General features: G+C 35.1%; 60 protein-coding genes and 1 tRNA gene (1 of these 61 cut by a window edge). 47 read left to right on the top strand and 14 right to left on the bottom strand.

The features are described from left to right. Positions 1–231: the end of a type I glyceraldehyde-3-phosphate dehydrogenase gene (gap, locus tag KW2_RS02625; RefSeq protein WP_011834565.1), read on the top strand. 783 nt of this gene lie to the left of the window's left edge; 231 of the gene's 1,014 nt are visible here — the last part of the coding sequence; its start codon lies off the left edge, out of view; its stop codon occupies positions 229–231. 224 nt (positions 232–455) lie between these two features. On the opposite strand, the gene def is transcribed toward gap, so the two are convergent. Next, positions 456–1,091, bottom strand: a complete 636-nt coding sequence (gene def, locus KW2_RS02630) for a peptide deformylase (protein ID WP_011675571.1) — start codon at positions 1,089–1,091, stop codon at positions 456–458. Positions 1,092–1,238: 147 nt separating this feature from the next. Between def and KW2_RS02635 the strand changes: the two genes are divergently transcribed. From KW2_RS02635 to KW2_RS02650, 4 genes are all read left to right on the top strand, one after another. Beyond that, positions 1,239–1,700 carry an RNA pyrophosphohydrolase gene (locus KW2_RS02635; RefSeq protein WP_338033618.1) on the top strand — a complete coding sequence of 154 codons (462 nt, stop codon included), beginning with the start codon at positions 1,239–1,241 and terminating at the stop codon, positions 1,698–1,700. A gap of 10 nt (positions 1,701–1,710) precedes the next feature. Then, positions 1,711–3,789, top strand: coding sequence for an excinuclease ABC subunit UvrB (uvrB, locus tag KW2_RS02640; protein ID WP_011675573.1), 2,079 nt, complete (start codon positions 1,711–1,713; stop codon positions 3,787–3,789). 194 nt (positions 3,790–3,983) lie between these two features. After that, positions 3,984–4,793: an ABC transporter substrate-binding protein gene (locus KW2_RS02645; protein ID WP_075070709.1), complete on the top strand. Its 810-nt coding sequence runs from the start codon at positions 3,984–3,986 to the stop codon at positions 4,791–4,793. 14 nt (positions 4,794–4,807) lie between these two features. Next, positions 4,808–5,929, top strand: coding sequence for a M20 family metallopeptidase (locus KW2_RS02650; RefSeq protein WP_021036807.1), 1,122 nt, complete (start codon positions 4,808–4,810; stop codon positions 5,927–5,929). 50 nt (positions 5,930–5,979) lie between these two features. Here the strand turns inward: KW2_RS02650 and fabZ are convergent, their stop codons facing one another. Next, positions 5,980–6,435: a 3-hydroxyacyl-ACP dehydratase FabZ gene (gene fabZ / locus KW2_RS02655; protein ID WP_011675575.1), complete on the bottom strand. Its 456-nt coding sequence runs from the start codon at positions 6,433–6,435 to the stop codon at positions 5,980–5,982. Positions 6,436–6,710: 275 nt separating this feature from the next. On the opposite strand from fabZ, the gene fabI reads away from it, so the two are divergent. After that, positions 6,711–7,463: an enoyl-ACP reductase FabI gene (gene fabI, locus KW2_RS02660; protein WP_011834571.1), complete on the top strand. Its 753-nt coding sequence runs from the start codon at positions 6,711–6,713 to the stop codon at positions 7,461–7,463. Between the two features lie 264 nt (positions 7,464–7,727). Here fabI and yidC read toward each other — a convergent pair whose 3' ends face one another. The 6 genes from yidC to KW2_RS02690 all read right to left on the bottom strand — a co-directional run bounded on the left by yidC (position 7,728) and on the right by KW2_RS02690 (position 11,881). Further along, positions 7,728–8,690 (bottom strand): membrane protein insertase YidC, encoded by a 963-nt coding sequence (gene yidC, locus KW2_RS02665; protein ID WP_011834572.1) that lies wholly within the window; start codon positions 8,688–8,690, stop codon positions 7,728–7,730. A 174-nt stretch (positions 8,691–8,864) separates the two neighbouring features. After that, on the bottom strand, positions 8,865–9,623 hold the full coding sequence (locus tag KW2_RS02670; protein WP_011675578.1) for an HAD-IIB family hydrolase: 759 nt from the start codon (positions 9,621–9,623) through the stop codon (positions 8,865–8,867). 94 nt (positions 9,624–9,717) lie between these two features. Beyond that, positions 9,718–10,308: an ECF transporter S component gene (locus tag KW2_RS02675; protein WP_011675579.1), complete on the bottom strand. Its 591-nt coding sequence runs from the start codon at positions 10,306–10,308 to the stop codon at positions 9,718–9,720. Between the two features lie 16 nt (positions 10,309–10,324). Then, positions 10,325–10,861 (bottom strand): phosphopantothenoylcysteine decarboxylase, encoded by a 537-nt coding sequence (gene coaC, locus KW2_RS02680; protein ID WP_014573068.1) that lies wholly within the window; start codon positions 10,859–10,861, stop codon positions 10,325–10,327. Next, positions 10,854–11,549, bottom strand: a complete 696-nt coding sequence (locus KW2_RS02685) for a phosphopantothenate--cysteine ligase (protein WP_021036808.1) — start codon at positions 11,547–11,549, stop codon at positions 10,854–10,856. The genes coaC and KW2_RS02685 overlap by 8 nt, the downstream gene beginning before the upstream one ends. 146 nt (positions 11,550–11,695) lie before the next feature. Beyond that, complete coding sequence (locus tag KW2_RS02690; protein ID WP_011675581.1) at positions 11,696–11,881, bottom strand: 2-hydroxymuconate tautomerase; 186 nt, start codon at positions 11,879–11,881, stop codon at positions 11,696–11,698. Positions 11,882–12,066: 185 nt separating this feature from the next. Between KW2_RS02690 and KW2_RS02695 the strand changes: the two genes are divergently transcribed. The 18 genes from KW2_RS02695 (at position 12,067) to serB (ending at position 28,443) form a co-directional block, all read left to right on the top strand. Further along, a complete protein-coding gene (locus tag KW2_RS02695; protein ID WP_021036809.1) occupies positions 12,067–14,394 on the top strand; it encodes a cation-translocating P-type ATPase in 2,328 nt (775 codons plus the stop codon). Between the two features lie 31 nt (positions 14,395–14,425). Beyond that, a complete protein-coding gene (locus KW2_RS02700) occupies positions 14,426–14,869 on the top strand; it encodes a GNAT family N-acetyltransferase (RefSeq protein ID WP_021036810.1) in 444 nt (147 codons plus the stop codon). A 227-nt stretch (positions 14,870–15,096) separates the two neighbouring features. Then, positions 15,097–15,693, top strand: coding sequence for a lipoprotein BA_5634 family protein (locus tag KW2_RS02705; protein WP_021036811.1), 597 nt, complete (start codon positions 15,097–15,099; stop codon positions 15,691–15,693). Between the two features lie 136 nt (positions 15,694–15,829). Next, positions 15,830–16,198: a VOC family protein gene (locus KW2_RS02710; RefSeq protein WP_021036812.1), complete on the top strand. Its 369-nt coding sequence runs from the start codon at positions 15,830–15,832 to the stop codon at positions 16,196–16,198. A 221-nt stretch (positions 16,199–16,419) separates the two neighbouring features. Continuing rightward, complete coding sequence (locus KW2_RS02715) at positions 16,420–16,704, top strand: putative quinol monooxygenase (protein ID WP_021036813.1); 285 nt, start codon at positions 16,420–16,422, stop codon at positions 16,702–16,704. A 552-nt stretch (positions 16,705–17,256) separates the two neighbouring features. Next, positions 17,257–17,826, top strand: a complete 570-nt coding sequence (locus KW2_RS02720; RefSeq protein WP_011675593.1) for a thymidine kinase — start codon at positions 17,257–17,259, stop codon at positions 17,824–17,826. Positions 17,827–17,836: 10 nt separating this feature from the next. Continuing rightward, a complete protein-coding gene (locus KW2_RS02725; protein ID WP_011675594.1) occupies positions 17,837–18,280 on the top strand; it encodes a hypothetical protein in 444 nt (147 codons plus the stop codon). A 17-nt stretch (positions 18,281–18,297) separates the two neighbouring features. Then, complete coding sequence (prfA, locus tag KW2_RS02730; protein WP_021036814.1) at positions 18,298–19,371, top strand: peptide chain release factor 1; 1,074 nt, start codon at positions 18,298–18,300, stop codon at positions 19,369–19,371. After that, positions 19,371–19,898, top strand: a complete 528-nt coding sequence (locus tag KW2_RS02735) for a hypothetical protein (RefSeq protein WP_015082127.1) — start codon at positions 19,371–19,373, stop codon at positions 19,896–19,898. Before prfA ends, KW2_RS02735 begins: the two co-directional genes overlap by 1 nt. A gap of 69 nt (positions 19,899–19,967) precedes the next feature. Then, entirely contained in the window at positions 19,968–20,723 is a 756-nt protein-coding gene (gene nfsA / locus KW2_RS02740; protein ID WP_021036815.1) for an oxygen-insensitive NADPH nitroreductase, read from the top strand. Positions 20,724–20,827: 104 nt separating this feature from the next. Then, complete coding sequence (gene prmC / locus KW2_RS02745) at positions 20,828–21,640, top strand: peptide chain release factor N(5)-glutamine methyltransferase (RefSeq protein ID WP_021036816.1); 813 nt, start codon at positions 20,828–20,830, stop codon at positions 21,638–21,640. Between the two features lie 33 nt (positions 21,641–21,673). Continuing rightward, positions 21,674–22,138: a GNAT family N-acetyltransferase gene (locus tag KW2_RS02750; protein WP_021036817.1), complete on the top strand. Its 465-nt coding sequence runs from the start codon at positions 21,674–21,676 to the stop codon at positions 22,136–22,138. Between the two features lie 23 nt (positions 22,139–22,161). Then, entirely contained in the window at positions 22,162–23,055 is an 894-nt protein-coding gene (locus tag KW2_RS02755) for an L-threonylcarbamoyladenylate synthase (protein WP_275450698.1), read from the top strand. A 232-nt stretch (positions 23,056–23,287) separates the two neighbouring features. Next, a complete protein-coding gene (gene glyA, locus KW2_RS02760) occupies positions 23,288–24,535 on the top strand; it encodes a serine hydroxymethyltransferase (protein WP_021036819.1) in 1,248 nt (415 codons plus the stop codon). A gap of 180 nt (positions 24,536–24,715) precedes the next feature. Beyond that, positions 24,716–25,318 (top strand): lysozyme family protein, encoded by a 603-nt coding sequence (locus tag KW2_RS02765; RefSeq protein WP_011834590.1) that lies wholly within the window; start codon positions 24,716–24,718, stop codon positions 25,316–25,318. A 126-nt stretch (positions 25,319–25,444) separates the two neighbouring features. Then, a complete protein-coding gene (gene serC, locus KW2_RS02770; protein WP_021036820.1) occupies positions 25,445–26,542 on the top strand; it encodes a 3-phosphoserine/phosphohydroxythreonine transaminase in 1,098 nt (365 codons plus the stop codon). Continuing rightward, the gene (locus KW2_RS02775) at positions 26,539–27,735 is read left to right on the top strand and encodes a 3-phosphoglycerate dehydrogenase family protein (RefSeq protein ID WP_021036821.1); all 1,197 of its coding nucleotides are present in this window, start codon (positions 26,539–26,541) and stop codon (positions 27,733–27,735) included. The genes serC and KW2_RS02775 overlap by 4 nt, the downstream gene beginning before the upstream one ends. 45 nt (positions 27,736–27,780) lie before the next feature. Continuing rightward, positions 27,781–28,443: a phosphoserine phosphatase SerB gene (gene serB, locus KW2_RS02780; RefSeq protein ID WP_021036822.1), complete on the top strand. Its 663-nt coding sequence runs from the start codon at positions 27,781–27,783 to the stop codon at positions 28,441–28,443. A 37-nt stretch (positions 28,444–28,480) separates the two neighbouring features. Here the strand turns inward: serB and KW2_RS02785 are convergent, their stop codons facing one another. Further along, a complete protein-coding gene (locus KW2_RS02785; RefSeq protein ID WP_011834594.1) occupies positions 28,481–28,774 on the bottom strand; it encodes an acylphosphatase in 294 nt (97 codons plus the stop codon). Between the two features lie 111 nt (positions 28,775–28,885). Between KW2_RS02785 and KW2_RS02790 the strand changes: the two genes are divergently transcribed. Both KW2_RS02790 and KW2_RS02795 read left to right on the top strand, forming a co-directional pair. Next, entirely contained in the window at positions 28,886–29,644 is a 759-nt protein-coding gene (locus KW2_RS02790; protein WP_021036823.1) for a TrmH family RNA methyltransferase, read from the top strand. A 37-nt stretch (positions 29,645–29,681) separates the two neighbouring features. Further along, on the top strand, positions 29,682–30,020 hold the full coding sequence (locus KW2_RS02795; protein WP_338033619.1) for an inorganic diphosphatase: 339 nt from the start codon (positions 29,682–29,684) through the stop codon (positions 30,018–30,020). Positions 30,021–30,212: 192 nt separating this feature from the next. On the opposite strand, the gene KW2_RS02800 is transcribed toward KW2_RS02795, so the two are convergent. Further along, positions 30,213–30,656 (bottom strand): flavodoxin, encoded by a 444-nt coding sequence (locus KW2_RS02800; RefSeq protein ID WP_021036825.1) that lies wholly within the window; start codon positions 30,654–30,656, stop codon positions 30,213–30,215. A 147-nt stretch (positions 30,657–30,803) separates the two neighbouring features. Further along, positions 30,804–32,300 carry an MDR family MFS transporter gene (locus KW2_RS02805; RefSeq protein WP_021036826.1) on the bottom strand — a complete coding sequence of 499 codons (1,497 nt, stop codon included), beginning with the start codon at positions 32,298–32,300 and terminating at the stop codon, positions 30,804–30,806. A 221-nt stretch (positions 32,301–32,521) separates the two neighbouring features. Between KW2_RS02805 and KW2_RS02810 the strand changes: the two genes are divergently transcribed. The 3 genes from KW2_RS02810 to KW2_RS02820 all read left to right on the top strand — a co-directional run bounded on the left by KW2_RS02810 (position 32,522) and on the right by KW2_RS02820 (position 35,213). Continuing rightward, positions 32,522–33,151 (top strand): TetR/AcrR family transcriptional regulator, encoded by a 630-nt coding sequence (locus tag KW2_RS02810; RefSeq protein ID WP_021036827.1) that lies wholly within the window; start codon positions 32,522–32,524, stop codon positions 33,149–33,151. A gap of 279 nt (positions 33,152–33,430) precedes the next feature. Beyond that, positions 33,431–34,285, top strand: a complete 855-nt coding sequence (locus KW2_RS02815) for a methionyl aminopeptidase (protein ID WP_015082136.1) — start codon at positions 33,431–33,433, stop codon at positions 34,283–34,285. Between the two features lie 34 nt (positions 34,286–34,319). After that, positions 34,320–35,213, top strand: coding sequence for a YihY/virulence factor BrkB family protein (locus tag KW2_RS02820; protein ID WP_032942759.1), 894 nt, complete (start codon positions 34,320–34,322; stop codon positions 35,211–35,213). A 101-nt stretch (positions 35,214–35,314) separates the two neighbouring features. Here KW2_RS02820 and KW2_RS02825 read toward each other — a convergent pair whose 3' ends face one another. Next, positions 35,315–35,761: a GtrA family protein gene (locus KW2_RS02825; RefSeq protein WP_011675753.1), complete on the bottom strand. Its 447-nt coding sequence runs from the start codon at positions 35,759–35,761 to the stop codon at positions 35,315–35,317. 154 nt (positions 35,762–35,915) lie between these two features. On the opposite strand from KW2_RS02825, the gene KW2_RS02830 reads away from it, so the two are divergent. The 13 genes from KW2_RS02830 to KW2_RS02890 all read left to right on the top strand — a co-directional run bounded on the left by KW2_RS02830 (position 35,916) and on the right by KW2_RS02890 (position 52,602). Beyond that, positions 35,916–36,638, top strand: a complete 723-nt coding sequence (locus KW2_RS02830; RefSeq protein WP_021036828.1) for a TIM44-like domain-containing protein — start codon at positions 35,916–35,918, stop codon at positions 36,636–36,638. Between the two features lie 31 nt (positions 36,639–36,669). Then, a complete protein-coding gene (locus KW2_RS02835; protein WP_021036829.1) occupies positions 36,670–36,945 on the top strand; it encodes a DUF1294 domain-containing protein in 276 nt (91 codons plus the stop codon). Positions 36,946–37,047: 102 nt separating this feature from the next. After that, positions 37,048–37,224 (top strand): DUF3272 family protein, encoded by a 177-nt coding sequence (locus KW2_RS02840; RefSeq protein ID WP_011675756.1) that lies wholly within the window; start codon positions 37,048–37,050, stop codon positions 37,222–37,224. Positions 37,225–37,356: 132 nt separating this feature from the next. After that, on the top strand, positions 37,357–38,289 hold the full coding sequence (hprK, locus tag KW2_RS02845) for an HPr(Ser) kinase/phosphatase (protein ID WP_011834603.1): 933 nt from the start codon (positions 37,357–37,359) through the stop codon (positions 38,287–38,289). Between the two features lie 61 nt (positions 38,290–38,350). Then, entirely contained in the window at positions 38,351–39,136 is a 786-nt protein-coding gene (gene lgt / locus KW2_RS02850) for a prolipoprotein diacylglyceryl transferase (RefSeq protein ID WP_014573041.1), read from the top strand. Between the two features lie 166 nt (positions 39,137–39,302). Beyond that, the gene (locus KW2_RS02855) at positions 39,303–39,722 is read left to right on the top strand and encodes a DUF948 domain-containing protein (RefSeq protein ID WP_011675759.1); all 420 of its coding nucleotides are present in this window, start codon (positions 39,303–39,305) and stop codon (positions 39,720–39,722) included. 29 nt (positions 39,723–39,751) lie between these two features. Beyond that, positions 39,752–40,312, top strand: a complete 561-nt coding sequence (locus tag KW2_RS02860; protein WP_021036830.1) for a YtxH domain-containing protein — start codon at positions 39,752–39,754, stop codon at positions 40,310–40,312. Between the two features lie 133 nt (positions 40,313–40,445). Continuing rightward, positions 40,446–41,864: an NADP-dependent phosphogluconate dehydrogenase gene (gene gndA, locus KW2_RS02865; RefSeq protein WP_021036831.1), complete on the top strand. Its 1,419-nt coding sequence runs from the start codon at positions 40,446–40,448 to the stop codon at positions 41,862–41,864. A gap of 193 nt (positions 41,865–42,057) precedes the next feature. Next, a complete protein-coding gene (locus tag KW2_RS02870; RefSeq protein ID WP_041168683.1) occupies positions 42,058–42,750 on the top strand; it encodes a DNA methyltransferase family protein in 693 nt (230 codons plus the stop codon). 3 nt (positions 42,751–42,753) lie between these two features. Beyond that, positions 42,754–47,121 (top strand): Eco57I restriction-modification methylase domain-containing protein, encoded by a 4,368-nt coding sequence (locus KW2_RS02875; protein ID WP_021036833.1) that lies wholly within the window; start codon positions 42,754–42,756, stop codon positions 47,119–47,121. Next, positions 47,121–48,071 (top strand): hypothetical protein, encoded by a 951-nt coding sequence (locus KW2_RS02880; RefSeq protein ID WP_021036834.1) that lies wholly within the window; start codon positions 47,121–47,123, stop codon positions 48,069–48,071. Before KW2_RS02875 ends, KW2_RS02880 begins: the two co-directional genes overlap by 1 nt. 279 nt (positions 48,072–48,350) lie before the next feature. Continuing rightward, on the top strand, positions 48,351–50,372 hold the full coding sequence (locus KW2_RS02885) for a KUP/HAK/KT family potassium transporter (protein ID WP_021036835.1): 2,022 nt from the start codon (positions 48,351–48,353) through the stop codon (positions 50,370–50,372). 214 nt (positions 50,373–50,586) lie between these two features. Further along, positions 50,587–52,602 carry a KUP/HAK/KT family potassium transporter gene (locus tag KW2_RS02890; protein WP_011834607.1) on the top strand — a complete coding sequence of 672 codons (2,016 nt, stop codon included), beginning with the start codon at positions 50,587–50,589 and terminating at the stop codon, positions 52,600–52,602. A 52-nt stretch (positions 52,603–52,654) separates the two neighbouring features. Here KW2_RS02890 and KW2_RS11840 read toward each other — a convergent pair whose 3' ends face one another. Continuing rightward, positions 52,655–52,825, bottom strand: a complete 171-nt coding sequence (locus KW2_RS11840) for a DUF3042 family protein (RefSeq protein ID WP_011675764.1) — start codon at positions 52,823–52,825, stop codon at positions 52,655–52,657. A gap of 194 nt (positions 52,826–53,019) precedes the next feature. Between KW2_RS11840 and KW2_RS02895 the strand changes: the two genes are divergently transcribed. From KW2_RS02895 to KW2_RS02915, 5 genes are all read left to right on the top strand, one after another. After that, the gene (locus KW2_RS02895) at positions 53,020–53,685 is read left to right on the top strand and encodes a YitT family protein (RefSeq protein ID WP_011675765.1); all 666 of its coding nucleotides are present in this window, start codon (positions 53,020–53,022) and stop codon (positions 53,683–53,685) included. A 131-nt stretch (positions 53,686–53,816) separates the two neighbouring features. Further along, a complete protein-coding gene (miaA, locus tag KW2_RS02900) occupies positions 53,817–54,701 on the top strand; it encodes a tRNA (adenosine(37)-N6)-dimethylallyltransferase MiaA (protein ID WP_021036836.1) in 885 nt (294 codons plus the stop codon). 145 nt (positions 54,702–54,846) lie between these two features. Continuing rightward, on the top strand, positions 54,847–55,515 hold the full coding sequence (locus KW2_RS02905) for a hypothetical protein (protein ID WP_021036837.1): 669 nt from the start codon (positions 54,847–54,849) through the stop codon (positions 55,513–55,515). A 164-nt stretch (positions 55,516–55,679) separates the two neighbouring features. Continuing rightward, positions 55,680–56,582 carry an SPFH domain-containing protein gene (locus KW2_RS02910; protein ID WP_011675768.1) on the top strand — a complete coding sequence of 301 codons (903 nt, stop codon included), beginning with the start codon at positions 55,680–55,682 and terminating at the stop codon, positions 56,580–56,582. Between the two features lie 96 nt (positions 56,583–56,678). After that, positions 56,679–56,750 (top strand) — tRNA-Arg (locus tag KW2_RS02915). Between the two features lie 80 nt (positions 56,751–56,830). On the opposite strand, the gene KW2_RS02920 is transcribed toward KW2_RS02915, so the two are convergent. Beyond that, positions 56,831–57,529 carry a hypothetical protein gene (locus KW2_RS02920; protein ID WP_021036838.1) on the bottom strand — a complete coding sequence of 233 codons (699 nt, stop codon included), beginning with the start codon at positions 57,527–57,529 and terminating at the stop codon, positions 56,831–56,833. Positions 57,530–57,671 lie beyond the last annotated feature (142 nt).

Consider the following 57,671-nt stretch of genomic DNA (forward strand, 5'->3'; position numbering starts at 1 on the left):
GCAATGAAAGCTGCTGCTGATGAAAGCTTTGGCTATAATGTTGATGAAATTGTGTCATCTGACATTATCGGCATGGCTTACGGTTCACTCTTTGATGCGACATTGACTGAAGTGACAGACTTAAAAGACGGTGGACAATTAGTTAAAACTGCTGCTTGGTATGACAATGAAATGAGTTTCACTGCTCAATTAATTCGTACCCTTGAATATTTTGCCAAAATTGCTAAATAAAAATTTATGATTATTATTTCCTGAAGAATTTGTCAGTAGAAATTGCTGACAAAAGCTTTGGGATATCTGTAAACTGCTAAGGCAAGTAAGGATAATCTAAGATTATTTAATGTGAACGCAGTAAACGTTAAAGCTGTGGATAAAAAAATTACTGACAGAAGCTTGTCAGTAATTTTTACTTTATTTTGTATTTTTGATGACAAATTCATCAGTGAATTTGCTGATTATTTAACAATAATCATGCCATCTTTAATTTCCCAAGGGTCATTCATATTGATGTGGTCATAGAACATGACACCATTAGTGTGGTCAATTTCGTGTTGAACACAAATGGCTGGAAAATCTTTTAAGCGAATTTTTTTCTTTTCGCCTTCTTTGTTGTAGTATTCCACAGTTACACGAGCATGACGAACGACGTAACCTGGAACTTCACGGTCAACAGAAAGACAACCTTCGCCACCTTCAACGGCCGCATCTTGTACAGAATGGCTAACCACTTTTGCATTATACATGATTTCACGCATTTTGTAAGCTTCTTTAGGTGGAATTTCATTTCCTTCTTCATCGACTTCAGGTTCATTAGGAATCAAAACGGCAATGACTTTTTTGAGCAAACCAAGTTGGTTAGCAGCAAGGCCAACTCCGCCACGAAGTCCCATTTTTTCAGCCATGACGGGGTCTTGAGAATTGTGCAAGAATTGCAACATTTTTTCCCCTAAGATGATGTCTTCATCTGATAATGGCAAGGTCACATCATTTGCGACTTCACGTAAGGTTGGGTATCCTTCACGAATAATATCGTCCATGCTAATCATGTGACTTGCTTTAATTAAATTTGCTTGAATTTCATCGCGATTCATTATTAATAAAACTTCCTTATCTTTTTTTGAATATAGATTAATTATAGCATATTTTTAGCTGTGAAAATGGTAAAATTGTATTAGAAGATTAATAATAAGACAAATTTTACATCTATAGAATTCAGTAAACCTAATACTAAAAAGAGGATAAAAATGAAAGAATACAGACAAAACGTCGCAGCCATTATTCTCAATAAAGAAAACAAAATTTGGCTAGGTAAACGAGCAGACGGAATGAATTGGGGCTTTCCTCAAGGCGGAATTGAAGCAGGAGAAAATCCTGAAAGTGCCATTATCCGAGAACTTTCAGAAGAAATTGGCACGAAAAACTTTGAAATTATTGGACAATATCCAGGAACATTAAAATATGATTTTCCTAAAGACATGAAATTTCCAACATGGACTTATGCTGGTCAAGAACAGCACTATTTTCTTGTTAGATTAGATGAGCAAGCAAAAATTGACCTTGAAAGCCATCCTGAAGAAATTGAGTTTTCAAGCTATCAATTTTTATCTTTAACTGAGATTTTAAAAATAGATTTTGGCTTTAAAAATGAGGTTTATCATCAAGCATTAGCTTATTTTTCAAACATCATAGAAAAGAATTAAAGGAAAAAGAATGGCAATAGAAAGAATAACAGATAATAAATTTGAACTGGTGTCAAAATATGACCCAGCTGGTGACCAAGGTCAAGCGATTAGTGAACTCGTAGAAAATATTGAAAATGGAGAAAAAGCGCAAATTTTGCGTGGGGCAACTGGGACAGGAAAAACCTATACGATGAGTCAGGTCATTGCTCAAACGGGAAAACCGACTCTGGTCATGGCTCATAATAAAACACTGGCTGGTCAATTATACAGCGAATTTAAAGAATTTTTCCCAAATAATGCGGTTGAATATTTTGTATCCTATTATGATTATTATCAACCAGAAGCTTATGTACCAAGTTCTGACACATATATTGAAAAAGACAGTTCGGTCAATGATGAAATTGACAAATTGCGTCATAGCGCAACTTCAAGTTTATTGGAACGTAATGACGTCATTGTTGTGGCCTCTGTTTCTTGTATTTATGGTTTAGGTTCACCCAAAGAGTATCAAGATTCAGTCGTTTCATTGCGACCAGGACAAGAAATTTCTCGAGACCAACTTTTAAACGATTTGGTAGGGATTCAATTTGAGCGTAATGATATTGACTTTCAACGGGGCTGTTTCCGGGTTCGTGGGGATGTTGTGGAAGTTTTTCCAGCCTCTCGTGATGAGCATGCCTTCCGTGTTGAATTTTTCGGTGATGAAATTGACCGCATTCGTGAAATTGAAGTATTGACTGGACAAGTTTTAGGTGAAGTGGACCATTTGGCAATTTTCCCAGCCACTCACTTTATGACAAATGATGACCGTATGGAGGAGTCCATTGCCAAGATAGAAGCGGAATTAGAAGCACAATTAAAAGTTTTCCGTTCAGAAGGAAAGCTTCTTGAAGCTCAACGTTTAGAACAAAGAACTAACTATGATATTGAAATGCTTCGTGAAATGGGTTATTGTAATGGGGTCGAAAACTATTCACGTCATATGGACGGACGTGAGGAAGGCGAACCGCCTTATACCTTGCTTGATTTCTTCCCTGATGATTTCATGATTATGATTGATGAATCACACATGACAATGGGACAAGTTAAAGGAATGTATAATGGTGACAGAGCTCGTAAAGAAATGCTCTGTAACTATGGATTCCGTCTGCCTTCAGCCCTTGATAACCGTCCTTTAAAACGTGAAGAATTTGAAAGCCATGTTCACCAAATTGTTTATGTATCAGCGACTCCTGGCGATTATGAAATGGAACAGACCGACACTATTGTGGAACAAATTATTCGTCCGACAGGCTTGTTAGACCCTGTCGTAGAAGTTCGACCAATGATGGGACAAATTGACGATTTAGTGGGTGAAATTCATAAACGAGCTGAGAAAAATGAGCGAGTTTTTGTCACGACTTTGACGAAAAAAATGTCTGAAGATTTGACTGCCTACTTCAAAGAAATGGGGATTAAAGTCAAATATATGCACTCAGATATCAAAACCTTAGAACGAACCGAAATTATTCGCGATTTACGTTTAGGAGTGTTTGATGTTCTGGTGGGAATTAATTTGCTTCGTGAAGGGATTGACGTTCCCGAAGTTTCTTTAGTAGCGATTTTGGACGCGGACAAAGAAGGATTTTTGCGAAATGAACGTGGTTTGATTCAAACAATTGGCCGTGCGGCGCGTAATAGTGAAGGTCATGTTATTCTTTATTCTGACATGGCTAAAGCCCTTGACGAAAATGATCCGGCAGATAAAGAAATCTTAGATAGTGGTTATTATACAGAATACGAGGGGCAAAAATATAAAATTACACGTTCGATGAAACATGCAATGGATGAAACGGCAAGACGTCGTGACATTCAAATGGCGTATAATGAAGAACATGGAATTACACCTCAAACCATCAAAAAAGAAATTCGTGATTTGATTGCTATTACTAAGAAAACAGATTCTGGTGAGCTGGAAGAAGTTGATGCAAGTGCGATGAATAAGAAAGAACGCAAAGCTTTAGTCAAAAAACTTGAAAAAGAAATGCAACAAGCAGCAGCTGCGCTTGATTTTGAAGGAGCAGCTCAATTACGTGATATGGTTTTAGAATTAAGAGCAATGGATTAAAAAAACTAATAAAAATTCACTTTAAAAGTGAATTTTTATTTTATATAAAGTATAATAGTACAGTTTTTTTCCTGTTTAATCGTCTTTTTTAAATAATTATAAAATAAATATGCAATAATTCTTGACAAAACAAAAATAAATTGTATAATTATACTTATTCTATTTATAAAAGAGGTTTAAGGATGAACAAGAACGTGAAGAAAATGACATTGGGATTAGTTGGTTTGGCCGCGGTAGCAACATTAGCAGCTTGTGGAAATGGAAAATCGGCTACTAATCAAGTGGATAAAGTAAAAAAAGCTGGTGTATTAAAAGTCGCTTTATCCCCAGATTATCCACCCTTTGAATTCCAAATTATTAAAGATGGTAAGAATACTGTCGTGGGTTCTGATGTGGATTTAGCCAATGCAATTGGTAAAAAGTTAGGTGTTAAAGTTAAGATTGAAAGTATGGACTTTAATAATGTTTTAGCTAGTTTAAATACAGGAAAAGCAGATATTGCTATTTCAGGTATTTCAAAAGAACCTAGTCGTGAAAAATCTGTTAATTTTTCTGATGTCTATTATACAGCAAGCAATTATTTAGTAGTAAAAAAATCTGATTTAAGTAAATATAGTTCAGTAGATGACTTTAAAGGAAAAAAAGTAGCTGCTCAAAAAGGTTCCATTCAAGAAGGAATTGTAACCAGTCAATTTAAAGGAACAACAGAGATTGCTTTGCCTCAAATCGGTGATGAAATCAATGAAGTTAAAGGTGGACAGGTTCAAGGAGCAGTCATTGAAAATTTGATTGCCAAAAGTTATGTTGCGGCCAATTCAGATTTGGCGATTGCGAATGTTGAAGTTAAAACACCAAAAGATAGTTATGGTTCAGCAGTTGCACTCCCTAAAGGATCAGATGAATTAACAAAGGTTGTCAATTCTGTGATTAAAGAAGAATTAAAGAATGGACAAATTAATAAAGATATTCAAAAGAACTATACTCTTTCTGAAAATAACAAATAGTTTGGTGGAAATTTATGGAAAAAGCGGTAGAATTATTAAAAAGTTTGGTTGATATTCCATCAAGTTCAGGAAATGAATCAGAAATCTTAATCTATCTTGAAAAGTGGTTGATTAAAGAAGGCTTTGATTTTGTTGTTCGTGAGGAAACGTTTGTTGCTGGACAGATTAAGGCAAATGTTAATAATGGACAAAAAAAAGAAGCCATTATCCTAGCTGGTCATGTTGATACTGTAGTTGCCGGGAATTTGTGCGATTGGAAATTTCCCCCTACTGATGCTCAAGTGAAAGAGGGGAAACTCTTTGGACTTGGTGCTAGTGACATGAAGGGCGGCGATGTTGGGAATTTACTTGCTGCTGCAAGTTTTATCGGTCAAGATTTAAGTCAAGATATCTGGGTCGTTGGGACGGCCAACGAAGAGCTCGACGGGAAGGGTTCGGAAGATTTTGCTCGATATTTCAGTCAAAATTGCTCTTATGAGTCTGCTCTTTGTATTATTGCAGAACCTACTGATTTAGAGAAGATTTATATTGGACAACGTGGGAATCATTTTATGAAGCTGCATTTTTCTGGAAAGGCTGGTCATGCTTCGGTACAAGAGCATTTTCAAGAAAGTGCTTTAGGTGATGTTACTTATTTTTTGGCAAATATTGAACAGATTTTTGAAGAGTTGAAGACTTATAAAAATAGTCAGCTACATGTGCCGACTTTTGTTGTGACATCTATTTATGCCGGTGACGAGAAGTCTCCCAATAAAACAGCTGATTTTGCAGATCTGGTTGTTGACTGCCGATTGACACCTGAACTGGAGTTAGTTTTTGAACAAGTAATGACTGATTTAGCGGACAAATATCATTTTACTTACGAGGATATTGTTACACCTGTTTTATCAACTTTGACGGATAATCAAGCCCCCTTTATCCAATTGCTGACTGACTTATCAGGAGCGCAAACGACAGGGGCATCAGGCTCTAATGACCAAGGATTTTTTGAAAATGTTGGAATCAGAACAGTTGTTTTTGGGCCTGGTCAGCATGACCAATGTCATATTGCTAATGAGTATATTCTATTGGAAAAGCTAGAGAAGCATATTGAAATTTTACAATCATTCATCAAAAAAATACAAGAAATTTACTGACAGAGCCGTTTTAACTAAAAAATTACTGACAAGTTCTGTCAGTAATTTTTTTAGTTAGTTTGTTCAGCGGCTTCATCAACGATAAAGGTGAACTGACAAGTGGTTACTTTTTTACCATCAACATAAGCTGCGGCATCAGCAGTTCCTACTTTTCCACGGAACTTTGTAATTTCAAATTCAAGTTTCATGACATCACCAGGAGTCACTTTTTGGCGGAATTTCGCCTTATCAATTGCTCCAATGTAAGCCATTTTCCCTTGGAATTCTTCTTTTTTAAGAATCAAAATTGAACCTGCTTGAGCGAGTGATTCAAGAATCAAAACGCCAGGGAAGGTTGGATTTCCTGGGAAATGTCCATTGAAAACTTCTTCATTGATTGTTACATTTTTAGTGGCAACAATTTTATTTTCAGAAATTTCATCAACGTAGTCAATGAACATAATAGGATAGCGGTTCGGAATAACTTCCATCACTTCTGTAGCAGTCATAGCGTATTTTTTAGTCATTTTTTATTCCTTTTCTTCTTAAAAATTAATGAAAAGCCCGAGTAATCAGGCGAAAAGAGGCGTCACTCTAACTTGACAGTTCAAGATTTTTAAGTTAAAATTTTATGTATCAAGTATTTTGATATACAAAACCTTTTACAATTAATATTATCAATTTCTTGTGAGAGTGTCAACTTTTTTATATGAGTTGCAAAGGTAAAGAGATTAAATTTTTCTTTTTTTATTTATTAGTCGCTGAAACCTTATTATTTTAAAGAAAAGGACTTATTTTATTTATGTTTTTAGAAGGTAAAAAAATTGTTATCATGGGCGTTGCTAACAATAAATCTATTGCTTGGGGCTGTGCCAAAGCAATGAAAGATCAAGGCGCAACATTGATTTATACTTACCAAAACGAACGAATGGAAAAACAATTGGCCAAATTGGCTGAACCAGAAGATTTGCTCATCGAATGTGATGTTACTTCTGATGAATCTATTCGTCGTGCTTTTGGGACAATCGAAGCGCGTGTTGGTAAAATTGACGGGCTTGTTCATGCAGTTGCTTACTCTAAAAAAGAAGAGCTTGGTGGAAATGTCACAGATATCTCTCGTGATGGTTATGCACTTGCTCAAGATATTTCAGCTTATAGCTTACTTGCAGTTGCTAAAGCAGCGAAACCTTTGCTTAAAAAAGGTTCTGGTATCGTAACCTTGACTTACATGGGTTCAGTTCGCGCCATTCCTAACTACAATGTTATGGGAATTGCTAAAGCTGCCCTTGAATCTACTGTTCGCTATCTTGCTGCTGAAATGGCACATGTGGGTGTTCATGTTAACGGAATCTCTGCAGGAGCAATTAAAACACTTGCTGTTTCAGGAGTTTCAGGTTACAAAGATTTGATTAAAGAATCTGACAGCCGTACAGCTGACGGTGTTGGTGTGACAATCGAAGAAGTTGGTCAAACAGCTGCCTTCCTTGTTAGCCCACTTGCTTCAGGTGTAATTGGTGATATTGTTTATGTTGATAAAGGGGTTCATTTAACATAAGACAAATATAAAAAATACTGACAGAATTTCTGTCAGTGTTTTTTTATATCTTTTACTAGCCAAGAATTAAGAGCCATTGTTCAAGTTATTTTCATCATTTTGACAAACAAAAAAATTTCAGAAGTTTTCATGAGTTCAGTCTGGTACAAAAGCACTTTATTGACAAGTCAGTCAGTTCATACGAACAAAAAAATATTGAATAGAGAAATAAAAAATCACTGACAGAAATTCTATCAGTAATTTTTTTATATCTGTCAGTAAAACTTACTTACGATTTTGTTTACCAGCATTTCGTCCACCAGATTTACGTTCTTTTTCATTGCGTTCACTTGTGATAGCTTTGAAATTTTCTTGAACAGAAGTAGGGGTAACATCTTTGATGCCTTCGTCATTAATTTTTGGAGGATTTTTAGTAAATTCTTCATCAATACGACGGCGCATTCTTGGTTTCATGATAAAGGTAATGATGACTTGTTGAATCACAATTACAAAACCACCAACTGCCCAGTAAAGTGCAACACCTGCAGGGGACATGAATGAGAAGACAACAATCATTGCTGGACTCATAATCAACATGGCCATTCCTGATTTCTTTTGTTCAGGAGTCATTGACAAGGTTGAAATCCATGTTTGAATGAAGTAGAGTACACCAGAAATAATTACCAAGACAATACTAGGATGTCCTAAAGGAATACCGTAAAATGTTGAACTTGAGATTCCTGTTGTGTAAGCTGCTGCATTGTAGAGAGCAATGAAGAAAGGCCACTGAATAAGCATTGGTAAGCAACCGATAGATGAAAGCATATTAATGCCATTATCCTTTTGGGCAGCCATCAAGGCTTGTTGCGCTGCCATTTTTTCTTCAGGCGTTTGGGCTTTTTTCAATCGTTCTTGTAAAGGAGCAAACACGGGAGCGAGGTAAGCCATTTTTTCTTGCATATAAGTTGATTTGTAAGCTTGATTCAAACCTAATGGCAAAATGAGGAAACGGATAATCAAAGTGACGAAAATGATTCCCCAACCATAACCAAGATGTAAATTATTGGCGAATAGGTCAACAAAAGCAGACATGGGACGAACCAAAAGATTGTAAGTAATCCCATGAGTAGCCGCTTCCGTTGGAACACGGACTCCATCAACAACGTGTGTTTGCACACAACCAGAAAGGAGTAACAATCCGGCTGTCATTAAACCAGTCAATGTTAATTTCTTTTTCAAATTTTTCAATATAAGTTCACCTTCTATAAATTAAACATACTTACCTATTTTACCTAAATTCTTTGTTAATTTCAATAGGACTAAAGAATGAAAACCTATTCTGTCTTTTTTAAATTTCTGAAAGTACTTTCTGATAGAAAAGAAAAAAGCTGTCATTAATGACAACTTTTTATCAATCGAAAATTAAGCTTCTTCCATTGCAATAATTGCTTTGAGGATAGCAGCAGTTTCTTTCCAATCACGAACAGTGATTGTTTCAATTCCCATTTGGACAACTGGATAATCATTTCCACCAGGTTGAGTCATGTCACCAAAGTAGAGGATTTCTTCTTTAGTTACGTTGAGTTCTTCCATCAAATGATTCATTCCAAATTCTTTATTTTGACCAGGAACAAAACCGTTAATTGTTGTTGTTCCGGCAACTTCAAATTCAAACTCTGGAGCATATTGGCTAGCCAATTTAGCGATTTCATTACGTTTTGTCATGTCTGGGTCCCAAGCTTGTTTAGCTTCAACCCCAGCTTTTTGACCAATTGCTGAGTAAGCAATCATTGATTCACGATTTTCATTAATTTCATCACCAGGAAGAAGAACAGATTCGTCCCAATGGCCAAGTTCTTTAGCTGCTTTTTCAAGTGCTCCCATAATGGCATTGGCTTGTTCGTCAGTTAAAGCATAATTGAAGACTTGTTTCCATTCACCAGCTTTGTGAGCATAATATTGAGTTCCTTGAGCAACAAACAAATGGAAATTATCCAAATTTGCAGATTCAGGCAAGTTATTAATAATTTGAATCAAAAATTGATCATATTTTTGCCCTGAAATTGGAGCGATAATATATTTTTGAGACAAAGTCGCCAACAATTCAGCCATTTCAGGGAAAATCGGCATTTTTGGTTCATTGAGTGTGTTATCAATGTCGAAACTTAATATTTTTTTCATAAGTTTTCTCCTATTTATTTTCTTATCAACGCTTACATTATAACATTTTTTTAATAAAAAAAACAATCTAATCAAAATAGATTGCTTTTTGAAATCATGAATTATTGCGAGCCTTAGTGAGAGCAGGGACAATAGCAGTGGTTAAAATCACAGCAATAATCACTTCTGTCAGTGAATTTGTCGCAACAATGGCACCTAAGAGGTAACTCAAAGACCATTTTAGAGTTGAGCCAAAGAATAAGAAAATCGATGTCAAAACAAGAATGGTATTAGTAGCAGTTCCGGCAAAAGCAGCCAAGCCAGCACCCAAACGATTATTTGCTATTTTATAAACAAAATAAGGGAGGATACCTACTAAAATTCGAGGAATAAAAGCGATGAATAAGCCCCAGGGCGAGCCATGATGTGTTCCAATCACAGGCTGAAATGGGCTAAATAAGAAACTTGTTGGAGTGGTCACAATCGTTGCCGTAACAAAAGAGATTAAACCCCAGACCAAACCAAGAAAGGCGCCTTTACGCCAACCTAAAATGATTGAGCCAATGATTACGGGAAGATGTAGAAGCGTTGGTTTTACCGGAAAGGGCCAGACGTTAATCACAAACTGAGTAAAAAGCTGGACAACAACCATAATCGCAATAAAAATGGCTAAAATTGCCACATCAGACGCTTTTGATTTTTTCATAAATACCTCATTTATTTTATAAAGAATTTTTTAAATCCGAGATAATGTCAGGTAAGTCGGCGAGAGCTCCCTCACCAAAATCTCCACAAGCGAGTAAAGATTTTTTCGGTTGAATCATATTATAATCTATTTTTTTAAGAATCTCAATGTTTTTTTGAGTTAGAGGATGTTGATACATTTTAGTATTCATGGCTGGCGCAAAATATTTTGGAACAGAGGGTTCAAGTGCAAGGGCAACAGAAGTCACAATGTCATCAGCACGCCCTTGAGCCAAACGACTAATTGTATCAGCCGTTGCTGGCGCAACAAGAAAAAGTTCAGTGTTTTTAGCTAAATCAATATGATTAACCAATTCAGGACGTTCCTCGTCCATAATATCTAAATGAACTTTATTTTTTGACAGAACTTGCAAAGTTAAGGGGGTGATAAACTGGGTAGCACTTCTTGTCATTAAGACAGTCACATTATGTCCCTCTTTTGTCAGTAATGAAGTCAAATCAGCCGCTTTATAAGCTGCAATTGAACCTGTTACCGCAAGTGTAATTTTAGTCATTTTTTAATTCCTCCGATATTTTTAAAAGACTGTCAGCAATTTCTGATTTTGTATCTAAAGCAGTTACTTCATTTTTACTGACCAAAAGTGCTTTGTGCTTTTGACCTTCAATATTTTTCAAGTCATTAGCAAGAATAAAATCAGCCCCTGTTGTCAGTAATTTTTCTCTAGCAACATGAAGAAGTTCAGAATTTTTCACGCCCACCAACAATTTAAAGCCGAAAAGTAAAACTTTAGGATTCCATTTTTTGATATAAGAAATAATCTTTGGCGTTTTTTCTAAGAGCATGATTTGATGATCAGATTTAGAAGAAATTTTCCCGACCTGCTCAGGACGGTAATCAAGAAGTTCATCTACAGAGAGGCTTCCAGAAAAATTTTCAAGTCCAGTCATGTATACTGGTCGATAGTCACTGACAGCCATACTGTGGATAACCACATCCATTTTAGGAACCAATTTTTCCATTTGCTGATAAAGGTCTTTGGTTCCTTCAATTGGAATATGAGTAAGATGAGCATCATTTTCTGGGAGAACTGCCTGTAATCCAGCCAATAAAAAGACTTCATGACCGGCCTGTAAAAATTTTTCGGCGGCTAATTTACCAAGACTTCCTGTCGCAAAATTACTGATGCCTCGAACCTCATCAATTGGTTCTGTTGTTCCACCAGAAGTAATCAAAACTTTCATTTTTCACCAGTTTCTTTTAGAGTTGCTTTCATTTTATCCTATTAAAAATGTTTTTTCAAGAGAAGTTTATTTACTAAAAAAATTACTGACAGCTGATATAAAAAAGCCATCATTTACTGACAGCTTTTATTGACTTAAAAGAAAGCTTATTTCTTTTTTTTCATTTCTCCACCTTGATAAAGCATTCCTTCTGGAAGGTCATTAAAAATGACATGAATTCCAGAAGTAGGTGCTCCAGCATGTTTTGAGATTGTTTCAGTAATCTCTTTGGCAATCGCAGCTTTTTGCTCTACTGTACGGCCTTCAAATAATTCAACATGGACATATGGCATAATAAATTCTCTTTTCTATAGATTATGACCATATTTTACCATAATTAAATAGAAAAAAACCTAAACAATCAAAAATAATATTTTTACCGTTTGCAGGACTTCTCAGAACTATGTTAAGATAGAACAAAGTATTTTTACAGTACTTAATCATTAAAAAAATCATTCACGAAATAGAGAGTAAAAATATGTCTTTAAAAGGATTAACAAGTCTTGAGGTCGAAGAACGAATTCGCCAAGGAAAAATAAATAAAAATTTAGCTGAAACAGACCGTCCGGTCTGGGAAATTGTAAAACGCAATACCTTTACATTTTTTAATTTGATTTTTGCAGTAATAGCTGTCTTAATCAGTTTAGTTCAGGCATGGAATCAACTGATTTTCTTGCCAATTATTGTCATCAATACAGTGGTCGGAATTTATCAAGAGATTAGGGCAAAGAGATATCTTGACGAAATGACACTTCTACACGCGCCGCAGTCCACAGTGATAAGAAATGGTAAACAAGAAAAGATTGCCTCAGATGATTTGGTTGAAGAAGATATTATTATTCTTAAAACAGGAAATCAAATTGTTGCTGATGCTCGTATTGTTGAGGGAAGTATCTTTGTCAATGAATCCCTTTTAACAGGTGAAGCTGACGAAATTGAAAAAAATGTTGACGATAAGCTTTTGTCAGGAAGTTTTGTTGTGTCAGGAGAAGCAAAAGTAATTTTAGAAAAAGTTGGGAAAGATTCCTACATTTCCAAATTAACAGAGCAAGCAAAGCTGGTCAGCCATGGCGAAGATTCCGAAATGCTTCGAGCACTCAATAAATTATTAAAATGGGTCAGTTTTATTATTCTGCCAATTGCGGTCATCTTATTTACTCAAAATTATTTTGTCAATCACAATACCTTACAAACTAGTGTCGTGGCAATGGTAGCAGCCGTCATCGGAATGATTCCAGAAGGACTTTATCTTTTAACTACCATCGCTTTAACCCTCAGTAGTGTAAAGTTAGCCCGTAATCAAGTGCTATTGCACAATATGAAAAGCATTGAATCCTTGGCGCGTGTTGATGTTTTATGTGTCGATAAAACGGGAACAATCACAGAACCCAGAATGTCAGTTGAGCAAGTATTTGTCAGTCCTAGTAGTGAGATGAATGAACAAAAATTTATGGGCGTTTTATCTAACTATATTTCCGCAAATACCGATGATAATGACACAATGAAAGCCATTCGAGAATTTATGCTTGCAAAAGGTGATCTTCAAAATCAAATGACAGGTGTCAAAAAGATTATTCCATTTTCATCAAAGGTAAAATATAGTGCGGTTTGTTTTGAAAATGAAAGTTATCTTTTAGGGGCGCCAGAGATTGTTTTAGGAAAAAATTATGAAAAAATTAGTTCTGAAATTAATCATCTCTTAAAAGAAGGATTTCGTGTTCTAGTCTTAGCAAGAACAGAAGAAAAAAACTATGAACAACTTAATTTAGGAACTCAAGCTTTAGGTTATGTTGTTCTAGCAAATCCTATAAGAGAAAATGCTAGAGAAACCTTCAATTATTTTGCCCAACAAGGTGTGAATATCAAAGTGATTTCAGGTGATAACCCACAAACCGTGTCCGCTGTTGCTAAAAGAGCAGGAATTATGGGAGCAGAACACTTTATTGATGCTAATCTTTTGAAGACCGAGGAAGATTTAGACCAAGCGATAGAAAGCTATACTGTTTTTGGACGAGTGACTCCTGACCAAAAGCGCCGTCTTGTACAAGCTCTCAAACGTAAGGGGCATACAGTCGCGATGACGGGAGATGGCGTTAACGACATTTTAGCAATGAAGAGTGCTGATTGTAGTATCGCTATGGCTTCAGGAAGCGATGCTGCGACCCAAGTTGCACAAGTGGTTTTACTCGATTCAGATTTTGGTCACATGACCCAAGTTGTCACTGAAGGGCGTCGCGTGGTCAATAATGTTCAGCGCTCAGCCATCCTTTTCCTTGTAAAAAATCTTTTTTCAATCATTTTAGCGATTATCTCAGCAATCTTTGTCTTCACTTATCCCTTACAAGCCTCACAACTTTCACTCATTAGTTTATTCACCATTGGGATTCCAGGATTCTTACTCTCTTTAGAAGAAAATGATAAACGGATTGAAAAAGACTTTATTAAAAATGTAATCCTAAAAGCACTGCCAGCCAGTTTAACAGAAATTACGGCCGTCTTAGGGGTTGTTATTGCTGGAGCCGCATTTAAATTGACCGCATCAGAAATATCGACATCGGCTGTCATTCTATTAGCCGTTGTAGGTTTCATGATTTTAACAAAAATTAGTGCTCCACTGAATCGATTTAAAATGGGGATAATTATTTTTAATATTGTTGGGATAATTCTCTCAGGTTTTATTTTTAATTCTCTCTTCTCTATCAGTAAAATTTCGTTAGATAGTTTCGTTCTTGTTGCCCTTCTCTCTCTCTTTTCTGAATCATTATTTAGAAACTTTGATTCACTTCTAAAAAAATATTTTAAGTAAAAATAAAAGCTCAAAAAAATAGAAAGAAAAAATGGAAGAAATCAGTCAATCAAGAAGAACGGCCGCCTTAATTGAAGAATTAGTAGTACTTTGGGAAAAATCCGTTGAAGTCAGTCATTTGTTTTTATCAACTGAAGAAATAAGTGAAATAAAAAAATATGTTCCACAAGCTCTAAAAGAGATTAAACATCTTATCATTGAATCAGACAAAAAAGGAAAACCAATCGCCTTTATGGGAATTTATGAGCAAAAACTTGAGATGCTATTTGTGAATCCAGACGATATGAATAAAGGATTAGGCAGAAAATTACTTGAAGAAGCGATTAGCCATTATTTAGTAAGAGAACTTACAGTAAATGAACAAAATCCCCAGGCAAGAGCTTTTTATGAGCATATGGGATTTAAAATTTACAAAAGAGAAGCTATTGATGAACAAGGGCAGCCCTATCCAATTCTTTACATGAATTTGGTTTGAAAAAAAATACTCACTTAAGTTATTAGTGAGTATTTTTTTATTGGTTCAATGATTCTTCCATTGCTGCGCTTTGAGTCCAAGAAAGGTAGAAAAGTGAGAGCAAACAACCAGAAAATATTATATCTGCTTTATATTACAAAAATGTAAGTAGTAATCAAAAGAACTGATGTTAGAATTAAAAAGTAGAGAAAATCTATAAAAAAAATATCACTAAAGGAAAGATATAAATGAAAAAAATATTAATAGCGCTAGTAATTTTGGTACCAATTGCCATCACCGGATTTTTCGGATATAACTATTTTCAAAAAAATATAGCTCACGTACACGGGATTATCATGTACAGTGATAATAAAGAAGAAATGGACTCTAAGTTAGAAACTAATAAAAAGAATATAGAGAAAAGCCTAACTGTAGAGGGAAAATACAGTTCAAAATCAGATACATTAGTCTTGAACACACAAGCAGCCAATAAATTAATGAATCAAGGGGCATTTAATCATGTTACGAAAAAAGGGGAAAAGGCTAGTTTTAAGAAAGTGAAAAAACTATCAGCAGAACCTGCCTTGTGGACTTCTAAATCGGATACTTCTGTGACCGATGATAGTGGTAAAACAATTGATTCTAAGAGTAAAGATTACATCGTTTTAGGAGAATATAGCGCGACTTCTAAAATACTAATCCTTGATAATGAAGATTATCAAAATTTTGATGCTAAAACAGAGTATGTAAGTGTAATAAAAGAAAAACGCGACGCTGACAAAGCACTTTTGAGCTATAAGACAAATGGATCTATCCCTTCACACATTTTTCATTATGGAGAATAAAAAGTAGTTAGATTCTTACTTAGAAAGAATGCATTCCAAAAACTACAAAAAACTGCTAGGCAGATAAGAAGTATAATTATAATTTAAATAAGTTCCATGATATAATACCAATATAAAAGTGAAAAGGGAGATGAACATGGAGTTTAATATGTGTGTAAATCTTTACGTCAGAGACGTAGAAAAAGAAGTAAATTTTTTTACTTCAATTGGTTTTTTAGAAATTGAACGACATAAAATGGAAGACTCAGATACAGTAGTCATTGCTCCATTAGCTGGTGGTAATGCTCTACTACAAATTTGGGATATAGAATTTATAAAAAAAGTATCACCCGAAGTTGCGGAGGATAAACCCTCAATCCTTTTCACAGTAAATAATATTGAAGAAATGCATGAAAAATTAAAGAAAATAACTGATACAACAGGCGATTTGATGGATGCAAATGGAAAGAAAGCTTTTAATTTTCAAAGTCCATCTGGGAACTATTACGCCTTTATGACCATCTAGCTGTATCTGATTTTAAAAATACGTATTAGTGAAAACAAAACTGCCATTATGGCAGTTTTTTATTTAAAGATTAAGAAGAAAAGGTCTCCAATTAGCGATTAATCTAAAATAGTTGCAAAAAGAGTTAAAATATTTTATTATATGACTTGTCAATCATTGACTAGTCAAGTGTTTGCTTTTGAAGTAAATAGATACTTATAGATAAAAAGGAAGAATAAATTATGATTATTGTTAATGCCAAGTTTTATATAAAAGCTGATAAAAAAATTCAATTTTTAGAAGAAATTCAGAATTTGATTTCAGCCTCAAAACAAGAAATAGGATGCCTCGAATACTCTTTGTATGAGTCTGTAAATACTCAGTTAGAATTTGTGATGATAGAAAATTGGGAATCACAAGAAGCTATTGAGAAACATAATACCAATCCACTTTTAAAAGAGTTTGCTAAGAACTTGACTAGCTACAGTTTAAAAAAACCAATTTTGCAAATTGCGGAAATAAAATAGGATAGTTGATATCTAATCAATATAAATAGTTTAGAAAATGAAAACTAGAGTAGGAGAAATCTTGCTCTAGTTTTATATTTTATGGACAAGAAAGCAAAAAAAGTGAAATGAAAAATCCTCCAGAATAGCAAGCCAGATATTCTTTGTGAATGGGAGAATTTTTGATAAATCTAATAAACTGAAAGAGGAGTAAAAATATAAATGAAATATGATATAATTTATATTGTATTTTTATTTATCCTTTATCTTTAAGGAAGAAAAGATGATGAAAATTGAATTGAGTAAGAAGAAAGCTTGTAGTTTTTAGATTCATAACTAGTTTATTCAGAAAGAATATAAGATGAAAAATAGATGTCTTTTTTTGAAGTAAGGATAAAATCTCTTAAGATTCGGTAGAATCAGGATGAGGAAGTTTTTAAGTAAAACTAGCTTACTCCAAATAATTTTTATGGATAAGATTTTGTGAATTTGAAAGAATATATTTAAGAATTTTTAAATAAAAACAGTTGGCATCAAAAGTTTAGAAGCAAAAATTAATAAAAAGGAAAAGTAATGGCGCAATTATATTTCAAATATGGTACGATGAATTCAGGAAAGTCAATTGAGATTTTGAAAGTGGCTCATAATTATGAGGAACAGGGCAAGCCAGTTCTCTTGATGACATCAAGCCTAGATACCCGTGCTGGTGTTGGAACAGTTGCGAGTCGGATTGGTATGAAAGCAGAAGCTATCGCAATTGATGATAAAATGTCTGTTTTTGATTATGTGAACAGCCTGTCTGCTAAACCTTTTTGTGTCTTAATTGATGAGGCACAATTTTTAAATAAAAAACATGTCTATGATTTTGCGCGAGTAGTCGACGAATTGAATGTTCCAGTTATGGCCTTTGGTTTGAAAAATGATTTTCGTAATGAACTTTTTGAGGGGTCTAAATACCTGCTTTTACTTGCTGATAAAATTGAAGAAATTAAAACGATTTGCTGGTATTGTAGTAAAAAAGCGACGATGGTTATTCGAACAATTGACGGTAAACCAGTCTATGAAGGTGAACAGTTACAGATTGGTGGAAATGAAACTTATATTCCGGTTTGCCGGAAGCATTATTTTAAACCAGAAATCTAGGAGGAAATAGATGTTTTATCATTTTAAAGGAACAATCACAGGGGAAGATTATCAAAGAATTCTCGGACAAATGACTAAGCGAATGATGCTGGTTTTTTCAGGAATCATGCTTGTTTTTTTAGTTGTTAATTTGTTGATGAGTAAAGGACAATGGATTTGGCCAGTCGTTTCTGCACTGCTTGTGCTTGTTTTAGGGAATCTTTTTTTACATTGGCAACTGAAAAGCCGTTTTTTGAAAAATTTTAAACCACAAGAACTTGATATGTATGTGACAGAGGAACAAATTAAAGCTCAAATGAATGTACGTAACGTTGAAATTTTTTCAGATCGTGTGCACTTTTTTCAAGGGAGAAATCAGGTAATGATTTTTAAAAAAGATATGCTACAAGATGTGACACAATGGGATTCATTTGTCAATATGGCCAAAAATTTACCATTAAAAACTAAAAAATAATTAAAGGAAATAGAGAAATGTTTGATCAGTTAGAATCAATAGTTGGAAGATATGAAGAATTGGGTGAGTTATTGTCTGACCCTGAGGTGGTTTCAGATACGAAGCGTTTTATGGAATTATCGCGTGAAGAAGCAGATTTACGTGATAAAGTAGCGACTTATAATGAATACAAAAAAGTTCTTGAAACAATTTCTGATAGTGAAGAAATGCTTGGTGAGGGTGGACTTGATGATGATATGAAAGAAATGCTCAAAGAAGAACTTTCATCAGCAAAATCACAAAAAGAGCTTTTGGAAGAAGAAATCAAAATTTTGCTTTTGCCAAAAGACCCAAATGATGGAAAAAATATTATTTTAGAAATTCGTGGAGCTGCTGGTGGTGATGAAGCTGCACTTTTTGCTGGTGATTTGTTGAATATGTACCAACATTTTTCTGAATCTCAAGGTTGGAAGTTTGAAATTATGGAAGCGAATATCACTGGTATTGGCGGTTATAAAGAGGTTTCAGCTTTGATTTCGGGTCCATCTGTTTATTCAAAATTGAAATATGAATCTGGTGCTCACCGAGTACAACGTGTCCCTGTAACCGAAACACAAGGGCGCGTGCATACTTCGACAGCGACAGTGCTTGTGATGCCTGAAGTTGAAGAATTCGAAATGACAATTGAGCAAAAAGATTTGCGCGTGGATATTTATCATGCGTCTGGTGCCGGTGGTCAGAATGTCAATAAGGTTGCCACAGCCGTGCGGATGGTTCACTTGCCAACAGGGATTAAAGTTGAGATGCAAGAAGAACGGACTCAGCAAAAAAATCGCGATAAAGCGATTAAGTTGTTGAATACGAAAGTTTTTGATTACTATCAACAAATTGAATTGGACAAACAAAATGCAGAGCGTAAATCAACTGTCGGAACAGGTGACCGTTCTGAGCGTATTAGAACTTATAATTTTCCACAAAATCGTGTAACTGACCACCGAATTGGTTTGACTTTACAAAAATTGGATAGTATTTTATCTGGCAAAATGGATGAAGTGATTGATGCTCTGATTGTTTATGACCAAACGAAGAAATTAGAAGAATTAAATAAATAATGAATTTTGAATTTGAAGATTTTGTCATTCGAGAAGTTGGTCATGAACAACGGACGATGCAAACCTCAAAAAAAGTGAATAATGTCTTAACAGATGTGACGATTTTTCAGGTCAAAGGGCTAAATGAGTCTTTTGATTTGCTTTATTGTGTGGGAAAAAATGGGGATAGCTGGGTAGTTGCAGAAAAGATAGAGTCTCTTTCGCATCATTTGCACCGAGCACAAAGGACACGGATGTCCATTGAAAAATTTAAGGGAAATAATTACTGCCGCCTTTGGCAAGAAGTTAAAAAAGGTAAAGATTGGAGCCAAACTAAGAAAAGTTTACCTTTATCAGAGTTTGGTAAATACAGTAAAAACCCAATACGTAAGACTTTTTCAGAACTTGGAGCAAAGATTGGAACTTTGGCGGAGCTGGTCGATGAAACAAATCAAAATCGAAAACAGTATGCCTTGCTTTTTTCACCTCAGGAAATAAAGGTTCCCCTATGTGCTTATCTTCTGACGAGAATTTCACCATTGATTTAGAAATAAAAGTAGTCAAAATAGAAGTTAGTTCTAAAATGAAACCTGTCAGTAGGGAGGAATTTAATTTTGATGAATGAGAAGAAAATTATGAATCAAACAATTGAAAAAATGCTAGTTCACGCGTCAGTTCGTGATTTTAAAGCTGAACCTTTGCCAGCTCAAACAAAAGATTTACTGCTAAAAGCAGCACAATCTGGTGCTTCGTCAAATTTTATACAGGCCTATTCAATTATTGAGGTAGCGGATGTTAATTTACGACGTGAAATTGCTAAAATTTCTGGTTCGGACGCTTATGTGAATCAAACGGGTGTATTTTATGTTTTTGTGGCTGATTGGTATCGGCAAGCTCAGATTTTAAGGGCGGAGAATAAAGATGTGAAAGCTCTTCGTAATATGGAAGCTTTGACAGTTGCCATTGTTGATACTACAATTGCTGCCCAGAATATGACAGTAGCAGCTGAATCTATGGGGCTTGGCATTTGTTATATTGGTGGAATTCGTAATGACACGTCTAAAGTGGCAGAGTTGTTAAATTTACCAGAATTGACACTTCCACTTTTTGGACTGACAATTGGTCTACCAAATAGCCGAAACGAAGTAAAACCACGTTTGCCAAAAGCAAATATTTTGTCAGTCAATGGTTATAATCATGAATCATTGACTGATTTAAGTACTTATAACGAGCAAACGGCAGAATATTATGCCAATCGCAGTCATCATCAAAAGTCGACAAATTGGTCACAGGAGATGAGTGATTTTCTTACGAATCCTCGTCGTGAGGACCTGGCAGATTTTTTGAAAAAACAAGGATTTACATTGGACTGATAAGTTGATAAAGCCTGATTTTATTGGGCTTTTTTGCTATACTTGAAAGAGTAATTTAAAAGAGATTAGAAAAAATAAAAAGTTTTAGAAAGTGGAAAAGTATAATGCTTTGGATTGAAGCTGTGCGAACTTTGTCAGCAGATTTAGAAGAACCTTTTGAGTTAGAGTTTGTCTGGCGAAATTTACATGAACTTAATAAGTTATCTTGGTTGAATTTAATGCGTGAAAAAATTACTGACCAAGAGTTAAATTTACTGACAGAGCTATCAGAACGTTTGATTAAAAATGAACCCCCACAATATATTGTGGGCTGGGCAGAATTTTATGAATTAAAATTTAAGGTTGATGAGCGAGTGCTCATTCCACGTCCAGAAACTGAAGAATTAGTTGAAATGATTTTAACTGAAAATAACAATGATTCGCTGAAAATTTTAGATATTGGAACGGGCTCCGGAGCAATTGCAATTTCTTTAGCTAAAGCTCGGCAAAATTGGTCAGTAAAAGCTTCTGACATTTCACAAAATGCGCTAGAATTGGCGGCTGAAAATGCGAAAATGAATCATGTCAATTTGGAATTTATTCAATCAGATGTGATGGATGAACTTACTGACAGGTTTGATATCATAGTTTCCAATCCCCCCTATATTGCTTTTGATGAAACTTATGAAATGGATGATTCTGTCATTAAATATGAGCCTGATTTGGCCCTTTTTGCCCAAAATCAAGGTTTAGCAATTTACCAAAAAATTGCTGACCAAGCGGTCAACCATCTGACAGATGATGGAAAAATTTATTTGGAAATTGGCTATAAGCAAGGAAAAGCTGTTCAAGCTATTTTTCAAGAAAAATTTACTGACAGGCTTGTTAGCATTCACCAAGATATATTTGGAAAAGATAGAATGATTAGTGTCAAATGATAAAAGCTACTGTTGGTATATTTAAGGAGAAAAATGAATTCTTTAATTTTTGAACAAGTATTTCAGCAAAAAAAAGATTTTTTACCAATATTATTATTAGCTGATGATGGTCCGCATTTAGAAAATTATCTGGAAAATGGTGATTTATTTACTCTGTCATTAAAAAATGGAAAGACCGTTGCTTGTGCTGTAGTCATAAAAAAACAAAAAAATACTTTTGAAATTGAGAATTTCGCTGTAGAAACTAGTTTTCAAGGACAGGGATTTGGTCAGCAAATGATGAAGCAACTTATCACTTATTTGAAAGAAAATTTAGCAGCTGATGAGTTCATACTTGGAACAGATGATGTTTCAGGGAATGTTGAATTTTATGAAAAATGTGGTTTTGAAATTACTCATATAATAAGCAATTATTTTGTTGAAAATTATGACCAACCCATTTTTGAAGGGAAACAGCAATTAAAAGATAAAATATATTTAAGAAAGAAGTTAAAATGAAAGTTGAAAATGATTTGCGTACGATGTCCTCTTTTTTGCAAGTGCAATTAAAAGATGTCAAAACTTTGGTTGAATCCAACAAGATAGACCAAGCTAAAGAAACTTTGAACTTTGTTCAAGGCGGACTCAATAATTTTGCTAATGAACTTGAAAAAGTTGAAGGTGGATTTTATGGTATTATTGGCTTTCTTTTTCGCCGTCCTTATAAAGTACCAGATGATTTGAAAGATATCAGAGAAAATCTTTTTATTGAAGCAAATAAACTGCAAAAAGATTTAGATAAGCAATCAGAAAAAGAAAATAATAGTAAAAATCGAATGACAGCGAGAGCAGTAAAAGCGCTAAAAAATGGACAATTAGTGGTTTTACCAACTGAAACAGTTTATGGTTTATTTGCAAATGCCATGAATGAGCAAGCGGTCCAAAAACTTTATTCGGTTAAAGGACGTCCAACCGAAAAAGCTTTAAATATGAATGTTTCAAGTTTTGAAGATATTCTAAAATATTCCATCAACCCACCAGATTATTTAGGTAAAATTGTTGATGCATTTCTTCCTGGCCCTCTAACTATCATTTTAGAAGCTTCTAGCGAAGTTCCTGAATGGATTCATATTGGCAAAAGCACTGTTGGTTTTAGAATGCCCAACATAGCAGTGACCCAAAAAGTAATTAAAGAAGTCGGTGTTTTGGTTGGACCTTCCGCTAATTTAACCGGTTCTAAAAGTCCAAGTTTCTTTGCCGATTTAAGTCAAGAAATTTTGGAAAATGCTGCAGTCGCTGTTCAAGATGATAGCATCTATGGATTAGATACGACCATCATTGATTTGACGCAAGAAAAACCAAAATTATTACGTCAAGGGGCAGTAACTAAGGCAGAACTACTTAAAAAAGTTCCTGAACTTGGACAAATTGAATAAAATACGCTGAGAAAAAGTAATCTAAAAATTTCCGAACAATCTTTGGCAAGCTGAAGATTTCTAAGCCAACATATTTCAAAAAATGTGCTTTAGCCGATATAATAGTTTTAGAGTTAAAAGTTTGCTTGCGAAAGTAAAACATAATTTAACTGATTAAGTTTATAGCGTTTAAGACTATAAAATTCTACTTATATTTTTAAAAATATCCCCAATAGACATACAAGGAGAACGAATGATTTTTGATAAAGAAGATTTTGAAAGCTTTGACCCAGAATTGTGGGCGGCCATTCATGCTGAGGAAATTCGTCAGCAACAAAATATTGAATTAATTGCTTCTGAAAATATTGTTTCAAAGGCAGTGATGGCAGCACAAGGTTCTGTTTTGACGAATAAATATGCCGAAGGATACCCAGGGAAACGTTACTATGGTGGTACAGAAGCGGTTGATGTTGTGGAAAATTTGGCAATTGACCGTGCAAAAGAACTTTTCGGTGCAAAATTTGTCAATGTTCAACCTCACTCAGGTTCTCAAGCCAATGCTGCAGCCTATATGGCATTAATTCAACCAGGAGATACAGTTCTAGGAATGGATTTAAACGCTGGTGGTCATTTGACGCACGGATCTTCAGTCAATTTTTCAGGAAAAACTTATCATTTTGTCCCTTATGGGGTAAATCCTCAAACAGAGCTTTTAGATTATGAAGAAATTCTTAAAATTGCTAAAGAAGTTCAACCTAAACTGATTGTGGCAGGGGCTTCTGCCTATTCACGTTTGATTGATTTTGCTAAATTCCGTCAGATTGCTGATAGCGTTGGTGCGAAATTAATGGTTGATATGGCTCATATTGCTGGTTTAGTGGCTACTGGTGCTCACCCCAATCCACTTCCTTATGCTGATGTTGTCACAACAACAACTCATAAAACTTTAAGAGGCCCACGCGGTGGAATGATTTTAACCAATGATGAAGTCTTGGCTAAAAAAATCAATTCCGCAATTTTCCCTGGAACGCAAGGTGGACCTTTAGAACACGTGATTGCTGCTAAAGCAGTCGCTTTTAAAGAAGCACTTGACCCAGAATTTGCTACATATATTGAACAAGTCATTAAAAATACTCAAGCAATGGCTGATGAGTTTGCTAAGGTTGATGGACTACGTTTGATTGCAGGAGGCTCAGATAATCACTTACTTAATTTGAAGGTCTTAGATCTTGGAATTAATGGGAAAGAAGCACAGGACTTATTAGATAGCGTTCATATCACGCTTAATAAAGAGGCCATACCAGACGAAACTTTATCTCCATTTAAAACCTCAGGAGTGCGAATTGGTGCGGCAGCAATCACATCAAGAGGATTTAAGGAAGCTGAAGCTCGAAAAGTTGCTCAATTAGTTTCTAAAGCCTTGGTTAATCATGACAACCAAGAAAAACTTGAAGAAGTTAGAAAATCTGCCTTAGAGTTAACACATCAATTTCCATTATAATTTATAAAAATTAGACAATAATTTTTGTCTAATTTTTTTATATTAAGTTAAATTTAAACGAGAAGTGTTATAATAGAACTTATATAAAAATGACCGCATAAAAATATTGATATGTACTAGTGAAAAAATTAATTGAAGAGAATTAATTAAAAGTCGGTCAGAAAAATTTAGGTAAGTGATATGTTTAAAAAATTAATTGGATTAATAATGCTGATACTTCTTGTATTCGGTGGTTTTTACGTTTACCGTATGCACGAAAATGTGAAACATGTAATGTCTTATGAAGCAGAGGTTGAGAAAACCCTGAAAGCACAAGGTTTAAGCGGGGATACAAAGTTAGCGCTTGCGATTATTTATACTGAAACTAAAGGAAAACAAGTTGATATCATGCAGTCCAGCGAAAGCTTGAATGGAAAAACAAATACCTTTTCCACAGAGGAAGAAAGTATCAAACAGGGGATTGCTAATCTTTCAAAGGTATTAGAATACGCATCAGAAAAGAAAGTTGATGCTTGGACGGGAGTTCAGGCCTATAACTATGGAAGAGCTTATGTTGATTATATTGCGGCCCATGGAGGCAAGAATACAATTGCTCTTTCAAAAGCATATTCCAAAGATGTCGTTGCCCCAAGTTTAGGAAATACGACTGGTGAGACTTATTATCATTTGACGTTTGATTCTTTATTTTACAACCAAGGAAAACTCTATTCTAATGGTGGAAATATTTTTTACGCCAAAGAAGTTGAATGGAACATGTTATTACTTGATTTGTTAAATTGGTAAAATGCTGTTTAGACAGAAGTTCACATCATTGATGTGATTTTTGTCGAACAGTATTTTTTTATATTTGAATTATCAGAAAATTATATTATAATAGTGTTTAATAAATAATTTGAGGAAGTGAAATCGATGATTTATAATTTTGGTGCAGGACCTAGTGTACTTCCAAAGGAAGTTTTGAAAAAAGTTCAAGAAGAACTGTTAGACTTTGAAAAAAGCGGTATGTCAGTGATGGAAATTTCACATCGCTCCAAATCTTTTCAAGAGGTCATTGATGAGGCGCAAAATAATTTGCGCGACTTGATGTCCATTCCTCAAAACTATAAAATATTATTTTTACAAGGCGGGGCTTCCACTCAATTCTCAATGATTCCAATGAATTTGGCTCTTGGGAAAAAAGCTTATTATGCAATCTCAGGGGCCTTTGGAAAAAAGGCTTATGATGAGGCAGTAAAATTGAGTCAAACCTTAGATTTTGAAGCAATCAGTTTGGGTTCAACTCAGTCAGAACATTATAATCATCTTTTGAAAATTGATAAGTCCAAAGTTGATGAGAAAATGGCAGCTTATTTGCATATAACAACAAATAATACTATTGAAGGAACGACTATTTTTCCAAAAAATCTACCAGAAGTTAATTCTGTTCCTTTAATTGCTGATATGAGTTCAAATATTTTGGCAGTTGATTATGATGTGAGTAAATTTGGTTTAATTTATGCTGGAGCTCAAAAAAATCTAGGGATTGCCGGTTTGACAATTGTCATTATTCGTGAAGATTTATTGAATCAAAAAGAAAGTCTTTCATCAATGATGGACTACCGTATTTTGGCTCAGAATGGCTCTATGTATAATACACCGCCGACTTTTGCTATTTATTTGGCTGGTTTGGTATTCAAATGGGTCAAAGAACAGGGCGGAGTTAAAAAACTTGAAGCAATAAATCACCAAAAAGCTCGGATGCTTTATGATTTAATTGACCAGTCGGATTTTTATCAGAGCCCAGTTCTAAATGAAGCAGAGCGGTCGATATGTAATGTTGTCTTTACCAGTCCAAGTAAGGAATTGGATGCTTTATTTGTGCAAAAAGCCGAAGAAAAAGGTTTTAAATCAATCAAAGGTCATCGGTCGGTTGGGGGAATGCGAGCAAGTATCTACAACGCTTTTCCAATAGAAGGTGTGCTTGAATTGGTTAAATTTATGAAGGAATTTGAAGAGGAAAATAAATGACTTATCAGATTAAAACAATAGGAAATAATATTGACCAAGTTGCTCTAGATGAAGTTGGCGAACAATTTGCTGTCAATCAAGTACCAGAAAACAAAGCGGACGCTTTTATTTGTCGGGCTCAACCTTTTCATGATTATGAATTTTCAAAAGAACTGTTGGCCATTGGACGTGCGGGGGCTGGATTTAATAATATCCCGATTGAAAAATGCGCAAGCAAAGGAATTGTTGTATTTAATGCCCCTGGTGGGAATGCTAATGCGGTCAAAGAGTTGGTCTTGTCAATGATGATTTTTGGGACCCGTAATTTGAAACCTGCCAATAAATGGCTGACAGGACAAAAAGGAAATGATAAGGCTATTGACGTTGCAGTTGAAAATGGGAAAAAAGCATTTTCTGGTTCAGAAATTTCTGGAAAAACTTTAGGTGTGATTGGTCTTGGAAATATTGGCTCAAAAGTTGCTAATGATGCACAGCGTTTAGGGATGAAAGTGATTGGTTATGACCCCTATCTCTCAATTGAGCATGCTTGGAATTTGTCACATCATGTCAAACGGGTCAATGATTTGTCAGAAATTTTTGAGAAAGCAGATTATATTACGGTTCACACGCCAGCGACTGATGAAACAAAGGGAATGCTTAATTGGAAAAATTTATCAAAATGTAAAAAAGGAGTGATTTTGCTGAATTATGCTCGAGATGAGATTTCAGATAAAGAAGCCATTCTTAAGGCGATTGATGAAGGGATTGTTCGTTTCTTTGGCACCGATTTTGGTTCTGAAAAATTTTATCATCACCCTCAAGTTTTTTTGACTCCTCATTTAGGGGGCTCAACAGCAGAAGCCAGCTTAAATTGTACTCGGATGGCGCTTGATTCTGTTCAAACCTATTTGAAAACGGGTGAGATTATTAATTCAGTCAACTTTCCGCGTGTTTTGCAAGAGTTAAATACGCCTTATCGTGTGACCTTAATCAATAAAAATGTGCCAAACGTTGTGGCGCAAATTTCTATAGCAGTTGCCGAAGAAAATATTAATATCGCTAACATTGTCAATCGTGGTCAAGGGGATTTTGCTTATACATTACTTGATTTAGATGAAAAAGACGAAAGAAAATTGGCGGCTTTGGTTTCGCGTTTTGAAGCTTCTGAAAATATTGTGCGTGTACGTTTAATTGAGAATCCAAATTTATTTTAAATTTGATCATAAATATTTTTGAAAGACAAGTAGGATAGAGGAAAAATGACAGTAAAAGGATTACTTGTGATGGATGTCGATAGCACCTTGATTGAGGAGGAAGTCATTGACCTCTTGGGAGAAAAAGCAGGCTTAGGTGAAAAAATCTCTGAAATTACGGCGGCTGCTATGTCAGGCGAGTTGGACTTTAAAGAAGCTTTGAAAGAAAGAGTAGCCTTACTATCAGGGCTACCAACGACGATTTTTGATGAAATTTATAAAGAAATTCATTTGACAAATGGAGCGACTGGGCTGATTGAAACTTTACATGGCAGAGGTTGGAAGGTTGGTGTCGTTTCGGGTGGTTTTCATGAAATTGTGGATAAATTGGCTGTAGATTTAAAACTAGATTATGTTTTTGCCAATCGGTTGGCTGTGCAAGAGGGTTATTTGACTGGCGAAACTTATGGAACAATTGTCGATAAAAGTTTCAAATTGGAAAGATTGAAGCAGTGGGCCAAGGAAAATAAGTTGAATTTGTCTGAGGTAGTCGCTGTTGGGGATGGGGCAAATGATATTCCGATGTTAAATGCTGCTGGTCTTGGAATTGCTTTTTGTGCAAAACCAGCGGTTAAAGCTGCTGTGGCTTATCATATTGATAAAAGAAATTTATTGATGGTTTTAGAACTTCTGGAAAAATATACTGACAAGCAATCGCTTATAAATTGATAAATAAAATACTGACGGAAAATCTGTCAGTATTTTTTTAGTATTTGATATTAAAATCGGTAAAATCAGGGAAACTTGTAGGAGTTGACTCGACATAAGTTACTTTCGCAAAGGGAGAAAGACGACCTTTGGAAGATTTTTCGCCACGAATAAGGGCCGTAAATTCTTCTAATTTTTGGGAGTCATCAGTTTGGGCAAGGATACCAACGGTACCATCATCATTATTCCAAACACGACCTAAAATTCCTAATTCACGGGCACTTATAATAACAAAATAGCGAAAGCCGACTCCTTGAACTCGTCCAGAAACAATCATTTTTACTTTGAACATTTTAGCTCCTTTCATTCGTTAAATTATTAAGTGACTTGTTTATTTAAAACGTTTTCTTTTATTATAGCATAAGCACAAGCAAGATTGGCAAAAATCTGATAAAATAAGAGAATGGAAATCATCAGTTCAAAAGATAATAAAAAAGTTAAAGAAGCAAGAAAATTGCTGACAAAAAAATACCGCAAAAATTCATATCTCATCGAAGGCTTTCATTTGTTGGAGGAAGCACTGAAAGCTGGTCATTCAATAAAGCAAATTTTTGTTGAAGAAAATAAACTGGCTAAACTGACAGCAATGATTGGGTCTGAAAAATCACTGACAGACTTATCTGTAAATCTGGTCAGTAAAGATGTACTAAAATCTTTAGCTGACAGCGAAAGTCCACAAGGACTGATTGCTGAAGTGGCAAAAATTGAAGAAGTTATTGATTTTTCAGCAGCAAAATTTTTACTTTTAGAAAATGTGCAAGATCCAGGAAATGTCGGAACCATGATTAGAACGGCTGATGCAGCCGGCTTTTCAGCTGTTATTTTACTTGGTGAAACGGCAGACCTCTATAGTCCGAAGGTTATGCGTTCAATGCAAGGATCAAATTTTCATTTAGCGATTGCCCGCATGAATGAAGAAGAATGTTTTGCTGCGCTCAAACAAGCAAAAATTTCAATTTTGACAACAACGCTATCAGCAAATTCTGTATCTTATAAAACTGTTGAGGAATCATCTTTTGCTTTGGTCATGGGCAATGAAGGAGCTGGAGTATCAGACTTTGCCGTGGAATCTGCTGATAAGCTTGTTCATATTGACATGCCAGGACAAGCGGAATCTTTAAATGTGGCTGTGGCTGCTGGGATTTTGATGTTTTCATTGTAAATTACTGATGAAAATTTTTTCGATTCTATCAGTAAAAATGGAGGTGGTTATGAAAAAGTATACCGCAAAAATTGACCGACCAATTGGAACAATTCATCATGGGACAGTTTATCCAATAAACTATGGATACATCGAGGGACTTATCGCAGGAGACGGCGAAGAACAAGATGTCTATATTTTGTCCAATTTACCTGAGAATCAAAAAGCTCTCAAAACATTCACTGGAAAACGCATTGCTATTGTTCACAGAAAAGATGATGTTGAAGATAAATGGGTATTGACCAGTCCAGCTGAAAATTTCACAAAATCAGAAATCGAAAAGGCAGTCCATTTTCAAGAGCAATATTTTGATAGTGAAATTGAAATGGTAGAATAAAAAATTACTGACAGGTCAATGCGACCAAGCCACAAACTCACATCATAGATATGAGTTTGGCTTGTCCAAGAAGTCAGGTCGCTAAAGCAACCTCTCTATGGCAGAGTGAGCATTGAATCGGTAGATAAAAAAACTGACAAAATTTCTGTCAGCTTTTTTTTCATACTTGTCAGTAATTTTTATGTTTCAACATTAGTTAAAGTGAGCCGCTAAAGTTTCTGCAAAAGCTTCAAGATGGGCTTCGTCTTCATCTTCAGGTGACAAATCGACACGAACGAGCTCTGCTCCTTTAGTTGCACCTGTTTTTTCAAATTGCGCTTCAAACATATCGACGCAGATACAGAAATCATCATAGAAAGTATCGCCTGAACCGAAACAACCGTAAATTTTACCAGATAAATCAACATCAGCTAATTCTTCGTAAAAGTCAACAATTTCGTCAGGTAACTCACCGTCACCGTAAGTGTATGTTCCAACGATACAAAGATCAGCATCAGCCATATCATCGGCATCAACAGAAGTACATTCATCAAGTTCTACTTCAAAACCTAATTCTTCAAGTTTATCAGCGACAATATCGGCACAAGCTTCAGTATTTCCTGTCATACTTGCATATACAATTTTTGCTAAAGGCATTTTTCACTCTCCTATAAGATACAAGGAACGTATAGATTTTACGTACCAAGCTCAGTTAATTGATTAATATTTGTCTATCTATCATTGAGATAATTCAATTCAATTATAACAAAATTCAAGTGAAATCAAAGCTAAAAACTATGAATATTATTTCACGCTCTTCTTTTGTGAGAGGAATATTGCTGGAAGAGCAATGATAATCAAAACAATTGAAGAGACAAGAAAACCAAGTTGATAACCATTAAGTGTCACTGCTTTTTCAACAGAAGTTTTTGCAGTCGCAATAACCGTGGGAGTTAAAGTGGTATGTAGAGCCGCTAATTGATGCAGTTTAGTCGTCATCTGTCCAGCAATTTCAGATGTCACAACCGCCGTAACAACTGCCGAGATAACGGCTGAGCCAAAAGATGAACCAACATTTTGAATGATTCGTTGTCCTACTGATGCCCCAGGAATATCTTGTTTATCTAAACCAATGAAGATATCAGTCATCATTGGCATTTGCAGGCCACCAATTCCCATTCCGCGAATAAATAAAACCAGTCCTAACCAAATTAAATTAGTATTTTCTTGAACGAAAATGAAAGGAATCGTTCCTAGAAGGGAAATGGCGATTGAAACCAGAACAACTGGTCTTGCTCCAAGTCGGTCAATCATTTTTCCAATCAAGGGGCGAGTTGCCATCATTCCAAGACCTTGGGGAATTAACATCAAACCTGCTTCAATGGCTGTAAATCCTTTGGTATTTTGGAAAAAGAGAGGAAGAAGAAGCATAGGACCATTAGAAGCAATTCCAGCTAGAAAAATTCCTATATTTGCTGCAGTAAAATGTTTAGATTTGAAAAATCTTAAAGGAAGAACGGTATTATTTTTCCGAATTTGATTATAAATTCCATAAATAATAAATAAAGCTAAACCAATGAGGACAAAAGTAATCATTTGACTATTGAAAAAATTTTTAGCATTCGTTGAACCTTTCATCATGCCATATATTAATCCAACAGAGCCGCCAGCAAGAAGAAGGGTACCAAACCAGTCCAATTTTGCTTTTGGATTAAAAGGTTTGAAAGAACTTAGATAAAAATGATTAAGTAAAACAGCAATAATAACAACTGGAATATTGACATAGAATATCCAATGCCAATTGGCTCCAGAAACAATAGCACCACCAAGAACAGGACCGATGATTGGGCCAAGAATAATCGGTGTAGAGACAACGGCCATTAACTGACCAAGTTTATCAGGAGGTGTAATTTGCATCAGCAAGGTGGTCATCAGTAAAGTAATGAAACCTGCAGAAAATCCTTGAACGGCTCGGAAAATGATAAAACTATCAATATTCCAAGCAATTCCCGATAAAAAACTAAAAAGTCCAAAACTAAGGAGGGACCATTGCATGACTTTTTTTCCGTCAATATGATTGACCACATAACCACAAACAGGTACGGCTACAGCAAGGGCAAGTACATAACCTGTGATTGCCCATTGAATCATGTCAAGAGAGGTATGTAAATCACTTTGTAATTTGTTAATTGCAATATTGACCATGGTGGAATCAAGCATGGGAGCAATTGCACCAACAACTAGTATCCAAGCATTTCGAGTCAACTCTTTTGGTAATTTTTCTTTTTTTGATTTTGCCATAATGGCTTCCTTTCTTTTCGCCTAAGCGAAAACTAAGTCTTGATAAACTTAGGAAAATCTAAAAATTTCAATTCAGATACATTTTGTATCTTATTTACAAAAGATATTATAAAACTTAAAGTTTTATTTGTCAACAATAAGATTCTTTTTGTATCTAATTATGATTTGTGGTATTAGATAAGAATGATGATATAATAGAAATAAGAAACAAGAGGTCTCTTATGCTTGAAGAAAAAGTAAAAAAAACGCCAACCCAATCTCGAAGAAGAGGAAGCGAACTTAAAGAAGCAATTTATAAAGCGGCAATTAATATTTTAGAAAATGAAGGTTATGAAAAAGTAACCTTTCAAAATGTTGCAAAAGAAGCAAAAACGACCCGAAGTGTGCTTTATCGGTATTGGAATGATGTTTTTGACTTGATTTTTGAAGCCGTACGTTTTAATATTTCACAAAATCCTAAATGGCGTGGGAATGTCATTGACCAAGAAATCAATAAAGGAAGCTTACGGCAAGATTTGATTGAACTTTTAACTTTTATGAGAGAAAATTTTTTACTCTATCCTAAAGGTTTTCTAGCTTTCGTCTCATTTATGCAATCTCAAGGAAAAAATGTTCTTGAATCGACCGTTGGCAATGTCCTTCCAAGCAATCTGATTATCATGGAACGTTTACTAGCCAGAGCTCAGGAAAGAGGAGAAGCGCGTGAAAAAATTGGACAATCAGCCAAAGTTCTTCCCTTTCAAATGACTCGATATCATATGTTGCTTGAGGGCCAATCAATGAATGATGAACAAATCAAAGAATTGGTCGATGAAGTTTTACTTCCGATTTATATAAAAAACACCAAGTAATGGTGAATTTTATGGTAAAATAGAGTGTATTTATACTAAGCAAACTCGGATTGATTAGAAATAATTAATTGAATTGCTCAGCATTTCAAATCATTTTGAAAAGGCTCATGATTGTCGAAGAAAATTCTTATAGATACAGGCATAAATACTATCTCATAAGAATTCAGTAACCCCAGTAAATAGCTATTTATTTTTCGATGAAGTATGAGTCACTTCAAAATATTAATTTAAATAAAAAGAACTGAGTCTATTCTCAGGACTTTAGAAGGAAAGAATAAATTGATTACATTAAAATCTCAACGTGAAATCGAACAAATGGAACGCAGTAGTAAAATTTTGGCAGATATCCATATTGGTCTTCGTGATTTGATTAAACCAGGTATCGACATGTGGGAAATTGAAGAATATGTCCGCAAAGTTTGTAAAGAAAAAAATGTTTTACCTTTACAAATTGGTGTAGATGAAGGAAATTATAATCCCTTCCCTTATGCCACTTGTTGCTGCTTGAATGATGAAGTTGCTCATGCTTTTCCACGTCATCAAATTCTTAAAGAGGGTGATTTGATTAAAGTCGACATGGTACTTGGCTTAGTTGAAGACGGCTCTGTTGATGTTTCAAAACTTGACTTTGATGATGCTGAGTCAATGGTTAAATATCAAGAAGAATTTCGTGGTGGAGTGGCCGATTCTTGTTGGGCTTATGCTGTAGGTGAAGTTTCTGAGGAAGTAAAAAACTTGATGGACGTTACTCGTGAATGCCTCTATCTTGGTATTGAACAGGCTAAAGTTGGAAATCGCATTGGAGATATTGGGGCAGCGATTCAAGAATATGCTGAAAGTCGTGGCTATGGTGTCGTTCGTGACCTTGTAGGACATGGTGTTGGCCCAACAATGCATGAAGAACCAATGGTTCCACATTATGGACGTGCGGGTCGTGGTCTTCGTCTTCGTGAAGGAATGGTTTTAACCATTGAACCAATGATTAATACAGGTGATTGGGAAATCGATCATGATGGTGAACGAGGTTATGTGACTTTTGATGGAAGCTTATCTTGTCAATATGAACATCAATTTGTCATTACCAAAGATGGTCCAGTAATTTTAACTTCTCAAGGGGAAGAGCGGACTTATTAAGAAGTAAAAAAGGAAAAAGCAGATGAGAGGAAAGATGAAAAAAGGTCTACAAAAAATTGGTGAATTAACGACAACTTTCATGACTTTTTTCAAAAGTTCAGAAATGAGTCTATCCTCAATTGCCGTTGCTTATTATCTCCTGCTCGCAATCTTTCCTTTGGGCTTGATTATTGGAAATATTTTACCATTCTTACATATTGATACTTCAGGTTTATTGAGCTTTTTATCTGAGCAGCTTCCTAGTGATGTTTATCGAGGAATTGAACCAGTCATTAATAATCTCTTAAATCAAAGAAATACCGGATTACTTTCACTTTCTGTTTTGGCAGGTTTTTGGACCTTTTCAAGGGCGTTATCTGCTTTACAGATGTCGATGAATAAAGCTTATGAAGTTTTTAATCATCGTGATTTTATTGTCAGTCGAGTAATTGGTTTAGCTGCAGGATTTGCGATTTTACTCTTTCTCTATTTCTCAATTGTCCTTTCAACTTTTGGACAATTAATTTTAGAGCAAGTACATCGTATTTTCGCTTTTGATGATCATTTGTATCGCACTTTGCATAATATGACCCTGCCAGCGATTGCTGTAGCGACTTTTTTGTCTTTGATGATGCTTTATTTTATTCTACCGAATGTCAAAATAAGAAAATTAAGATATACGATGCCTGGAACAATTTTTTCAACCTTTGTTTTAGTTTTTCTGACAAACTGGATTGCTAAGTATGTTAGTTTTGCTTTGCAACGATTGGATGACTTGAAGTTAATTGGGTCATTGGTTGTTTTTGCTCTGATGATTTGGTTTATTTTCATTGCCCGAGTTCTAATCATTGGTGCCATACTAAATGCTGTCTACCAAAAAACAAAAGTTGGTAAGATTGAAACACGTCGCGGTGAAATCGTTGAATTCATCAAGGAAATTAGAAAATAAAAAAATACTGACAGAAAATCTGTCAGTGTTTTTTTGTTCGCCGATTCAATGCTCACTCTGATCGCATTGAACTGTCAGTAGTTTTTTTAAAAATAATTTTCTTAATCATTAATCTTTTTATCTTCTTTAAAGACAAAGAATTTTGAATAGAGATAGTTAATGACAATAATTAGAACTTGAACGACTAGATTGAGGCTAGCCACCATATTGTTTTTAGAAAGTCCAAAAAGGTTCATCAAAATATCTGGATGTTGGTCAATAAACCACCAGTTAATAAAAATAGAAACGAGCAAGAGAACAATCCGGCCAGAAGTAAAATTGATGAAATCACGTAATAAATTGGTTGATTGATGTTTAAATACAAAAAGTTTATTCGTGAAAAAAGCGAAAATAATACTTGAAGCTTGGGCAGCAGTTTCTGAGCCCCAGCCAGAATGCCAAGCTTGCCAAGTTAGCCATTTGACAAGAGCATAGACAGCAGTTGCCAAAACACCAAAAATAAGATATCTTACCGTTTCGGATTTTAAAACATTCATGAGTTTTTTCATGTCGTAATTATATCATACTCTTTTCTTAGACTCCACTAAAAATAGAATTTTCATAGCATGAGTAGATATTTCAAATAATGTAGGGAATAGGGTATAATAACAAAATAAATAAAGTAATATAAATACAAAGAAATGAGAATGGTTTTTGAATCAAATGATGAAAAAAATAATTGTTTTATTGCTCATCAGTGGCTTATTTTTGGTCACGCCTCATGCTTTTGCAACAGCAGGAGGATACCGAGGGGGAGGAAATAGGAGCACAAGAACTGGTGGTAATTTTGGAGTTGGAAACACTAACAGCCATTATCATAATACTGGTTCCAATAATTATAGCTCTAATACTGGAACATCTAGAATGGGAAGAAGATATAGTAGGGGAAGGATTTGGGAGTGGCTGATTGTGCTTGTTGGTTTCATACTTTATTTTGTAAGAAATAAAGTTAAACTTCCTTTTAAAAAAAGAGATTATCATCAAGAAAAGACAATAAATGATCCGGCTTTAGCACAAGAAATAGAAGAAATTTTTCTTAATGTTCAAGAAGCTTGGGATAAACAAGATTTACAAAGTTTATCACCATTTTATGGCGATAAACTGTATGAAAAGCATCAAAAAGTTCTTGAAAAAATGAGAAGTAAAGGTCAGATTAATCATACGCGCAGTGCTATTTTAGATGGTATCACGCGTTATAAGGAAATAAAAGATAATCAATTTGAAGTTGACCTGTATTTTGTAGCTATTGACTATCTTGTTTCTATTGATTCTGGTCAAATTATTTCGGGAAATAATCAATATCGAAGAGAATTTAAACAACGCTGGACTTTTAGTGGTCAAAAAGGAGCCCTTCGAGTTGAAAAAATGAGAGAAATTAAAATCTAACGATTATTTAAATTAGAAGAGAAAGAAGAAAATGATTGTTTATCTATTAGATTTATTAGCAGTTTGGAATCTTATTGTTTTTGTTTTTTATGCGGTCGATAAGTACAAGGCACAGCATCACTTATGGAGAATTCCAGAGAAAGTTTTACTTGCTCAAGCACTTTTAGGTGGAGGGATTGGAGCACTTCTAGCTGGGCATCTTTGTCATCACAAAACAAGAAAATGGTACTTTAATCTTTCATGGTATCTGGGCCTACTTGTAGATGCTGTCCTCCTCTTTTTAATCATCAAATTCTTTGTTAATTAACAATGAAATTTCATTTTTTTAGAAAATAAAATGTGATTTTTGTCAGTCATTAATTAAGACAATCCATTGACATTTCTGACTTAAAAATGGCATAATAGAGGCATGCCTAAACAACGATTTTACTCATTTATGATTGGAACGGTTATTGAAGCTTGGATTTTCAGCTGGGCCTTCCTTTCTGCTTCGTGGTTTTTAGCCACATTTTTCGGCTTCCTTTTGGTGCGCCGAATCTTCCTTGCTTATCGCTTGGATAAATTTATACGTGAGATGAAAATGTGATTTTTTATCACAATTTTTATTATAAAAGTACTGACAAAATTTGTGGAGACTTGTAAGTAAAAAAACATGATATTATTCTCTAGCAATTCTGTCAGTTATTCTTAATTTATGAAAAAATAAGGGAGAATTAAAATGGCGGTTTCAGTTCAAGACTTACTTGATAAAATTCACTTTCATGTGATTTACTCAACAGAAACAGCATTACAAAAAGAAATTACAACTTCCGAAATTATGCGGCCAGGTTTAGAAATGGCTGGTTATTTTGATTACTTCACCCCTGAGCGAATTCAGCTTTTTGGGATGAAAGAGTGGTCTTACATGATGACTGTAGTTGGAGATAATCGTTATGATCTCTTAAAAAAGGTCATGGCCAAAGAAACACCAGTTGTAATCGTTGCGCGTAATTTAGAAATTCCAAGTGAAATGGTTGCAGCAGCTAAAAAAGCAGATATTGTCTTGCTTCAATCACGGGAAGCAACCAGTCGTTTAAACTCGGTTTTGACTTCATTCCTTGATGAACGTTTAGCAGAAAGAACCACAGTTCATGGTGTTTTGATGGATATTTTTGGCGTTGGTGTGCTGATTCAAGGTGCGAGTGGGATTGGTAAATCTGAAACAGGTCTTGAATTAGTTAAACGAGGTCACCGATTAGTTGCTGATGACCGTGTAGACGTTTTTCAACGGGATGCTTTTACGCTTTCTGGAGAACCTGCAGAAATTTTGCGCAATATGATAGAAATTCGTGGCGTTGGGATTATTGACGTGATGAGTCTTTTTGGTGCAGGTGCTGTCAAGGATTCAACGGATATTGATATGGCTATCTATTTAGAATATTACGATAAAGAAAAAGCTTTTGATCGTTTGGGAAATGCGCCGACAATCGTCGAATTTTCTGATGTTGAAGTGCCTCAAACGCGTATTCCTGTAAAAACAGGGCGTAATGTGTCAGTGATTGTTGAAGCGGCAGTCATGAATTTCAGAGCTAAACAAATGGGCTTTGATGCAACCAAAACTTTTGAAGACCGTCTAACAGACTTGATCAGTCACAACAAAGAATCACAATAAAACTTAGAGGTAACTGATAGACAAAAATACTGTCAGTTAAAATAGAAAACTGATAAAAACTATGAATAATTTATTTCCTTTTTTAGCTCTGGATAAAATTGCTCTCCAATTAGGCCCTCTTGCTATTCATTGGTATGCCATTTTTATCGTGGGTGGTGCGGCATTAGCGGTTTGGTTAGCGTGTAAAGAAGCACCAAAACGAAACATAAAGGTCGACGATATTATTGATTTTGTACTTTTTGCTTTTCCCTTAGGAATTGTTGGAGCAAGATTATATTATGTAATCTTCCAATGGTCTTATTATAGTCAGCATCCGTCGCAAATTATTGCAATGTGGGATGGTGGGGGAGCCATTTATGGGAGTTTAATTGCTGGAGCGATTGTTCTTTTTGTCTTTAGCTACTACCGCATGATCCATCCTTTAGATTTGCTAGATATTACTATACCTGGTGTTTTCCTTGCTCAAGCAATGGGCCGCTGGGGAAATTTCGTAAACCAAGAGGCTTACGGTAAAATTGTTTCAAATTTAGATTGGCTTCCACCATTTATTAGAAATCAAATGTTTATCGAGGGCCATTATCGAATGCCCACTTTCTTATTTGAAAGTATTGGAACCTTAAGTGGATTTATTCTGGTTATGGTCTTTAGACATCGTATCAAAGGTTTGAAACGAGGAGATATTTTTAGTTTTTATCTCGTTTGGTATGGGGCAGTGCGCTTTATTGTTGAAGGGATGCGTACTGATAGCCTAATGTTGGGCCCAGCACGGGTGTCGCAATGGTTGTCAGTTTTATTAGTGATATTAGGAATTATCCTATTTGTTTATCGTAGAATAAAAAAAAATTAAGAAGGCTATCCTAAGGGATTGCCTTTTTGTCATAAAAAAATGTAAGTAATATTAGAAAATGGTGCAACAATTTGTTATAATGAGGTGAAATAGAATCGCTTTCATCCAAATGAAAGAAGATTAAAAAATGGACATAGAGTTTTAAGTCCGAATAAGAGGAGGAAACGTGGGAAATATTGCATTATTGATTATCGCGATAGCATTTGCTGTATTGGTAGTCTTCTTGGTTATTGTATTACATAAGGTTTCGAAAGTTGTAGAAGAAGCGAACCGTACTGTTAAATTAGTATCGAGTGATGTGGACGTGCTGCTTCATCAAGCCGATGGAATCATGACTAAGGCTAACACTTTGCTTGATGATGTTAATGGGAAAGTCGCCACGATTGACCCCTTGTTTACAGCAGTTGCTGATTTATCTGAAAGTGTTTCAGATATTAATGCCTCAAGCCGTAAGCTTGTAACACGCCTTAATCGAGGTTCAACAAAACGAAAAACAACTTCAGCTTCGGCTGTTGTACTTGCCAAAACAGCGAAAAAATTCTTTGTCAAAAAAGATAAATCTGAAGCTGGTGTAAAAGTAAATTAAATTACTTACATAAAGAAAGGACTTAACCGATGTCAAAAAAAACAGGATTTCTAGTTGGTGCTTTAGTTGGAGCCGCAGCCGCTTTATTTTTAGCTCCTAAAAAAGGAAGCGAACTCCGTGAGGAAGCTGGGAAAATTTATGATGATTTAAAAGAAAATCCCCAAGAAACATTGACAGGGATGAGAGATACTGCTCTTGATTTTTCAGCTGAAAAATTTAATGAAATTAAAGAAAAGTTTGATTCAGGAGAGATTTCAGCAGATAAAGCTAAAGATTTCTTGCTTTCAAAACGTGATTTAATTATGGAAAAAGTGGATTCAGGAGAACTTTCTAAAGAAACTGTTATTGATTTTTTCAATGATACAAAAGATGCTGTCGTTGAAAAGATTAATTCAATGAAAGAAAGTGGTGAAGAACTCTTTGATGAGGATGGATCTGACCTGTCTGATGAAGCTGCTGAAGTAGTGGCTAAATTCAGTGATGCAAAAGATGAAGTAAAAGAAGATATTGACACTCAATCTCTTGCAGAAGAAGCAAAGAAAATTGCTGATGAAGCCAAAGAATTAACAAATTTTCCTGATGAAAAATAATAAAATTCAATCTGTCTTTTAGGCAGATTTTTTGCTATGTAAAACATTTACACACCTAACTATGGTAATTGGAAATAAATTGCGTTATACTATATAATATATAAAATAAAAGAAATACTCTGGAGGATTTCAAATGGCACAAGCAAACTTTGGTGTTGTCGGAATGGCTGTAATGGGTAAAAACCTTGCACTCAATGTTGAGTCACGTGGTTATACCGTTGCTATCTACAACCGTACGACTTCAAAAACTGAAGAAGTTTATAAAGAACATCAAGATAAAAATCTTGTTTTCACAAAAACACTTGAAGAATTTGTCGGAAGTCTTGAAAAACCACGTCGTATCATGCTCATGGTTCAAGCGGGAGCTGCTACTGATGCAACCATCAAATCACTCTTGCCACTTTTGGACAAAGGCGACATCTTGATTGATGGTGGGAATACTCATTTCCCAGATACAATGCGTCGTAATGCTGAACTTGCTGACTCAGGAATCAACTTCATTGGTACTGGTGTTTCAGGTGGAGAAAAAGGAGCGCTCTTGGGCCCTTCTATGATGCCTGGTGGACAAAAAGAAGCTTATGATTTAGTAGCTCCAATTTTTGAACAAATCGCAGCTAAAGCTCCTCAAGACGGTAAACCATGTGTTGCTTATATGGGAGCCAATGGTGCGGGACATTACGTTAAAATGGTTCATAACGGAATTGAGTATGGTGACATGCAATTGATTGCTGAATCTTATGACCTTTTGAAACGTGTTCTTGGACTTAGCAACGCAGAAATTCAAGCCATTTTTGAAGAATGGAATGAAGGCGAACTTGATAGCTACCTCATCGAAATCACAAAAGAAGTATTGAAACGTAAAGATGATGAAGGCGAAGGCTATATCGTTGATAAAATTCTTGATAAAGCAGGAAATAAAGGAACTGGTAAATGGACTTCAGAATCTGCCCTTGACCTTGGTGTACCACTTCCATTGATTACAGAATCAGTATTTGCTCGTTATATTTCAACTTATAAAGATGAACGTGTTAAAGCAAGCAAAGTTTTGTCTGGCCCAGCTCTTGATTTCTCAGGCGATAAAAAAGAAGTAATCGAAAAAATCCGCAAAGCACTTTATTTCTCAAAAATTATGAGTTATGCTCAAGGATTTGCTCAACTTCGCAAAGCTTCTGAAGAATTTGATTGGGACTTGCCATATGGTACAATTGCTCAAATTTGGCGTGCTGGATGTATCATCCGTGCAGAATTCCTCCAAAACATTACTGATGCTTTCGATAAAGATAGCGAACTTGAAAATCTCTTGCTTGATGACTACTTTGTAGACATCACAAAACGTTATCAAGAAGCTGTTCGTGATGTAGTTTCCCTTGCTGTTCAAGCAGGAATTCCAATTCCAACATTCACCTCAGCAATTAGCTACTACGATAGCTATCGCTCTGAAAATCTTCCTGCAAACTTGATTCAAGCTCAACGTGACTATTTCGGTGCTCACACTTATGAACGGACTGATAAAGCGGGAATTTTCCATTACGACTGGTATACAGAAGATTAAGTTGACAGTTTTAGTATTTTTACAAAAAGCACAACAGGATTTGTTGTGTTTTTTGTTTCTAGCAAAGAAAACACTTGTAAAATTTGGTATAATTGGAAATGAAGATAATATTGTAGGCCCTGAAACAGTAATGATTTTGATTTATATAAAATCGAATATTAAAAGTTTTATTTTAGGAAGGGAAGGAGTTTTTTTGCCAGAAAAATTAATAAAATCGAAAGAACGTGTTCAAAAACATGGTGAAGTATTCACTCCAAATTGGATGGTTCAAAAAATGTTAGATGTTGAAGGGGTAAGAGAAGCTTGTGAAGATATTTATGCAACTTTTTTAGAACCCTCAGCTGGTGATGGAAATTTTCTCACAGCAATATTGGAACGAAAATTAAAAGCTGTGATAAATCAATTCTCAAAATCAAGTTGGAAAACTAAATCATTGTTTGCTTTGGCTTCAATTTATGGTATAGAGTTTTTAGAAGATAATCTAGAACTCGCCCGGTCTCGAATGATTATTTATTATTTGGAATGGTTTGAGCAAACTTTTGATGAACGGCTTAGTGTTAAAAATGAAATATATAAATCTGCGAATTATATCATAAAGAAAAATATTGTTCGTGGTAATACGCTGACTAAAAGACATCCAGACCTTGAAACTCCTATAGTTTTTACAGAATGGAATCGTGTTGAAGGAAGTAAAAGTGATGTTGAAGTTATAGAGTTTCAATTTGCAGAGCTTTTTAATGAGGGAGAACTTTTAGAGCTAGGAATTGCTGAAGGTCAGGTGAGTTTATTTGATTTTGATGGTGATGGCATTGAAGATATTGAATTCAAAGGTGCAAATGAACCTGCCAAAATTAATATTAGAGAAGTATATAAGTTAGGAGAATGATAAATGTCAAAGAATTTTGATTTTTTGATGATTGAAAGGGATACGGCTTTTTTATTTGAAACAGCAAATTTTGCTGAAAAAAACTATGTTCAAGGTGACTTTGAAGGGACTTTAACTAAGACACGTAAAATTGCCGAAAGTATTACTAAATTAATTTTAGAAAAAGAATACATAAATTTACCAAATCGCACAACTTTTAATGATGCTTTGCGTGAACTTAAAAAAATTGTCAAAGAAAATGATGTTATTGATGCTTTTTACGCCATAAAAGGAATTGGTAATAGCGCTGCTCATGAAATAAATTCAGCAGATGCAACGAAGGAAAACGCGATTAAGGCACTTCATCAAGTTTTCACCATCTTGGTATGGTTTATCCATAAATATGTTGATCCTGATATCAAAACAGCTTATCTAGAATTTCTTGAGCCAGAGGCTGAAAAACTTTATCAAACAGCCGAACGCAAACTAATTTACGTCCAAACTGTGAATAATGAAAGTGGAATGTTCCAAGCCTATGAGGGAACACAAAAAATTGGAGAGGCTACTGCTCCAGATGATGATTTTGAAGTTGATTGGTCTCCTAATAGTGAATTTTTACGTACGGTAGGAGCAAAACGAATCAACCAATATATGAAAACAGCAGGATTAAAGTTTGTTTTGGAATGGGTTGAACTTGCTTGGAAGAAATCTACAAAATCCTGGTTTCATGACCATGATGTTCATGAAGTTTTGAAACGTTCGGGTGTTAAAAAACCGAAGCATTTGGATGGGTCAGAGTGGTTTAAAACGGACTTAGAAACAGCTAAGAATGCAATAAAAGCTGTAAAAGAAGGGCATTCAGCTCTCCAAACTATTTCAGAAAAAGCTCCATCGTATGAAATCATACTTCGACCTGAACAAAAATCAGCAGTAGAGCAGACAAAACGAAATTTCAAGAAAAATAAAAAAATGCTCTGGAATGCCAAAATGCGTTTTGGTAAAACTTTGACTTCTTTGCAACTTATCAAAGAAGAAAAATATTCCAAAGTCTTGATTATGACTCACCGACCAGTCGTATCCGATTCATGGTTTGAAGATTTTGGCAAAATGAAAATGTCAGAAGAAAATTATCGTTTCGGCTCTGAAACCAGAGGTGAACGTCTTGAAAATCTGAAATTAGGTGATACACCTTTTATTTACTTTGTTTCAATTCAAAAACTTCGGTATGATGGAGGGAAAGCAAATCTGACTGAGTTTTCTGATGTAGACTGGGATTTGATTGTCATTGATGAGGCACATGAAGGCACACAGACCGAACTTGCAGATAATGTTTTGAAATCTCTTGAAAAGCCAGAAACAAAAATCTTAGCACTTAGTGGTACACCATTCAATATTCAAGACCAGTATGATGAAAGCTCGGTCTATACATGGGATTATACGATGGAGCAACGTGCTAAAACTGCTTGGGAGTATGAACATCCAACGGAACGAAATCCTTATGAGACCTTGCCCAAAGTCAATATGTTCACATTTGAGATGAAACATAAAGAGCGCTTTACAGATGAATCAAAAGCCTTTAATTTTCGTGAATTTTTCCGTGTGGATGAGAATGGTGAGCTCGTTCATAAAACAGATGTCAATGCTTTTTTAGATAATATTACGAATCAAGATAGTAATACTGATTATCCATTTTCAACTGAACAATATCGCAATGAACTCCGTCATACTTTGTGGCTTATGCCCGGTGTAAAAGAAGCAAATGCTTTTGAAAAATTACTTAGTGCACACCAAATTTTTGGCCAAGAATATAAAATCATCAATGTTGTTAAAGATGATAAGTTCGACAATAACGAAGTTGCAACAGCAGGAGATTTGAACAAAGTCCGCCAGGCCATTGGAGAGCCAAGCGAAACTAAAACTATCACATTAACGGTTCGTAAACTCACGACTGGGGTCAATATTCCTGAATGGACTGCCGTTTTATTCCTGTCCAATACAAATAGTGCAATGAACTATCTTCAAGCGGCCTTTCGTGCACAAACACCATTTTCTCATGAAAAGCTAGGTATGAAGAAAAATTGTTATATCTTTGACTTTGCTCCAGACCGTGCACTATCTGTGATGGCAGAATCCGCACAAGTTAATTCTGGGGTGGGCAAGAAAAATACACAAGAACAAAAAGATATGCTGACTCGTTTATTGAACTTCATGCCAATTTTGGGACAAACTGAAAACGGTATGAAATCCTTCAATGTGGATAAAATGCTTACCCAGCTTAAAAAAGTATATGCGGAAAAAGCGGTGCGTTCAGGGTTTGAAGATGATAGCTTATATAATGATAATCTTTTGACTTTAACCGAAGGAGATACAGAATTATTCAAAGATTTGAATAAGATTGTTGGGAAAACGACTAAAGTTAAAGAAAGTCAAATTGTGATTTCCAACAATGGTTTGACCGATGAAGAATACGATAGAGGACAAAAAGCAGGCAAGAGAAAGAAGAAACAACAAACTCCAGAAGAAAAAGAAATTTTAGAGAAAATCAAAAAAGCCAAAGACCAACGTAAAACCATGATTTCTATCTTACGCGGGGTGTCAATTCGTATTCCGATGATGATTTATGGGATGAAGTTGGATTTAGCACAGGATATTTCAATCCAAGATTTTGTAAAACAAGTTGATAATGAATCATGGAAAGAATTCATGCCTAAAGGGTTTACCAAGCTAATGTTTAAACAAATCGTACAATATTATGATGCGGAAGTTTTTATTGAGGCAGGGCGGATTATTCGTCAACGTGCAAAATCTTATGACCAATTAGATTTTGTCGAACGTGCGGAAAAAATTGCAGAGTTGTTTGGAACTTTCAAGAACCCCGATAAAGAAACGGTATTGACACCGTGGCGCGTGGTCAATTTACAGCTGACAAAAACCATTGGAGGTTTGAATTTTTATGATGATAACTTTGTCAGTACGACTGATGGTGCTGTTAGCAGTTTACATTGGGTAGAACAAGCAGATAGTCAGCAAATTTATACTGAAGCTACAAAAATTCTTGAAATTAATACAAAGACGGGACTTTATCCACTCCATGCAGCAATGAGTTTGTACTATAAAAAACTAGAAGAAAATAATGACAGTAAATTTGAAGCTGATGAAGTCTACAAGAAAATCTTGAAAGAAAATATTTTTGCTATAGCTAAAACTCCGATGGCAAAAACTATTACCGAACGCACGCTCTCTGGTTATAAAGATTTTGAGATGAATGTGCAATATATTGATGGATTCGTGGATACTATAAAAGAAAGCCCACAAAAAGGTAAAGAAAAAGTAGAGGAGGTATTTAAAAACGTGAAATTTGATGTAGTGATTGGAAATCCGCCTTATCAGGAAGAATCAATCGGTGACAGTACACAAGCACCACCTATTTACCATAAATTTATGGATACAGCCTATGAAATTGCTAACAAAGCAGTTTTAATTACACCAGGTAGATTCTTGTTTAATGCAGGTGCAACTCCAGAGTCTTGGAATAATAAAATGCTTAATGATGAACATTTTAAAATAGTTCATTTTGAAAATGCAAGCTACAATATTTTTCCAAATACAAATTTTGGGTCAGTCGCAGTTACGTATTGGGATAAAAATAAAAAATTTGAACCAATAGGAATTATGACAAACTTTTATGAACTTAATTCAATTATCAAGAAAGTAGAAAGAAAAACTATTAACACACTAGACAGTATTATTTCAGGGCGTGGAGTTTATAAATTGACGAATATAGCGCATATTGAACATCCTGAAATTGAAATCCTACAATCAAAAGGGCATAAAAATGATGTTGGAACAGGAGTTTTCAGCAAACTACAAAATATAATTTTCTTCAAAGACAAACCTAATGATGGTAAAGAATATAGTAAAGTGATTGGGTTAATGAATAGAAATCGAGAAAATTTTTGGGTGGATACAAGATATATTACACATACACCTGATTATGGTAAATTTAAAGTTATTTTACCTAAGGCTAATGGGACAGGGTTATTGGAAGATAGAGCATCAGCGATGATAGGTAAACCTCTTGCAATTCCTCCGCTTGTTGCTTTTACTGAAACATTTATTTCTATTGGTACTTTTGATACAGAAGCTGAGTCAGAAAATGTTTTGAAATATGTCAAATCAAAATTTGCACGAGCAATGTTAGGTGTGCTTAAAGTTACCCAAGATAATCCACGAGATAAATGGAAATATGTTCCCCTACAAAATTTTGCCCCCGATTCCGACATCGACTGGACAAAATCCCTCCCCGAAATTGACCAACAACTTTATGCAAAATATAAACTTGATGAAAAAGAAATTTTGTTTATTGAGGAGAAAGTTAAGGCAATGGACTGATGGAGAACTTAAAAGAAGAAATTATTGAAGCAATTCAGTCTTTATATTATGATTCAGAGGATGGATGTCAAGCGATTACGTGTGAGCTTGCTGATATGGAAATTAACGGGGAGAGTGTGCATAATTGCTTTGCTTGTAATCTAGCTGATAGTATTAGCTCTTTGAATATGTTAGCAGAGTTACCTGATGAAAAGTTTGAAGGTGAATATCAGATTTACCGTCTATTTTTACCTCAGATTTATTTAATTGTAGAGGAAATTGATACAATTTTAAAAACTTCAGGATTGAATTTTGGGTTTATTTCTCAAAGATATCCATTCATATTAAGAATACGGCGTCTGATGAATTTTCTTAAACATCCAAAAGTTAGAGGTTTTTTTCAACATCCACAGTATGTTTTTATTGATAGTAAATCGAATCTAAAGACTTGGCAGAATAGCTCTAACAAACTTTTTGAACATTTTAGTCAAGAGGATATTATTAAAATAAATTCTAAAAGTTTATTAGAAAGAATGATATTTGCTAAGTGTGACGGTCAACTTTACAACCAGCAAGATTTTCAAGACAGACCTGATTTAGTTGGAAAATACTTGGAACCCACTGAATCTGATGTGGATACTTTCATTGTTATTCCAAACAATTTAAAAGAAGGTCAAGAAGATGCTAATACAACTCGTTATAAATTAAAATCAGGGGAAATAATATATTTCTATTTTTGCGAGGCTGATATAAAAAAATTTTATTCAAGAGAGATTAATAATGACCAACTCGAAAAGTTGAAGGAATTTTGTGTCAAAGAAGGTATTGTTATTTTCTTACCAAAAATTCCAGATTTAATTTTTGAATTGGGGGAAATGATTAAAGAAGTAATTGAGCAATATAAAAATAATCCGATATTATTTGACTCAATAGCTGATTTGGCATTAATATATTCCAAGATTGATGAATAAAACTTATAAGATAAAATTATGGCAATGAATGATATGACATAAAAATAAATGTTATTTTATATAATAGAAAATTACTGATACTTTTTTATAATGATAACCTTAGTTTAAAATCAAAAAAAGCTAGAGTTTTCTAGCTTTTTTTCTTTTAAAGATTAGTGGTATTTTTTGGACCATTTTTTAACAAAAAATGGATAAAATGTTATATTATTAGATAATCAAAATGTGCTTAGCTTATTTTGAAAAAAATGATTGCAACTAGAGAAAGTTGAGGGAGCTAAAATGGGTTATCAACATAATCGCTCATTTAATAAGGCGACAGGCGCAGGTTTCATTATCGCAATGGGAATTGTCTATGGTGACATTGGGACAAGTCCTCTTTACACAATGGAATCCATTGTCCAAGGTCAAGGAGGGCTTGAACGAATTTCGGAGACCTCAATTATCGGGGCTTTGTCATTGATTATTTGGACCTTGACTTTGATTACAACGGTCAAATATGTTTGGATTGCTTTAAAAGCGGATAACAATCATGAAGGTGGGATTTTTTCCCTATTTACTCTTGTTCGTAAATATGCAAAATGGTTAATTATCCCAGCGATGATTGGTGGAGCTGCCTTGCTTTCTGATGGTGCTTTAACACCAGCTGTTACAGTTACTTCGGCAATTGAGGGATTGAGGTCTATCCCAGCTTTTCATGAAGCTTTTGGTCAGCAACAATTGCCAATTGTCATTATAACTTTGGCGATTTTGGCAATTCTGTTTTTGATTCAACGTTTTGGAACTTCGATCGTTGGTAAAGTTTTCGGACCAGTGATGTTTATTTGGTTTAGTTTTCTTGGGATTACAGGCTTGATTAATCTCTTTGGCGATTTTTCAGTCCTTCAAGCAATCAATCCTTACTGGGCCATTCATTTACTCTTAAGTCCAGAAAATAAAGCAGGAATTTTTGTCCTTGGTTCAGTCTTTCTAGCGACGACAGGGGCAGAGGCTCTATATTCTGACTTGGGTCACGTGGGCCGAGGAAATATTCATGTTAGCTGGCCATTTGTTAAAGTTTGTATTATATTATCATATTGTGGACAGGCGGCCTGGCTTTTACAAAATCGCGGAAAATCATTAGGTGATATTAATCCATTTTTTGCAGTTTTACCTCAAAGCCTGATTATTTTTTCTGTGGTTCTAGCGACTTTGGCAGCAATTATTGCTTCCCAAGCTTTAATCTCTGGTTCATTTACATTGGTTTCTGAAGCCATTCGCCTTAAACTACTCCCAAGATTGAGAATTAATTATCCGGGGGAAACCTTTGGCCAATTGTATATTCCAGCGGTAAATCTGGGCTTATGGCTCGCGGCAAGTTTTATTGTTGTCTACTTCCAAAGTTCTGCCCACATGGAGGCCGCTTATGGCTTAGCGATTACGGTCACCATGTTAATGACAACAATTTTATTAACGGTTTATTTAGCACAACATCAAAAAGTCAAAAAGGTATTCGTTGTTCTCTTTTTCGGTGCTTTTATCTTCATAGAAGGATTATTTTTTGCAGCCTCTGCTGTAAAGTTCCTGCACGGTGGTTATGTGGTTGTGATTTTAGCTGCCCTCATATTATTCGTTATGGCAATTTGGCACAAATCTGACCAACTTTTCTATAAATACCTCAAATCTTCTAATCTTAATGATTACAAAGAACAAATGAATAAGCTGCGAAAAGACGAATCCTATGATCTTTATCATACAAATGTTGTTTATTTGACAGCCAAAATGGATAAAGAATGGATTGACCGTTCAATCTTGTATTCAATTTTAGATAAACGACCTAAGAAAGCCGAAGTATACTGGTTTGTGAAGGTTAATGTCACAGATGAGCCTTATACTTCTGAGTATGAAGTGGATATGTTAGGGACTGATTTTATCGTTTGTGTCAATCTCTATCTCGGTTTTCACATGCGTCAAGAAATTCCACGTTATTTGCGCACAATCGTGACTAATTTGATGGAATCAGGGCGTTTACCACAACAGCATCAACCTTACAGTATCATTCCCGGACGGAAGGTTGGCGATTTCCGGTTCATTCTCTTAGAAGAAAAGTTGATTAATGCGAGACAAATGCCCGCTTTTGAAAGGTTCGTCCTTCAAACAAAGGAGCAAATAAAGAAAATTACGGCTTCGCCGGCGCGTTGGTTTGGACTCCATTTCTCAGAAGTTACAGTTGAAACGGTTCCTTTAGTTCTTTCAGACGTCAGAAATTTGGAAATTCACGAGCGAATTTCTAAGGAAAATGAAGTGGAAAATCTGTCAAAATAAATATGCAAAAAGCTTGGATTTGATTGATATAGTAGTGTTTTAGAAGAATAACGTATTTTATATAAAGCTGCGAGAAATAAATAAATGTAATTTCTCACAGTTTTTTTTGAATAAACTGGGGATAATCTGCTATAATATAGCTATTAAAAAACGAGCTAAGCTTCGTTTTATTTATTTGACTATTTTCGCTGAAGAAAGTTGAGGAGTTATAAAAGTGGGTCAAGTACACTTACATAATCGGTCGTTTAACAAAGCGACCTCTGCGGGATTCCTGATTGCATTAGGAATTGTTTATGGTGATATTGGAACAAGTCCTCTTTATGCCATGCAGGCTATTGTTCGAGGACAGGGAGGATTAGCAAATCTTTCTGAAAGTTTTATTTTAGGGGCTGTTTCTCTTGTCATTTGGACTTTAACGCTAATCACAACAGTTAAGTATGTTTTGATTGCATTGAAGGCTGATAATCATCATGAAGGCGGTATTTTTTCACTGTTTACGCTTGTTAGACGAATGAGAAAATGGCTGATTGTGCCAGCAATGATTGGTGGAGCGACATTACTAGCAGATGGGGCATTGACCCCTGCTGTAACTGTCACCTCTGCGATTGAAGGTTTAAGAGGGGTAACTCATGTTTACTCTAATCAAACAACGGTCATGGTAACGACCTTAATTATTCTTGCTTTTCTCTTTTTAATTCAGAGATTTGGGGCAAGTTTGGTCGGTCGCTTATTTGGACCAATTATGTTTATCTGGTTTGGTTTTTTGGGCGTGAGTGGGCTAATCAACTCATTTCTTGACTTATCAATTCTTAAGGCGATTAATCCTTATTATGCGATTCATTTATTATTTAGTCCGGAAAATAAGGCTGGTTTCTTTATCTTGGGTTCAATTTTCTTGGTAACAACTGGGGCAGAAGCACTCTATTCTGACTTAGGACATGTAGGTCGCGGAAATATTTATGTCAGCTGGCCATTTGTTAAGATTTGTATTATCCTATCTTATTGTGGACAAGGGGCTTGGCTTTTAGCTCACCGTGGTGAACATATTGAAAAACTTAATCCTTTCTTTGCCGTTTTACCTGATAATATGGTCATTTATGTTGTTATCTTGTCAACGCTAGCCGCGATTATCGCCTCTCAAGCACTGATTTCAGGTTCCTTTACTTTGGTCTCTGAAGCGATTCGTTTGAAACTTTTACCTTTGTTTAAAATTTATTATCCAGGGCAAACTTTGGGACAACTTTATATCCCAGCAGTTAACTTTGCACTTTGGGTAACGACTTCCTTCTTTGTTTTGTATTTTAAAACTTCAGAACATATGGAAGCCGCTTATAGTTTGGCGATTACCATCACTATGTTGATGACAACGACCCTTTTGACTTATTTCTTAATTCAAAAAGGGACGCCAAAAATTGCGATTGCTTTTATTTCCATTGGTCTCTTTTGTATTGAAGGCTCGTTCTTTGCGGCTTCCTTGGTACAATTTATCAATGGAGCATATATTGTTGTACTGATTGCTTTGGCAATTATCTTTGTGATGTTTATCTGGAATAAGTCACATAAGATTGTTATGAAATACATTAAATCATTGAATATTAATGAATATAAGAATCAATTGAATGCTTTGCGTCATGATGAATCTTATGACTTATATCAAACGAATGTGGTTTATCTGACGAGTAAAATGGATCATGAATGGATTGACCGTTCTATCTTGTATTCCATCTTAGACAAACGGCCAAAACGTGCGGAATGCTATTGGTTTGTTAATGTGAAAGTTACTGACGAACCTTATACTTCTGAGTACAAAGTTGATATGATGGATACTGATTTTATTGTTCGAGTGAATCTTTATCTTGGATTCCGTATGCGTCAAGAAGTTCCGCGCTATCTACGAACTATTGTGACGGATTTGATGGAATCAGGTCGCTTGCCTCGACAACATCAACACTACAGTATCACTCCAGGACGTAAAGTTGGTGATTTCCGCTTTGTCGTTGTTGAAGAAAAATTAATGAATGCACGACAAATGCCAGGTTTTGAACGTTTTGTTCTTCAAACGAAAGCACAAATTAAGAGAATTACTGCCTCACCAATTCGTTGGTTTGGACTTCAATTCTCGGAAGTAACAGTTGAAACGGTTCCCTTGGTTCTTTCAGATGTACGTAATTTGGAAATTCATGAGCGTTTAGAGCAAGTAGATGAAACAGAAGCTCCTGCAACAAATTAAAAAACTTACTGACGATTCTGTCAGTAAGTTTTTATTTTTGTCAGTAAAAATTTTAGCGTGCAAGTCGTTTTCGAGCGGCTTCTTTTCGTTTTTGAGCGATGAATTCAGCCTTGTCAGCTGAGGGAAGATATCCTTTTTTCTTGGCAATCAAGAGGGCAGTTCCAGCGACAAGAATTTCGACTGATTTTCCAATGAGATAACCTTGGATAAATTTATTTTTCATTTGCGGGTCTCCTTTAATTTTTATTTAAAAATCATTATATTATCATTATAAATCAAAAAATGTGAAAACGCTATCGAATCACTTCTAAAAATGAAAGATTTTTTAATATTAACCGGTTAAGGTTAAGATTAGGCACATGTGATATATTAGTATCAGTTGTAATAAATAAATGAAAAAGAAAGAAGGTAAGAAATATGACAATTATAGGTGTAAAAATTGATCAGAAGTTTATGAGGGACTTACTCATCCTGATTATAGGTGTCGGCCTTTATGTATTATCTGTTCAATTATTCGTCATCCCCAACCGTTTAGCAAGTAATGGTGTCGCTGGTTTCTCTGTACTTATGGATTTTGTTTTCGGCATCAACCCAGCCTTGACTTTCTTTTTGGTAAATGTACCCCTCTTTATTTTCGGGGGACGTCTGCTTCCACGTAGAATTTTACTTTTAAGTATTCCCGGAGCTCTTGCGATGAGTCTTTGGTTAATGATTTATGAAGCATTGGGTGTTACTGGTTTTCAATTCTCACATGTTATTTTTGCCGGGATTTTTGATGGAATTTTATCAGGCATCGGTGCCGGTCTAGTCATCATTTCTGAAGGGACTTTTGGCGGCTCTATCCTACTTAGTCGAATTTTAGAAGAACAATGGGATTTTAAAATCGATAAAGTATTATTCTTAGTTGACGTAGTTGTTCTGAGCGTTTCCTTATTGACTTTCTTGTCTCTTCCTAACTTTGCTGTTACTCTCCTATCATGCTACATTTTTAGTAAAATGACACTGATTGTTGGGCGGGAAGATTATCGAAAATCTTTGATGTCACGTGGAAAGAAAATTTACCAAAAAGTGTTTGCAGCTTAAGAAACTGCAAAATATAATATAAAGTTACTGACAGAATGGTCAGTAACTTTTTTTCTGGTCAAAGCTTGAATTTGCCGATTATTTCTGAAATAATAGAGATTGGAAATCGTGAGAGTGAGTTAAAGATATAAATGAAAAATAATAAAGTTTTGGTTGTTGTTGGACCAACTGCGGTGGGTAAAACGGCACTAGGCATTGATTTAGCTATAAAAATGAATGGTGAAATTATTTCTGGTGATTCACAACAAGTGTATCAGGGATTAGATATTGGGACAGCGAAAGTAACAAAAGCTGAACAAGCCTTAGCAGTTCATCATTTGATTGATGTTCGAAAATGGACAGAGAATTTTTCGGTTCATGATTTTGTGATGGAAGCCAATCGATTGATTGAGGAGATTATTGAACGTGGGAATGTCCCGATTATTGTTGGTGGGACAGGACTCTATATTCAGTCACTGATAGAAGGTTACCATCTGGGAGGTCAAGAAAATCATCAAGCAATGATGGAACTTCGAGAAACATTATCGGCTTTAACTGACGAAGAGCTCTTTGAAAAAGTTCTTAAATTAAATCCAAATTTTCCTGAATTGAATCGCAGACGAGCGATTCGCTTTTTGGAGTTGCAAACTTTTGGTTCAACTGACGAAAATAGTGGTTCTGATTATAATTTTTTATTAATTGGCTTGAATGCAGAGCGAAAAGTGCTCTATGAAAGAATCAATCAGCGGGTAGAGCAAATGATGAGCGAAGGGCTTTTGGCTGAGGCAAGAAGTCTATTTGAAAAGGCACCCGATGCTCAAGCAGCAAAAGGAATTGGTTATAAAGAATTTTTCCCTTACTTTTCTGGCGAGATTAGTTTAGAAGAAGCAGTTGAATTAGTCAAGCGTAATTCCAGACGTTATGCTAAAAGGCAATTGACTTGGTTCAGAAATCGAATGGAAGTCGAATTTGAGGATGTCTTTTCAGAAACATACCCTGATTCAGTTTTTGAGAAAGTGACTCAATTTTTGAACTGACTCATTTTCGTAAAAATGTTATAATGAAAATGATTGAAAAAGGACATTATATCTGACTGACAGACTTTAAATCAGTCAACTTATTTTGCTGACAAAAAGATTAGAAGCTTGTCAGTAATATTTTTAGCAAAAAAGGAGAGAGAAGATGAATGATAAAAAATGGATAGATTTGGGAATGAAATATGGTGGATTCATGGCTCAAGATCAAATTTTTTTAGAAAATAGATTAGCCACTTTAACTGATGTCGCCGATAAACGACTTTTGGTTACTCCGCCAGCATCGGTATTGAATGCTTATTTTGCTGAACTTTATCAAAAACGCTCGCCCAAGGATGCGACAGACTATTTCTTTGAGCTTTCTAAGGCCTTTGATATTTTTGAAGAAAACCCAGATTTTCAACTTGAAGGAAAAGTGGGTTCTGAACATTTCCGTTTTATTCGACTCAACCTTTCAGGCAAATCATTTGGTTTTTCTTATAAAAATGAAGAGGAAGAAGCGCTTATCTTTAGTGAGTTTCCAGTAAAAATTACAGCTGAATTGATGTTTGAAATTGCGCAAATTTTTCCACACTATCTATTGATTGAAGAAGATGGAAAATTGCAGATGAAACCTGCTCAATTCCAAAGTGAATTTGAGAAAGTTAAGGACGTGACAGCCTTGACCGAGCAAGCGGAAAATGAAGAATATATCCGTTTATCAGGTTATAATATTGAGGATTTATTGGAACAAGCACAGGAAATTGGCTTTTTAAGTCCTTTGTGCTATGGACGAGATGGACGAAAACATTTGGTTTATATTACAAAAGGCTTTTAATCATTGATGAATTAGCTGCCTAAAAAATTGCAATTCTCTCCAATAAGTGATAGACTATTTGAAAACGGTTACTGATAAAGGCATTATCATTAAAAAAACTAATTATTTAATTTTACTGACAGATTGATCAGCGACTGATGAGAGGCTACAAGGAGGAACTTTTCATGGATATTATTATTTTTCCACTCGTTATTTTGGCAATTGTTTTACTAATTCTTATCTTTAGTTTAAGTACAATTGTCTTCGTCGTGAAGCAACAAACGGTTGCTATTGTTGAGCGTTTTGGTAAATATCAATTTACTGCAAGCCCAGGTTTTCATTTAAAACTACCATGGGGAATTGACCGAATTGCTGCGCGAATTCAATTACGCCTTTTGCAAACAGAGATGACTGTTGAAACAAAAACTGCAGATAACGTCTTTGTTACGATGAACATTGCTACACAGTATCGAGTAAACGAACAATCAATTAAAGATGCTTACTACAAATTGATGAACCCAGGTGAACAAATCAAAGCCTATATCGAAGATGCCCTTCGGTCAGCTGTGCCAAAGTTGACTTTGGATGATGTCTTTGAGAAAAAAGATGAAATCGCTCTTGAAGTTCAAAAAACGGTTGCTGAAGAAATGCAAACTTACGGATACATTATTGTTAAAACTTTGATTACTAAAGTTGAACCAGATGCTGAAGTTAAGCAATCTATGAACGAAATCAATGCGGCTCAACGTAAGCAAGATGCTAGTCAAATGTTGGCTAATGCTAATAAAATACAAGTTGTGACGGCAGCCGAAGCTGAAGCTGAGAAAGATCGCTTGCATGGTGTTGGGATTGCTGAACAACGTAAAGCAATTGTTGATGGTTTGGCTCAACAAATTACTGAAATCAAAAAACTTGGTGTGGCACTTGATGAAGAACAAATTATGGCGATTTTGCTGACCAACCAATATTTGGATACTTTGAACCAATTTGCTGCGGGTGGAAACTCAACCATCTTCCTTCCTAGTGGAGCTGAAGGAGCAGAAAGCTTGCGAACCCAGATTTTATCAGCAATAAAAGCAGGAAAATAAAAAGAAAAAAGAAAGTTATCAAGAGATAGCTTTTTTTATTTTGCTGAGTTTCTTCTTGCAATTTTTTTTGAAATTAGGTAGAATAAAGGGGTTATAGCGTCCGTAGTGTAATGGATATCACGCGAGATTCCGATTCTTGCAATGGGGGTTCGATTCCCTCCGGACGCATTTAATCATACAAATAAACCGCTCTGTTGAGCGGTTTTCTTGTTTTTGTGCCAAATGACTTGAAATAGTATAAGTTTGGATTATTTTTCTGTTAATGAGTGACGACGACCAGAAGAAATAGCTTGACTTTCAGTCATGGTAAAAATCTCAGATTGATTAACTGGATGACCGTGTTTATTACCATAATCAATTAGGGCAGTAAGACTATACCAATAGACTTTCGAATCTTTACCAGCTACATAAACAGTTCTTCCTACAGGAGGAGTTACAGTACTTCCACCAGCTTGAACTTTCCAAGCTACTGCTCCAAATTTCCATCCTCCATTAAGTAAACTGTTTTGTTCAAATGAATTAGTTGTATAGTTGTGTGAACCAGAACCTGCATTTGGATTATAGGCAACATAGAGATTGACATTTCCACCAGAGTAGAATGCGGCATTTCCGCCATTATCCCAACGCCATCCGCTCTTGACTAAACTTTGAGCTTCATATTTACTCATAGTATAGTAGTGATCTCCGCCCACTGAATTTGGATTGTAAACTCGATAAACTGGAGTTCCTGATGTTGCAGCTATCCAACCAGTTCCTTCATCGTTCCAGCCAGAATTTTTCAGGCTATTTTTTTCAAAAGCACTTTTAGTATAAAAATGCTCTCCAGTATTTTTATTATAGAGTCGATAAACAGGTACAGTAGATGCTGCAGAAGCGCTAGTTTCGGAAATTATTCCGCTTACGCCTAATGACAAAAGCACTCCGAGGGCAATTGAAATTTTTTTCATAAATTTTCTCCTACCTAGCTTTTAACGAGTATCAAGGTTTGCTCGTAGGGGTTCTTTTATGTTGCTTCTAATAATTTCATAAATTCTTTTACTTTCGTATCATAAAAATAAAGGCCTAAATGGTGAGAAGATAAAATTGATA

The sequence above is a fragment of the Lactococcus cremoris subsp. cremoris KW2 genome (genome assembly GCF_000468955.1).
Lineage (GTDB): Bacteria > Bacillota > Bacilli > Lactobacillales > Streptococcaceae > Lactococcus > Lactococcus cremoris.

What these genes read in the sequence shown, in the direction of transcription:
- KW2_RS02715 (WP_021036813.1), top strand. Translation starts at nt 16,420, where the DNA reads ATGATTATTGTTAATGCCAAGTTTTATATAAAAGCTGATAAAAAAATT.
- prmC (WP_021036816.1), top strand. Translation starts at nt 20,828, where the DNA reads ATGCTTTGGATTGAAGCTGTGCGAACTTTGTCAGCAGATTTAGAAGAA.
- KW2_RS02905 (WP_021036837.1), top strand. Translation starts at nt 54,847, where the DNA reads ATGAATGATAAAAAATGGATAGATTTGGGAATGAAATATGGTGGATTC.
- KW2_RS02810 (WP_021036827.1), top strand. Translation starts at nt 32,522, where the DNA reads ATGCTTGAAGAAAAAGTAAAAAAAACGCCAACCCAATCTCGAAGAAGA.
- fabZ (WP_011675575.1), bottom strand. Translation starts at nt 6,435, where the DNA reads ATGACTAAAAAATACGCTATGACTGCTACAGAAGTGATGGAAGTTATT.
- KW2_RS02835 (WP_021036829.1), top strand. Translation starts at nt 36,670, where the DNA reads ATGATTGTTTATCTATTAGATTTATTAGCAGTTTGGAATCTTATTGTT.
- KW2_RS02795 (WP_338033619.1), top strand. Translation starts at nt 29,682, where the DNA reads ATGGAGGTGGTTATGAAAAAGTATACCGCAAAAATTGACCGACCAATT.
- KW2_RS02710 (WP_021036812.1), top strand. Translation starts at nt 15,830, where the DNA reads ATGGAGTTTAATATGTGTGTAAATCTTTACGTCAGAGACGTAGAAAAA.
- miaA (WP_021036836.1), top strand. Translation starts at nt 53,817, where the DNA reads ATGAAAAATAATAAAGTTTTGGTTGTTGTTGGACCAACTGCGGTGGGT.
- KW2_RS02785 (WP_011834594.1), bottom strand. Translation starts at nt 28,774, where the DNA reads ATGTTCAAAGTAAAAATGATTGTTTCTGGACGAGTTCAAGGAGTCGGC.
- KW2_RS02650 (WP_021036807.1), top strand. Translation starts at nt 4,808, where the DNA reads ATGGAAAAAGCGGTAGAATTATTAAAAAGTTTGGTTGATATTCCATCA.
- KW2_RS02725 (WP_011675594.1), top strand. Translation starts at nt 17,837, where the DNA reads ATGTTTTATCATTTTAAAGGAACAATCACAGGGGAAGATTATCAAAGA.
- KW2_RS02920 (WP_021036838.1), bottom strand. Translation starts at nt 57,529, where the DNA reads ATGAAAAAAATTTCAATTGCCCTCGGAGTGCTTTTGTCATTAGGCGTA.
- KW2_RS02690 (WP_011675581.1), bottom strand. Translation starts at nt 11,881, where the DNA reads ATGCCATATGTCCATGTTGAATTATTTGAAGGCCGTACAGTAGAGCAA.
- KW2_RS02755 (WP_275450698.1), top strand. Translation starts at nt 22,162, where the DNA reads ATGTCCTCTTTTTTGCAAGTGCAATTAAAAGATGTCAAAACTTTGGTT.
- KW2_RS02885 (WP_021036835.1), top strand. Translation starts at nt 48,351, where the DNA reads ATGGGTTATCAACATAATCGCTCATTTAATAAGGCGACAGGCGCAGGT.
- serC (WP_021036820.1), top strand. Translation starts at nt 25,445, where the DNA reads ATGATTTATAATTTTGGTGCAGGACCTAGTGTACTTCCAAAGGAAGTT.
- lgt (WP_014573041.1), top strand. Translation starts at nt 38,351, where the DNA reads ATGAATAATTTATTTCCTTTTTTAGCTCTGGATAAAATTGCTCTCCAA.
- KW2_RS02830 (WP_021036828.1), top strand. Translation starts at nt 35,916, where the DNA reads ATGATGAAAAAAATAATTGTTTTATTGCTCATCAGTGGCTTATTTTTG.
- glyA (WP_021036819.1), top strand. Translation starts at nt 23,288, where the DNA reads ATGATTTTTGATAAAGAAGATTTTGAAAGCTTTGACCCAGAATTGTGG.
- KW2_RS02685 (WP_021036808.1), bottom strand. Translation starts at nt 11,549, where the DNA reads ATGAAAGTTTTGATTACTTCTGGTGGAACAACAGAACCAATTGATGAG.
- KW2_RS02880 (WP_021036834.1), top strand. Translation starts at nt 47,121, where the DNA reads ATGGAGAACTTAAAAGAAGAAATTATTGAAGCAATTCAGTCTTTATAT.
- KW2_RS02675 (WP_011675579.1), bottom strand. Translation starts at nt 10,308, where the DNA reads ATGAAAAAATCAAAAGCGTCTGATGTGGCAATTTTAGCCATTTTTATT.
- KW2_RS02695 (WP_021036809.1), top strand. Translation starts at nt 12,067, where the DNA reads ATGTCTTTAAAAGGATTAACAAGTCTTGAGGTCGAAGAACGAATTCGC.
- serB (WP_021036822.1), top strand. Translation starts at nt 27,781, where the DNA reads ATGACAGTAAAAGGATTACTTGTGATGGATGTCGATAGCACCTTGATT.
- def (WP_011675571.1), bottom strand. Translation starts at nt 1,091, where the DNA reads ATGAATCGCGATGAAATTCAAGCAAATTTAATTAAAGCAAGTCACATG.
- KW2_RS11840 (WP_011675764.1), bottom strand. Translation starts at nt 52,825, where the DNA reads ATGAAAAATAAATTTATCCAAGGTTATCTCATTGGAAAATCAGTCGAA.
- KW2_RS02705 (WP_021036811.1), top strand. Translation starts at nt 15,097, where the DNA reads ATGAAAAAAATATTAATAGCGCTAGTAATTTTGGTACCAATTGCCATC.
- nfsA (WP_021036815.1), top strand. Translation starts at nt 19,968, where the DNA reads ATGAATGAGAAGAAAATTATGAATCAAACAATTGAAAAAATGCTAGTT.
- gndA (WP_021036831.1), top strand. Translation starts at nt 40,446, where the DNA reads ATGGCACAAGCAAACTTTGGTGTTGTCGGAATGGCTGTAATGGGTAAA.
- fabI (WP_011834571.1), top strand. Translation starts at nt 6,711, where the DNA reads ATGTTTTTAGAAGGTAAAAAAATTGTTATCATGGGCGTTGCTAACAAT.
- KW2_RS02700 (WP_021036810.1), top strand. Translation starts at nt 14,426, where the DNA reads ATGGAAGAAATCAGTCAATCAAGAAGAACGGCCGCCTTAATTGAAGAA.
- KW2_RS02800 (WP_021036825.1), bottom strand. Translation starts at nt 30,656, where the DNA reads ATGCCTTTAGCAAAAATTGTATATGCAAGTATGACAGGAAATACTGAA.
- KW2_RS02735 (WP_015082127.1), top strand. Translation starts at nt 19,371, where the DNA reads ATGAATTTTGAATTTGAAGATTTTGTCATTCGAGAAGTTGGTCATGAA.
- KW2_RS02720 (WP_011675593.1), top strand. Translation starts at nt 17,257, where the DNA reads ATGGCGCAATTATATTTCAAATATGGTACGATGAATTCAGGAAAGTCA.
- KW2_RS02825 (WP_011675753.1), bottom strand. Translation starts at nt 35,761, where the DNA reads ATGAAAAAACTCATGAATGTTTTAAAATCCGAAACGGTAAGATATCTT.
- KW2_RS02875 (WP_021036833.1), top strand. Translation starts at nt 42,754, where the DNA reads ATGTCAAAGAATTTTGATTTTTTGATGATTGAAAGGGATACGGCTTTT.
- KW2_RS02820 (WP_032942759.1), top strand. Translation starts at nt 34,320, where the DNA reads ATGAAAAAAGGTCTACAAAAAATTGGTGAATTAACGACAACTTTCATG.
- KW2_RS02775 (WP_021036821.1), top strand. Translation starts at nt 26,539, where the DNA reads ATGACTTATCAGATTAAAACAATAGGAAATAATATTGACCAAGTTGCT.
- KW2_RS02765 (WP_011834590.1), top strand. Translation starts at nt 24,716, where the DNA reads ATGTTTAAAAAATTAATTGGATTAATAATGCTGATACTTCTTGTATTC.
- KW2_RS02860 (WP_021036830.1), top strand. Translation starts at nt 39,752, where the DNA reads ATGTCAAAAAAAACAGGATTTCTAGTTGGTGCTTTAGTTGGAGCCGCA.
- uvrB (WP_011675573.1), top strand. Translation starts at nt 1,711, where the DNA reads ATGGCAATAGAAAGAATAACAGATAATAAATTTGAACTGGTGTCAAAA.
- prfA (WP_021036814.1), top strand. Translation starts at nt 18,298, where the DNA reads ATGTTTGATCAGTTAGAATCAATAGTTGGAAGATATGAAGAATTGGGT.
- KW2_RS02670 (WP_011675578.1), bottom strand. Translation starts at nt 9,623, where the DNA reads ATGAAAAAAATATTAAGTTTCGACATTGATAACACACTCAATGAACCA.
- KW2_RS02840 (WP_011675756.1), top strand. Translation starts at nt 37,048, where the DNA reads ATGCCTAAACAACGATTTTACTCATTTATGATTGGAACGGTTATTGAA.
- KW2_RS02790 (WP_021036823.1), top strand. Translation starts at nt 28,886, where the DNA reads ATGGAAATCATCAGTTCAAAAGATAATAAAAAAGTTAAAGAAGCAAGA.
- KW2_RS02805 (WP_021036826.1), bottom strand. Translation starts at nt 32,300, where the DNA reads ATGGCAAAATCAAAAAAAGAAAAATTACCAAAAGAGTTGACTCGAAAT.
- hprK (WP_011834603.1), top strand. Translation starts at nt 37,357, where the DNA reads ATGGCGGTTTCAGTTCAAGACTTACTTGATAAAATTCACTTTCATGTG.
- coaC (WP_014573068.1), bottom strand. Translation starts at nt 10,861, where the DNA reads ATGACTAAAATTACACTTGCGGTAACAGGTTCAATTGCAGCTTATAAA.
- KW2_RS02750 (WP_021036817.1), top strand. Translation starts at nt 21,674, where the DNA reads ATGAATTCTTTAATTTTTGAACAAGTATTTCAGCAAAAAAAAGATTTT.
- KW2_RS02910 (WP_011675768.1), top strand. Translation starts at nt 55,680, where the DNA reads ATGGATATTATTATTTTTCCACTCGTTATTTTGGCAATTGTTTTACTA.
- KW2_RS02895 (WP_011675765.1), top strand. Translation starts at nt 53,020, where the DNA reads ATGACAATTATAGGTGTAAAAATTGATCAGAAGTTTATGAGGGACTTA.